Below are 56,666 nucleotides of genomic sequence, written 5' to 3'. Positions count from 1 at the left end.
ATGCCTCTGGCCCGCTCCTTGTAAGGATAATAAAAAGCAGAGTTATACGTACAACCCACCAACATTATGCTCAAGACAAGAAATATAAGTCGCATGAAAGCTTCCTCCCGTATGCTTCAGCACGGAGGAGCCAACTGATTCACATCCGCTTGTGCATCCGGGATACCTCATACGACATCAACTGAGACTGCTGGGCTAATCATTTCCTATCTGGATTCTAGCCCACTACTCCGGGCCTCCACACCAATCAACTGAAATGAAGAGACAATCGTACTGAGCTCTCGCCCGAAGCCTGCCGTTGGGCCTGAAGCGCTTGTGACTGATATAGCGCAGATAGCAGGTTCTAGACGAGGCACGGCAGGCTTGGTAAGCGAACCAGCATCATGCGCCTCTTAACTGGCAAAGATAAGTGCCACACCCATGCGGGGAAAAGTAGCGATATACCGGCAAAAGGTTGATTTTTAGTAATCAAATTGATGATGGTGGGAGAGGAATTACATCGAGCCGCAGGCTCCGAAGCCGCCCGCCCCCACTCGCCCTACCCGGTTCGGTTCGAACCCTTTCGAAGGCTCTCCCCCCCCTTGGAAGCTTTGTGCCGTCTGAAACGACGAAGCCCCGCTCAAACTGAGCAGGGCTTCTGAATTCGTGGCGGTGAGGGAGGGATTCGAACCCTCGATACGTTTCCGTATACACACTTTCCAGGCGTGCTCCTTCGGCCACTCGGACACCTCACCATATTGTCACTTGCGTAGTTCTTTCGAACCTCATAACTGCACGCCTGGCGTGCTCGTTACCGTCGTCGCAAGCTCCGACGTTCTCTACGGCTTCGCCTCCGAGTCAACCACTCGGACACCTCACCGCATTGTCACTTACGTGGTTATTTTCAAACCTTCATAACAGTTTCCTGTTACCGCCATCGCAAGCATTGGCGCTTTTCAACTGCCGCGTCAGCAGCAGAGGTCGCGTACTTTACTGGAATCCCCTACGGATTGCAACGGAGAAATCCAAAAAACTAACCGATTGAAAACAAAGCGGTTATTTTCCGCCGCAGCGGCAACGCCCTGCCGCCGCCGGATGCCGGTTATGAACGGAACCGCCATATAAATCATCAACTTATGGCAACCGGCCAGATGGCAAGGATCTTGCTAATCCAATGGCTACGGAATTGGCCGAAGCGCCACAGGAGGATTGCCGGTGACATTACTTACAAAACTGTTCAGCAACAGCTCCGACCAGCAACCGAACATCGCTGCCTCGCGGGTTGAGGCGCGGATGTCCGACGAACAGAAAGCCGAGGAGCTGGCCCGGCTGAAAGCACTCAGCGAGCAGGGGCCGAGCGAGGAGACGCGGGAATATTTTCAACAGCAGCGCGACAAGCTGCGCGCCCGCGGCATACCGCTGCGGCTGGTCGACAAGACCGATTACGAGCAGCGCCGGGCCCGCATCGCCCAGCGCCATCATGCATTGGCCAGTTGATTCGCCTCTCCCCTCTTTCATGACCGGGCCTTGCCAGCAAGATCCGATCATGAAAGAGGGATATAACGGCAACAATCAGCAACAAGCGAACAACCCGATATCGGTCGCCTTCACTGCCCAAGGGAGAGACCGAGTGGGCGGTTACGGCGGACCGATCCTGTAGGGTTGGCTCTTGTGCCCGTTGGGTATCAGCCGACCAAACGCCGACAGGCGTTTCAACCACCACACCCGGCGAACAAGCCCGACCGGACTCGCGCCTACAGCCATGATGTCAGCATCGAAGAGGCCCCTACTCCCGCCATTCAAACCGTTCGAACAGTCCACTCAGCTCGGTCTGCAAGCCGGCTTTCAGCGCCGTCGGCAGGGCCGGGTTCTGCTTCAGGGCCGGGTCCAGGCAGCTATGCCCGTGGCTGATCTGCACCGCGTACTGACGCACGCCCCACTCTGCCAGCTGCCGCGCCAGCCGCAGCAGGTCGTCTGGCTGCAACAGCTGCCAATGCACGGTGGTGCGGCATTCGAAGGGAGTCGTCGAGTTGAGCAGTAGCTCCAGGCAGCGGTGGTTCTCGCGCGCCTGATGGCGCCGACCGGTGACCCGCTGATAGAGGTCGTCCGGCGCTTTGACATCCAGCCCGACCCAATCGAGCAGACCGAGCAGCTCGGCCAGCCGTGAGCAGCTGACGCCGGCTGTGTGCAGGCCGACTTTAAAACCCAACCGGACCACCGCTCGCATCGCCGCGTGCAGGCCCGGCTGCAGGGTCGGTTCGCCGCCGCTGAACACCACCGCTTCCAGCAGGCCGATACGGCGCTGCAGGAACTGTTCGACCGCCGGCCAGTCCAGCTGTTCCTCATCGGTTTCGAACGGGATCAGGTTTGGATTCTGGCAGTAGCCGCAGCGTAGCGGGCAGCCCTGGCTGTAGAGTACGCAAGTCAGGTGATCGGGAAAGTCGATGGTGGTCAGCGGGGTGATCCCGCTGACCCGCAGCGCCGGGCCGTCGCTGGCGATCGGCTGACGCTGCGACAACGCCATGGCAGCATCCATGCGCGGTTGCGCCTCAGCGCGGCTCGACGAAATGGCGTCGTTCACGGTGTTCCGCCTGCTTGCCGGCGTTGAACTGCGACACCGGCCGATGGTAGCCCATCACCCGGGTCCATACCTCGCAGCGCTGGCGCTCTTCCGGTTTCAGCAGCTGAGCGGCGTTCATATCGTTCATGGTCGATCTCCTTAAATATAGGGTCCTGTTGTTCAGGCGGTTTGTTGCAAAGTTGCTTGTTCTGTCTTGCTCTGCCGCTGCAATTTCTTCTGCAGCAGCTCTTCGTCGCAGCGCGGGCAGAACTCATGCTCGCCGGCCAGGTAGCCGTGCTGCGGGCAGATCGAGAAGGTCGGCGTCACCGTCAGGTACGGCAGCGCGAAACGGCTCAGCGCGGTGCGCACCAGCTGCTTGCAGGCGCGGGTGCTGGAGATCCGCTCGCGCATATAAAGGTGCAATACGGTGCCACCGGTGTAGCGGGTCTGCAGCGGGTCCTGCATCTCCAGCGCCTCGAACGGGTCGTCGGTAAAGCCGACCGGCAGCTGGCTGGAGTTGGTGTAGTACGGCTGCTCGCGGCTGCCGGCCTGCAGGATCTCAGGGTAGCGCTTGCGGTCTTCGCGGGCGAAGCGATAGGTAGTACCCTCGGCCGGGGTCGCCTCCAGGTTGTACAGGTGGCCGGTCTGCTCCTGGAACTCGGTCAACCGGCGGTTGATATGGTCCAGCAGCCGCAACGCCTCGCGCTGCCCTTCCGGGTCGCTGATATTCAGTCGGTCGTCGCTGAAGTTGCGCAGCATCTCGTTGATGCCGTTCACCCCGATGGTCGAGAAGTGGTTGCGCAGGGTGCCCAGATAACGCTGGGTGTAGGGGAACAGCCCCTGGTCCATCAGCTGCTGGATGCGGCCACGCTTCAGTTCCAGCGAGTCGCGCGCCAGCAGCAACAAGTGATCGAGCTGACTGTAGAGCTCATCCCAATCCCCCTTATACAGGTAGCCCAGCCGGGCGCAGTTGACGGTCACCACGCCGATCGAGCCGGTCTGCTCGGCCGAGCCGAACAGGCCGTTACCACGCTTGAGCAGCTCGCGCAGGTCCAGCTGCAGCCGGCAGCACATCGAGCGCACCATGTTCGGCTCCAGGTCAGAGCGGATGAAGTTCTGGAAGTACGGCAGGCCGTACTTGGCGGTCAGCGCAAACAGCCGCTCGGCGTTGTCACTGTCCCAGTCGAAATCGCGGGTGATGTTGTAGGTCGGGATCGGGAAGGTGAACACCCTGCCCTTGGCGTCGCCGGCGTCCATCACCTCCAGGTAGGCGCGGTTGATCATATCCATCTCGGCCTGCAGTTCACCGTAGCTGAACGGCATCTCCTCGCCGCCGATCACAGGAATCTGCTCCTTCAGATCGTCCGGGCAGTGCCAGTCGAAGGTCAGGTTGGTGAACGGCGTCTGGGTACCCCAGCGCGACGGCACGTTGAGGTTGTAGATCAGCTCCTGCATGCACTGCAGTACCTGCTCGTAGCTGAGCCGGTCCTTGCGCACGAACGGCGCCAGGTAGGTGTCGAACGAGCTGAACGCCTGGGCGCCGGCCCACTCGTTCTGCAGGGTACCGAGGAAGTTAACGATCTGGCCGATGGCGCTGGACAGATGACGCGGCGGGCCGCTCTCCAGCCGGCCCGGCACACCGTTCAGCCCTTCGAACAGCAGGGTGCGCAGCGACCAACCGGCGCAGTAGCCGGACAGCATATCCAGATCATGGATATGCAGGTCGCCACAGCGGTGCGCCTCGCCGATCTGCGGCGTATAGACCTCGTTGAGCCAGTAGTTGGCGATTACTTTGCCGGATACATTGAGGATCAAGCCGCCCAGCGAATAGCCCTGATTGGCATTGGCGTTGACCCGCCAGTCGCTCCGTTCCAGATACTCGTCCACCGTGCTGCGCACTGCGACCGTATGATGTGTGGCCATCTGTTATCCACCTGTCCTTAGCACTACATTTTGGGCTCTTGCTGAGCCCAGAACACAATATGTTGTGCATTATCGATATCCCGGCCACAACCTGACCTTGATCATGATCAAGGGCGAAAAAATTCTGCCGGCCTATCATAGGGGCACAGTTTGAAGGAGTCTCACGATGCGTTTTGCCAAGCTGCCTTTCCCCACCTTGCCACTCCCCGCTCTGCCAAAACCCAAGCTGCCCAGGCCCAGCGTTGCCGGCCTGGTACGCCACGCCGAGCCGTTGATCCCGTTCCGGCTGAAAAAGGCTGTGGCCGAGCAGGTGTTGAACCGGGTGTTCAGCCAGCCGCTGGCCGACGAGGAGTTCTACTTTCTGGAGCAGCGCTGCCTGGGGCTGGAGGTGAAGGACCTGGCGATCCGCATCGCCTTCAGCTGCGACGGTGAGAAACTGGTGGTCCAGTCCGGCGAACAGGCCGACGCCTGGATCAAGGGCGAGGCCAGGGATCTGTTGCAACTAGCCAACCGCCAGCAGGACCCGGACACCCTGTTCTTCCAGCGCCGGCTGCTGATCGAGGGCGACACCGAACTGAGCCTGGCGGTCAAGAACCTGCTCGACAGCATCGACTGGAGCGAGCTGCCGCCACTGTTTCAACAGGGCATGCGGGTGGTGCAAAGGGTGGCCGTATAGGGTGACTGCCAGCGCAACTTCTGTGCGCAGGAATCCTGGCTGCACTGCCCCGGCATCGAAAAGCGACCAACGACGGTCGCTTTTTTTTTCAGTTAGTAGTTAACAGCTCTGAGTTGACAGTCACTCTGCTTTGCCGCGGTCAGCTCGAAGTCATCTCCCCCGTCCAATTGGGGGTGGATACTCTGTGATAGCCATCGGTTAGACGCGACGTCAAGCGGTTATGTTGGCAGTCGGAGTATTGGGCGAACCAGTGGTCGCGTGGGCACATAAGGCATACCCACTCTGCCGAGCTGCGCGCCCGCTCCTTGTAGAGGCTATCACAAAGCTACTGCGCTCGGTGATACGGCGTTAAAAAGGGGCAGCGAACGCTGCCCCGATCGGCTTACCTATTCATGTTCATGCTCGGCGGCAACCTTGACCATGATGTGAGCATAGGGGGTGCCCTTCCACATCACATAGACCGGATCTTTCGGATCGGTCGACAGCCCTTCAAGCATCGCCGGGTCGGGCACCGCAATCATCAGGTGCGGCCCCTCCTTGACCCAGTCGTCACTGGAAGCGGGGTCGGTGGCATAAGGGTCGCTATTGCTGACCCCGATGGCCGTGCCTTCGCCAGCCAGCATATAGGAGACGCTGAATCGGCCCGGTTTGAACTCTTGCTTGTTCATCAAAGCGCTGATCAACGCATCCCAGACCGCATCGTTGCACATCGGACCGGCGGTTTCCTGCTGCGGGTAGCAGGTGTAACCGTTCGAGCCTTCGCGCAGAACGGCCCCACCGGGGCCATCCTTGATGGAGGCATGCGCCGTCACGGACGGCGGGCCGGCACTGAGTGCACTTTCAATCATCGCATCCTTGTCGTCTGCCAACAGCATAGAACTGCATCCAAGCAAGCAGATATAAACGCACGATTTAACGAGTCGGGTAACCATGATGGACTCCTGTTGGCGTTTGTACTGCGATTAACAAAGGCGCGCGTGTTTAGGTAAAACACGTAAGAAGTATAGTGTTCTTATGCCACTCCCTGCGGCCAGCGCCGCTGTCGTTCTGTTGAATCCGCCGACCGATCCCCGCAGCCATATGACCGGGGCCGGCTATTTCACCTCGATGGTGATCCGGTCCGACACCAGCGGCGGATGGTGCGGCCGGTGGTGCTGATCGCCGAGAATCAGCTGCAGGGTATGTCTGCCCGGTGCCAGCTCCAGCGTGGTTTCGGTCTGGCCGCCACCGAAGTGCATCACCTCTTTGCCCATCGGCTGTGACATATCGGGCAGCTGCTCGCCATCCACCAGCAGGTGGTGGTGGCCAGTGTTGGCCTTGTCGGTGCCAGCCGGCGCCACCCCCATACCTTGTAACCCGAAACGCACGGTCACCGGGCTGGAGACGGTCGCGCCGTCGCTCGGCGAGATGATATAGACCCACTTGTCGACTGGCGCGGCATCGCCGGCCAGCGCCGATGTCACCACGAAGCCACTTAACAACAGTCCACTGGCCAGTTGCATCAATCGGTTGCGATCTTTCATTGCTGCCCTCTCCCTTTGGATAACCAGTCATCAGCATAGCAGCCGCTTGGCGGCCGCGTTGCTGACCTATCCGTCGTACACTGTTCCTGATTTCGCACCGCTCTGTTGCCCTGCTCCGCTAGGCTATTAAGTGCGCTATGCTGCACGGCTGTTTCGATGGAGTGACTGGTTTTACTATGAAGCTGTTCCGCCACCTTGCCTGGTTCTTTCGCGAACACTGGCTGACCTACCTGATCGCGCTGCTGATGCTGGCCGGCGTGGCGCTGCTCAACCTGTCGGTGCCCTACCTGGTCGGCCTGGCGGTGGACGAGCTGATCGCCGCCCAGCAGCAGGACCGCCCGGCCAACCAACTGGGCAACTACCTGCTGGCATTGCTGGCGCTGGGCTTCGGCGTCTATGCATTACGTTTCAGTTGGCGGCGGATCCTGTTCGGCACCTCCTACCGGCTCGGCAACCTGTTGCGCACCCGCTTCTATCAGCGGCTGACCCGGCAGAGCCAGCCGTTCTACAGTCGCCACAACACCGGCGACCTGATGGCCCGTGCCACCAACGATATCGACGCCATCGAACTGGCCGCCGGTGAGGGGGTGCTGTCCGGCTTCGACGGCCTGCTGACCTTCCTGCTGGTGCTGATATTGATGTTCGCGGTGATCGACTGGCGGCTGGCGCTGGTCGCGCTGCTGCCGTTCCCGCTGATGGGGATCGGTTTCTACCGCATCTCCAACGCGGTGCACCACCACTTCCAGCAGGCGCTGGAGCGGTTCTCGCAACTGAACGACAAAACTCAGGAAGCGTTCGCCGGCATCCGGCTGGTCAAGGCGATGGGCCGCGAGCGGATCGAGAGCCAGGCGTTCAACGCGATCTCCGAGCAGGCCGCCGACAGCAACTACCGGGTGGCCCGCGCCGAGGCGATGTACGAGCCGGTGATCTTCCTGTGCATGGCGGCGGCGCTGCTGCTGACCCTCGGCTACGGCGCCTGGCTGATCTGGCTGCAGCAGCTGACGGTCGGCCAGCTGACCAGCTTCACCATGTACCTGGGCCAGTTGATCTGGCCGATGTTCGCGTTCGGCTGGCTGCTTAATATCGTCGAGCGTGGCAGCGCCGCCTTCAGCCGGGTCGACGCGTTGCTCAACACCCCGGACAGCATCGCCGATACCGGCCGGGCCCGTCCGGCCGGCGCCGAACTGGTGGTCGAGCGGCTGAGCTTCAGTTACGCACACCAAGGCCCGGCGGCACTGCACGAGATCAGCTTCCAGCTGCCGCCCGGCAAGGTATTGGCGCTGGTCGGCCCGACCGGTGCCGGCAAGACCACGCTGATCCAGCTGCTGATGCGCCACTGGCAGAGCGAGCCGGGCCAGATCCGGTTGGCCGGCCAGCCGCTGGAACACTACTCGCTGGCGGCGTTGCGGGCGATGTTCGCCTACGTGCCGCAGGACGCCTTCCTGTTCAGCGCCAGCATCGCCGACAACATCGCCCTGGCGCGGCCCGACGCCAGCCGCGAGCAGATCGAGGCGGTGGCGCAAATCGCCGCGATCCACGACGACATCCTGGCGTTCCCGCAGGGCTACGACACCCAGGTCGGCGAGCGCGGCGTCACCCTGTCCGGCGGCCAGCGCCAGCGGCTGGCGATCGCCCGTGCGCTGCTGACCGAGGCGCCGATCCTGGTGTTGGACGACGCCCTGTCGGCGGTCGACGTGCATACCGAGCAACAGATCCTGCACCACCTGAAACAGCGCCGCAGCGAGCAGTCCTGCATTCTGATCGGCCACCGGCTGTCGGCGGTGGAGCACGCCGACGAGATCCTGGTACTGGCCCACGGCGAGCTGCTGGAGCGAGGCGATCATGACCAGCTGCTGGCCCACGACGGCTGGTACGCCCGGATGTGGACCTATCAACAGATGGAGGCCTCGCTGGATGAGCTCTGATAACCGCCGCGACCCGCAGCAGGCCCGCGACAACACCTTCAAGCTGCTGATGGAGTATGTCTATCGCGACAAGCCGCTGCTGGTGCGGGTGTTGATCCTGCTGGTACTGGCCACCGCCGCCGACGTCACCGGGCCGATCCTGGCCAAGGTGTTCATCGACGACTACCTGCTGCAGAACGATTTCCGGCTTCAGCCGCTGGCGCTGCTGCTGGCCGGCTACCTGGTTACCCAGCTCGCCGCCGCCTGGCTGCGCTACCAGCAGACGCTGAAATTCACCGATATGGCGCTGACCGCGGTGCTGGATATCCGTCAGCGGGTGTTCAGCCATGTGTTGCGGCTGCCGATGCGCTATTTCGACCACGCGATGACCGGCCAACTGGTCAGCCGGGTGACCAACGACACCGAGGCGATCAAGGACCTGTACGTGCAGTTCCTGTCGTCGGTGCTGACCAACGTGATCCTGCTGGCCGGCATCATCGTCGCGATGGGGCTGCTGAACGTGCAGCTGATGCTGGTGGCGCTGCTGCTGATCCCGACCGTGGTCGGGGTGATCTACCTGTACCAGAAACTGAGCGGCCCGGCAGTCAGCGAGGCGCGCCAGCTGCGCTCGGAGATCAATGCCAATATCAGCGAGTCGATCGCCGGCATGCCGGTGATCCAGGCCGGCAACCAGCAGCAACGTTTCCTCGACCGCTTCGAGGGGGTCAACCAGTCCTACTACCGGGCCCGTATCCGCACCATCACCGTCAGCGCGGCGCTGTTGCGGCCGGCAATCGACTTCCTCAGCATCCTGGTGCTGATCGGCGTGGTCTGGCTGTTCGGCCTGCAGATGGTCAGCGGGGTGGCCGAGATCGGCGTGCTGTACGCGTTCCTGAACTTCCTCGGCCGCTTCACCGAGCCGGTGGCCGAGATCACCCAGCGCTTCAACCTCTACCAGCAGGCGATGGTGGCCGGCAGCCGGGTCTACCAGCTGCTCGAAGAGGGCGAACAGCACTACCGGGACAGCAGCGCGACCATTGAGCAGGGCCGGCTGTCGGTGCGCGAGCTCGACTTCCACTACGCCGCCGACAAGCCGGTGTTGAAGCAGCTGAATATCGAGGTGCCGGCCGGCCAGTTCTACGCGGTGGTCGGCCATACCGGCAGCGGCAAGAGCACCCTGCTGAGCCTGCTGCTGAACTTCTACCAGCCGGTCGGCGGCCAGATCGAGATCGACGGCACGCCGTTGCAACGGTTCGGCCACGAGGCGCTGCGCGGCGGCATCGGCCTGATTCCGCAGGAGCCGTTCATCCTGGCGGCCAGCATCTACGACAATATCGACATGGGCCGCGGCCTGCCGCCGGCGGCGGTCGAGCGGGCGGCCCGCCAGGCCCACCTGCACCGGGTGATCCAGGCGATGCCGGACGGCTACCAGACCGAACTGGGCGAACGCGGCACCCGGCTGTCCACCGGCCAGCGCCAGCAACTGATCATCGCCCGGGCACTGGCCGCCTCGCCACGTATCCTGCTGCTGGACGAGGCCACCGCCAACGTCGACAGCGAGACCGAACAGGTGGTGCAGCGGGCGCTGAACGAACTGCACGGCCGGGTGACGATGATCGTGGTGGCGCATCGACTGTCGACCATCAAGCACGCCGACCGGATTCTGGTGCTGTCACACGGCGAGATCGTCGAGCAGGGCCGCCACGCCGAGCTGATGGCCCAGCCGGACGGCCTGTACCGCTCGATGTACCTGCTGCAACGCCAGGCCCGCCAGGTGGCGCTGGCCGAGCAGGTGGAGATACAGGAAGTGCAGAGCAACGAAGGCTGAGGCAGTCGTCGGTAATTTCGATCATTGCAGGAGCGGATTCATCCGCGACCAATCATCGTGCCGGAATACTTGCGACCTGTCGCCCGCTGCACCCAAGGGGCATACCAAGCGGAATGCTATAGAATTTGCAGGGTTGGCTTTAGCCGACCAAACGCCGGCAGGCGTTGTGGCCCCCGGAAATCGCGGTGCCAATTTCGGTCGCGGCTAAAGCCCCTCCTACACGGTTATGAAGCCCTGCGGGCTCCTGGTCGGCTGATACCCAAAGGGCACAAGAGCCAACCCTACAGGGCGAAGGCATTATGCCAATCCGCTGCTACAATCGGTGGTCGGTATCAGCTAGACGATTCCAGCCAATCCATGCCCGGCTTGCCGTACCAGTAGCCGTTACACTGCTGGCTGTTGACCAGCGCAATGCTGTCCGGCGCCTCGCCGCGCAGCCGCTGGTCGAACCGTTTGACCACCTCGGCCATCCCCTCACGTTGCGGGCTGAGCCGCACCAGGTCGACGCCGATCTGCTGCATACGTGGCAGTTCGTGCTCCAGGTTGTAGTGCTCGCCGGACAGGGTCTGGATGCCGTTCAGGGTGAACAGCTCGGCTCCTTCCTGGGAGCGCACCGGGATGCCGTCCGGGTATTCGATACAGCAGAACTCGCAGTTGTCCTTCGGCACGTTGCGGTAGCGGGCGGTGAAGCAGCGCGCGGCATAGGCCAGCGGTAGGCAGCCGTAGGCGAACACCTCGGTCTCCAGCTCGGCCAGGCGCGCCTCGTCGGCCTGTTGCAGCAGCTGCTGCAGGGTCTCGGCGCCCAGTTCCACCGGCATCACCCAACGCCGCATACCGCTGTTGTAGAGCTGCTTTAGAACCCGCAGGTTGTAGATGTTGATTGACGGGCCGGTGACGAACGGCAGGCCCTGCTCGCTGAGCAGCTGCACCGCCGCCATGTCATTGGCCTCCACCAGCAGCTCGCCGTTATTGCAGATGCGGCGCAGCATCTTCAGCTCCGATTCCGCCTCCAGCAACGCCAGCGTCGACAGCACCACCCGCTTGCCACAGGCGCGCAGGTCCTTGGCCAGCTCCAGCCAGTGGTCCAGTTTCAATTCGCGCCGCTTGGAGCAGACCGTCTCGCCCAGGTAGACGGTATCCAGCGGCAGGTCAGCCATCTCGGCGTAGAAGTTGAACACATCCTGCTTCGGCCAGAAGTAGAGGATCGGTCCCAGGGTCAGATTCATCGCGGCGCTCCTACTGCCAGCTGCGGTGGTAGGCACCGATGGTGGTGGTGGTGCCTTCGGAAAGTTCGCTCAGGCTGCTGTTCCAGGCCGGCTGCGGCTGGAAGTTGTCCGGGTCGCGGGCTGCGGCGTCCAACGCCTCGCGCCAGATCCGGGTCACCTGGGCCACGTAGGCCGGGCTGCGCTGGCGCCCCTCGATCTTCACCGCCTGGATACCGATCCGCCGCAACTGCGGAATCAACTCCAGGGTGTTGAGACTGGTCGGCTCCTCAAGCGCGTGGTAGAGGTTGCCTTCCACGTCGAAGCGGCCCTTGCAGAGGGTTGGGTAGCCGGCTTTCTCATCGGCGCCGTAGCGATCGATCAGCACCTCGTTGAGGCGCGATTCCAGCCCCTGTTCGGTCTCCTGCCAGCGCACCGCCTTGGCCGGCGAGCAGGCGCCGCAGGTGTTGGGCGACTCGTCGGTCAGGTAGGAGGAGAGATAGCAGCGCCCCTCCACCATGATGCAGAGGCTGCCGAAGGCGAACACCTCCAGCTCCACCGGGCTGTGCTTGGCGACATGCTCCACCTGGGCCAGCGACAGCACCCGCGGCAGTACCGCCCGCTTGATGCCGAACTGGCGCTGATAGTAGTTCAGCGCCTCGTAGTTGGTCGCCGAGCCCTGTACCGACAGGTGCAGCGCCAGCGACGGATGGCGTTCGGCGGCATAGCCGAGCACCCCCATATCGGCGGCGATCAGCGCATCGACGCCGAGGTCGGCGGCCATATCCACCGCCCGTTGCCATTGCGCCCAGCCCTGCGGCTGGGGGTAGGTATTGATCGCGCAGAGCACCCGCACGCCGCGGTCGCGGGCGTAGCGGATTCCCTTGGCGGCTTTTGCCTCATCGAAATTCAGACCGATAAATTGACGGGCGTTGGTCGCCCCCCGAAAACCGAAATAGACCGCGCCGGCACCGTTATCCACCGCCGCCTTCAACGCCGGAAAACTCCCGGCAGGACAGACCAGTTCCATACAACACTCCGAACCTTCGCGGCGGCCTGCCGCCGCTGCGCTGAGAAAGGTCAGGTGCCCAAAGTAGTGGAACGCCTGGGCGACCACGTTGCCGGAACGGGTGTGCAACGCGTGCTCGCAGTAGCGGGAGGAAGGGGTCCAACGGGTGGCCTCCCAGGGCGGGCACCTGACGTCTGGCAGCCTAACAAACCGGCGCAGGCGGTAACTTGATGACCGTCAAGCGCCGGCCAACCCTATACTCAAAGCACAACCGTCACCGCGCCAGCCGAGGTTGCCATGCACCATTTCACCACCAGCATCGAGTTCCAGATGAGCCTGCTGCTGTTCGTCGCCCTGGCGGGTTACCTGCTGGCCACCCGGATCGGCCAGCCGGCGGTGGTTGGCGAGATCCTGCTCGGCCTGGCGGTGGGGCCAAGTCTGTTCGGCTGGATCACCTACACCGACTTCGTCGCCAGCATCGCCCATCTGGGCGCCATCGTGCTGCTGTTCGTCATCGGCCTGGAGTTCAGCCTGCGCGAACTGCTCGACAAGCGCTATGCACTGATCGCCCTGTTCGGCGTGCTGGTGCCCTGGGCCGGCGGCTACCTGCTGGCCAGCGGCTTCGGCGCCGAGCTCCAGCAGGCCCTGCTGATCAGCGTGGCGTTGACCGCCACCAGCATCGCCATCACCGCCGATACATTGCGCGAACTGGGCCAGTTGCAGACCCCCGCCGCCCGGGCGGTGATCGGCGCGGCAGTGATCGACGACATACTGGCGCTGCTGGCCCTGGCGATGGTGACCCAGGTCTCCGCCGGCGAACTGTCGGCATTCAACCTGATGGTGATGGTGCTCAAGGCGACCTTGTTCCTGGTCGCCGGGGTACTGTTCGGCCGCTATCTGGTGGTGCCGGCGATCGGCCGGATCGACCGCTCGGCGATGGCCAGCCGCTACCCCGAACTGGTGTTCATCTTCACGATGATGGTGGCCTTCCTGTATGCCATGGTCTCGGAGCAGATGGGGCTGTCGGCGATCGTCGGCGCCTTCATCGCCGGCATGACACTGGAAGGGGTGAAGACCGGTATCAGCAAACAGTTCAAGGAGGGCGCCGAATACCTGCGTATCCTGTTCGGCGCAGTGTTCTTCGTATCGCTCGGCATCCTGGCCGACCTGCGCACGTTCACCCTCGAAACGCTCTGGTTCGTACTGGCGCTGACCGCCGTGGCGATCGTCAGCAAGGTGGTCGGCTGCAGCCTGCCGGCACTGTTGACCGGCATGAGCCGCAACGATGCGCTGATCGTCGGTTTCGGCATGGCGCCGCGCGGCGAGGTGGCCATGGTGGTGGCGCTGCTGGCGCTGAATCAGGGGGTGATCGACCAGCCAACCTATGTCGCGCTGGTGATGATGAGCCTGCTGACCACCCTGGCGGTACCGCTGGTACTGCGCAACTGGCTCTGCCGGCCAGCATGAGTGAGTTAGCAAATGACAATGGATACGGAGCGACGTGCAGGGCGGCCAAACGAGCACGGAGGTAAATTTAGAGTATACCGGCCAGCAAGGTGGCGATGCCGAGAAAGCTGAAGAAGCCGGCGATATCGGTGACGGTGGTCAGCAGGATGCTGGAGGACTGGGCCGGGTCCTGGTCCAGCGACTGCAGGATCAGCGGGATGGCAGCCCCGGCAACGCCGGCAATCACCATCGACAGCACCATCGCCACGCAGATCACCAGCGCCAACCCCTGCGAACCGCTCCAGACCCAGACCCCGGTGGCGGTCACCAGCGCCACCGTCACTCCGTTGAACAGGCCGACCGAGGCCTCTTTCAGCAACAGCCGGCGCCAGTGGCGAATACCGATCTCGCGCAACGCCAACGCCCGCATGGTGACCGCCAGCGCCTGGGCACCGGTGTTGCCCGACTGGCCGGCGACCACCGGCAGCAGCACCGCCAGCGCGGTGAACTGGGCGATGGTGCTCTCGAAAAAGCCGACCACCGAGGCGGCCAGAAACGCGGTCAGCAGGTTGATCTGCAGCCAGGGCAGTCGCTTGCGCACCGAGAACGAGACCTTCGACAGCGCCCGCTCCTCCTTGCCGACCCCGACCATGGTCTGCAATTTGGCGCTGGCTTCGTTTTCCACCGCCACCAGCAGCGAGTAGGTGCGCACCACGCCGATCAGCTGGCCGTCGAGGTCAACCACCGGCAGGTCGGTCAGCCGGTAGTTGTCCATCATCGCGACCACCTCCTCGCGGGACGCCAGCGCATTGACCACCGCCGTCACCGGCTGCATCAGCGATTCCAGCTGGGCGGCCGGGCCGGCCAGCGCCAGCGCCTGCACCGCCACCACCCCGGCCAGCCGGGTATCGTCGTCAACCAGGAAGATATGGCGCAGATCCTTGCGCGGCCAGCCCCGCAACCGCTGCAACGCCTCCCGGACACTCATCTGCGGTCGCAGCTGCAGGACGCGCGGGTCCATCAGCGCACCGGCGGAGTCCGGTGGGAACGACAGCAGGTTGCTGAGTTCACGGGCAACAGTGGCATCCAGCTGGCTGAGCAGCTGACGCTGGCGCTCCGGCTCGAAACTGGCCAGCCAGGCGGCGCTACGGTTGGGGTTGGCCCGCTGCAGCAGTTCATCGAGCTGAGCCTGCGGCAACTGGGTCAGCCAATGGGCGGCGATATCCGGTACCAGTCGCTCCCAGACCGGCAGCGCCGTTTTGAGCGGCAGAGCGCCGAGGATCTCCAGCCCCTGGGCAGCCGGCAGCTGCTCCAGCACCCGCGAAGCTTCGGCGGGGTACTGTTCAATATAGGCACGGTGTAGAACACCGAGCGCTTGCTCCGGTTCAGCCAGCACGATCGTCCTCCCTCCTTCTGCCGTCATCGGGCTGCATCAGCAGCAACAGGCTACCGGTGGCGGACCAGAGCAGTTCGGCCAGATCGAGCAGCGAGTCGCCCGCCACCGGAGCCTCCTGTGCCGGGCTATCGTTCAGCGCGTCCACCATCCGCTGCTGGCGCAGCACGCCGAGAAAGACTCCCTTACGGTCCACCACCGGTGCCAGGGTTTCGCTGAACCAGATCGGGTGCTGCTCGATCGCACTTAGCGGCGTCTTGGCGGTAAAAACCTGGGGCGCTGGCTGCATCAACGTGACCAGTTTGTCGCGCCGGTTGGCCAGCAGCAGATCCTGCACCGCCACCTGGCCCACCAGCCGCTGTTGGCCATCGAGCACGAAGACCAGCTGCTGCAGATGCTGGGGCACCGCCCGCAACAGCCGCAGTGCTTCGTCAACCCGGATATCGGCCGGCAGGGTGGTCGGTTGCGGGTCCATGGTGGCGCCCACCGACCCCTCCGGAAAGCCCTGCACCAGCCGCAATGCCAGGAACACCGGCATCGGCAGCTGGCGCATCAGGGCGTCATGCTGCGGCTGTTCGATCAATTGCATCAGCGGCACGCTCTGCGCGGTGGGCAGCAACGCCACCAGTGCCGCCGCCTTGCCGGCCGGCAACCGCTGCAGACACTGAGCTGCCAGCGGCGACGGCAGGTATCGCAGCAAACGGGCGGCGGTACGCTCGGGAGTCTTCACCAGCAGCGCAGTCAACTCGTCGGCTTCCAGCCCGGCCAACACCCGGGCCGCCTGCTCCGGATGGGCTTCCATCATGCCGAGCGCCAACGGATCAGTCATCGACCTGCTCTCCATCCAGCAGCAGCGTCACCTGCTCGTTGAACAACCGGGCCGGCACCAGCGCCCGCCCCTGCGCGGTATCCAGCAGCACTGTACTGCCGGTCAGTTCGAGGATCTCGCCCTCCAACTCGGCCACCCGTACCCGCTGGCCGACCCGATAGCGCTTGCGCAGCTGCTGGCTGGCCAGGATATTGCCAACCTGCTGGCTGGCGCCGAGGCCGAATGCCAGTGCCAGACCGCCCAAAACCGCGGCGAACGCCAGGGTCACCACGTTGACCAGCAGGCTGATATCCAGCCCCAGCTGGCCGATACCGAGCACGAAGGCGAACACCAGAACCAGCAGCTGGCCGGCCCGGCTCAGCACCGCCGCCTGCTTCAGGTTGCGGCTGCGCGCCGCCGCGTCGATCAGGTCATAGACCAGCCCGCCAAGCAGATAGCCGGCAAAGATGATCAAAAGGCCGGTAATCAGTTCGGGCAGATAGGCGATAAAGCGGCCGAGCCAGTCGGACAGCCCCGGCAGCCCCAGCGGTTCGGCCGCCGCGGCGATGAAAAACAGGATCACCAGCCAGTACAGGCCGTTGGCCACCAGCGCCGACGCTGGCTTGCGCAGCGGCAGAGCAGCCCCGGCCTTGCCGGGCTGCAGCCGGGACAGCAGCCGGTCGATGCCGTTGCCGAAGCTGAGCACCAGGCGGCGCAGCAGCCGGGCCAGCAGCCAGCCCAGCAGCAACAGCAGCAGCGCTGTTACCAGGTCAGGAAGATAGGCGGCCAGCGCCTTGACGAATTCCGTCCAACTGGCCTTGAGCAGTTGTGGTAGCGAGTTCAGGGTATCCATCGTGCCTGATCGACCTCCATATGCGGCCACGGGTGCACATGGACTCAGTTAAGACGCTGCCGGCCAATCTCGCCACTTCAAAGTCCGCTGGGACACTGTTAGCTTGCAGCTGATAGCCTGTAGCTTGCAGTGTCCTAAGGGGCATAAAAAGGTCCATCGCGGGTTAGCGAGAAACATCTACCTCAAGCGAACCAACGCCGCATGGGCACAAGAAACGTGCCCACCCTACAATGCTTGCAGCTTGTAGCCTGCGGCTCCCCAGGAATCGTCGAAGAACCATAAGAAAGCCCCGGAAGAGATTCCCGGGGCTTTGCTTTGCCGTGCATGTTCAATGTGCGCAGAACGGAATCAATGCTTGATCTCGATATGCTTGCTTTCGGTCTTGGCCTGCGCCAGTTTCGGCAGGGAGACGGTCAGCAACCCGTTCTTGAAGGTGGCCGCGATCTGGGTTTTGTCTACGCTGTCCGGCAGACTCAGCATCCGCTTGAAGCCGCCCCAGGCGCATTCACGGCGATGGTAATCGCCTTTCTCTTCGCTGGTCTCCCGCGTTTTCTCACCCCTGATAATCAGGGTATCGCCGGACAGGTCGATATGCAGGTCCTTCTCCTCGACCCCCGGCACCTCGACCGCAATCTCGAACCGCTCGGCCAGTTCCTTGATATCCACCCGTGGCTGGATCATGAATCCGCCTTCACCGGTCATCGGGGTCGCTTCCATCCGTGCCGGCGCACCGAGTTCATGCATCATTTCGTCGAAGAACCGGTCAACTTCCTGATGCAGCCGCGCCATCCGTTTGAACGGATCGCCACCGTAGTATTCAGCCGGCATCATGCTGGCACCCTGAGCACCCTCTTTCTTGAACCAGTTCCAGGGAGTTAGTTCGCTTAATTTCATGTCACACCTCCTGAATCAAAAGGAATGACCTGACAAACTGACGGGCCGTTCAGGATCTCCGGTCCGCCCGGGTCACCGGCCAGACGTCGCATGCGCGCCCCCCGGCCGATCTATCTGTAGCCGCCGGGATCCGCTAAAGCGCCCCGGCAGCAGGCCACTTGGCGAACGGCCGTATTCGCCCCCCGGACCTTATGCGGCCAACCCGGCCTGCGGGTTTGCGTAGCTGTGATTCGGCGGTCCGGCGCTTCGGCGTACGGCCTTCGCATCTAATCCGATTGTGGCTATAAGCAAGTTTAGTTCAGCCGGCATCGCTGTCATCGGCAGAAGCCGTTTAATTACGGGGCCTTAAGCGGTCAGCATGGGGCCCCGAGAGGAACTTCAGACGATGCTCGACTGGCTGAAACCAGGTAAGTCAGCCATAAAAAAAGCGAACCGGCCTGCGCAGGTTCGCTTTCTTTTTGAGCTATCAAATGGCTGGCGTAACGCCGGGGAATCAGAGGTTATCGAGGCCCTTTTCAACCATCGCCACGGCACGGAACATCGCCCGCCCCTTGTTCATGGTCTCCTTCCACTCCAACCGCGGCTGGGAATCCGCCACCACGCCGGCGCCGGCCTGGATATGCAGGGTGTTGTCCTTGATCACCGCGGTGCGAATGGCGATCGCGGTATCCATATTGCCGTTCCAGGACAGGTAACCGACCGCGCCGCCATAAACGCCGCGCTTGACCGGCTCCAGTTCGTCGATGATCTCCATCGCCCGCACCTTGGGCGCGCCAGACAGGGTACCGGCCGGCAGCGTGGCGCGCAGCACGTCCATCGCGCTGAGGCCCGGCTTGAGCCGGCCCTTGACGTTGGAAACGATATGCATCACGTGGGAATAACGCTCGACCACCATCTTGTCGGTCAGTTCGACGCTGCCGATCTCCGAGACCCGGCCGGCGTCATTGCGGCCCAGATCGATCAGCATCAGGTGTTCGGCGATCTCCTTCGGATCGGCCAGCAGCTCCGCTTCCAGCGCCTGGTCCTCTTCGTCGGTATGACCACGGCGCCGGGTACCGGCGATCGGCCGCACCGCCACTTCACCATCCTCCACCCGCGCCAGGATCTCCGGCGACGAGCCGACCACGTGGAAATCGCCCAGGTTCAGGATGTACATGTAAGGCGATGGGTTCAGGCAGCGTAGCGCCCGGTACAGGTCCAGCGGCTGGCGGTCGAACGGGATCGACATCCGCTGGCTGATCACCGTCTGCATCACGTCGCCGGCCAGTACGTACTCCTTGATCTTCTCCACCGCGTCCTTGAACGCCTGCTCGCCGAAGCTGGACTTGAACTCGGCCTCGTGCACCTCGCGGCGCGGCTGGGGGTTGTCGTGCGGAGTGGCCAGTCGCAGCCGGGTGACCAGTTCTTCCAGCTTCAGCTGGGCCTGGTCGTAGGCGTCCTCCTCCTGAGGATCGACATGGCAGATCAGCAGCAGCTTACCGGTCAGGTTGTCGAACACCACCAGCTCGTCAGACACCATCAGCAGGATATCCGGGGTGCCGATATGATCGTCCGGCGTGCTGTCGCGCAGCCGTTTCTCGACGTAGCGTACGCAGTCATAACCGAAGTAACCGACCAGTCCGCCATTGAAGCGCGGCAGGTCGGGCAGGTCCGGCGCCTTGAAGCGCTGCTGGAACTGCTCGACAAAGACCAGCGGGTCCTCCATCTCGGTCTGCTCGACCAGCTCGCCGTCGGTATAGAGCTCGATCCGCTGACCGAACACCTTCAGCACACTGCGGCACGGCAGGCCGATGATCGAGTATCGGCCCCACTTCTCGCCGCCCTCGACCGATTCCAGCAGGTAGCTGTACGGCGAGTTGGCGAGTTTCAGGTAGGTGGAAAGCGGCGTATCGAGGTCGGCCAGCACCTCGCGTACCACGGGAATACGGTTGTACTGCTGGCTGGCCAGTTCGGCAAACTGTTCGGGGGTCATGACTGTCTCTCTCGGACCGGAAAACGGAAAACTAACGATGGCTTGGCAAATGAGGCGATGCTGGCTTGACCCACAACGCCCCGGATCAGTTACGCCATCGCCATCGCTCACCCACGTAGGGCGCGCGAGGGTCGGTACCGCTGTTCTGGAGGGAGAGCAATGTATTCACGGCGGATGCGTTCACACAGGTTTACAAACTGTTTGCACTGCACCTTATAGCAGCGGCGGCGGTGAATCAACCGCCGCCGCATTTACAGTGGAATGGCAAACCGGCAGCTCAGCCAAGCGGTCGTTGCTCGACCGCTTCGGTCACCGGCGCCTTGCACAGTCGCAGCATCAGATAGCCGGCCACCGCCGACAGCATGGAGCCGAGCAGGATTGCCAGCCGGTCGGCACCGCCGAACAGATCCCCCATCCCCTCGTAGGCCAGCGAGTCGATGAACAGGCTCATCGTGAAGCCGACCCCGGTCAGCAGGGAGACGCCGTACAGCACCCGCCAGTTGACCTGATCCGGCAGGCTTGCCAGGCGCAGTTTGACCGCCAGATAGCTGAACAGGAATACCCCGATCTGCTTGCCGAAGAACAGCCCGGCCATGATCCCCATCGGTACCGGCAGCAGCAGCTGAGACAGCGACATCCCGGCCAGCGACACGCCGGCATTGGCGAATGCGAACAGCGGCAGGATGAAGAACGCCACCCAGGCATGCAGCTGGTGCTCCAGCCATTTCAGCGGCGAAAAATCGGAACCCTTGATCTTCATCGGGATCGCGAACGCCAGCGCCACGCCGGCCAGGGTGGCGTGCACGCCGGATTTCAACACACTGATCCAGAGCACCACGCCGACCAACACGTAGGCGGCGATCCGCACCACGCCAAGCCGGTTCATCAGGGCCAGTACCACCAGACAGATACCGGCCAGCACCAGGGACGCGACCGACAGATCACTGGTATAGAACACCGCGATGATCACGATCGCGCCCAGGTCGTCCATGATCGCCAACGCCATCAGGAACAGCTTGGCCGCCGCCGGTACCCGGTTGCCGAGCAGCGACAGCACGCCCAGCGCAAAGGCGATATCGGTGGCGGTGGGGATCGCCCAGCCGCGCAACGTGGTGGGATCACCGGCATTGAACAGGTAGAACACCAGCGCCGGGACCAGCATGCCGCCTAACGCGGCGATCGCTGGCAGCGCCATCTTGGAACGGTCGGACAGCTGGCCAACCAGCGCCTCGCGCTTGACCTCCAGACCGACCAGCAGGAAGAAGATCGCCATCAGGCCGTCGTTGATCCACAACAGCAGCGGCTTGGCCAGTTCCAGCGGCCCCACCCGCACCTCGACCGGCAGGCGCAACACCCAATCGTAGATGCCGGTCAGCGGTGTATTGGCCATCAGCATCGCCAAGACCATCGCCGCGATCAACAAGATACCACTAGCCGATTCCAATCGGATGAATGCCTGTAATGCCTTCATAGCGTATCCCTCAAAAAAAACCCCGGACAGGCCGGGGTGGGTAATGCATAGTGATAAGAGCCTGCTGGTATGAGTCTCAGCAGCCAGACCTTTACGGGGAGACCTAAATCTCAAGACCCAGTATACTGCCCGCTTTCATCAGTAAAATTCGAATTTAATTTAGCATATATTCGTATTTATCGAACCATGCTGCATCATCTGAACTTCAAACACCTGCGTTACTTCCTGGTCGTCGCTCAGGAGGGCTCCATTGCCCGCGCCAGCGAAACCCTGAATTTAACACCGCAGACCATCTCCGGCCAGCTTAAGCTGCTGGAGGAGAGCCTCGGCACCGCGCTGTTCGAACGCAGCGGACGTCGCCTGGCGCTGACCGAAGCGGGCCAGCGGGCGCGCGACTATGCCGAGCAGATCTTCGCGATGGGCGAGGCATTACAGGAACAGCTTAGCAATCCGCTGCCAACCCGGCGACTTTTCAACGTCGGTATCGCCGACGTGCTGCCCAAGCTGATCGCCTACCGCTTACTGGAACCGGCGCTGGAGCTGGAGGACCCGGTCCGTCTGGAGTGCCGCGAAGGTAGCATGGAAACCCTGCTGGCCGACCTGGCCGCCCATCGGGTGGACATGGTGCTGACCGACCGGCCGGTGGATGCCGGTTTCCATGTCCGGGCTTACAACCACCTGTTGGGCGAATGCGGCCTGTCATTGTTCGCCTGCGATGCGCTGGCCCGCAAGTTCGGCGGTGATGTTCCCCGCTCGCTGAACGGCGCGCCGCTGTTGATGCCGACCAGCGATACCATGATCGGTGCCAGCCTGATGAAGTGGTTCGACGTTCAGGGGCTGCAACCGCAGGTGGTGGTGGAGTGTGTCGATCACGCCCTGCTGGGGACCTTCGGTCAGGCCGGCAAGGGGATATTCTGCGGCCCGGCGGTGCTGGAAGCGGAGATCGAGCGGCAGTTCAACGTCAGCAGGATCGGCCGGATCGATTCGATTCGCGAGCGCTTCTACGCGATCTCGCTGGAGCGGCGGATCAGCCACCCGGCGGTACTGGCGGTCACCAATACCGCCCGCCGGGTGCTGGACCAGATCGAGCAGGAACCCTGAGCAGGCCGCTCAGAGCAGCTGGTCGAGCCGCTCGACCAGCAGGTCCGGCTTGCTGACGGCGATCGGCTCGCCGTGGTTGTAGCCGTAGGGCACGCAGGCCACCGGGCAGCCGGCGGCACGGGCGGCACGCAGGTCGTTGACCGAGTCGCCAACCATCAGGGTATCGGCCGGGCCGCTGCCGAGCTGCCGCATCGCCTGCAGCAGCGGTGCCGGGTCCGGTTTCTTGACGCTCAGCGAATCGCCACCCAGCACGCACTGGAAATAGTCGCTCAGGCCAAAGCCGGCCAGCATCGGCTCGGTGAAGCGCATCGGCTTGTTGGTCACCACCGCCAGTGCGATGCCACGCTGACGCAGGCCGTCGAGGCAGTCCAATACACCGGGGTAAAGCGTGCTGAAGCCGCTGGTGTGCTCGCCGTAGAACTGCAGGAACAGTCGGTAAGCGCGATCGAACTGCGCATCCTCAGCCACCCCATCCAGTGACAGCTGACCACAGAGCGCCCGCTTGACCAGCAGCTGGGCGCCGTTGCCGACCCACTGGCGCACCCGCGCCTCGCCAGCTTCCGCCCGGCCCAACTCAACCAGCATCCGGTCCACCGCCTGAGCAAGATCGGGCACGCTGTCCACCAGGGTGCCGTCCAGGTCGAACAGCACCGCTTTCGGATCGCGGCCGTCGAACAGCGTCCGCATCGGGCTTACACCTTGGCCTGGGCCAGTTCGGCGCGCATCGCGTCGATGGTGGCCTGGTAATCGTCGGTGTTGAAGATCGCGGAGCCGGCCACGAAGGTATCGGCACCCGCCTCGGCGATCTCGCGGATATTCTGGATGCCGACGCCGCCGTCGATCTCCAGCCGGATGTCGTAGCCGCTGGCGTCGATCAGTTCGCGCGCCTGACGCAGTTTATTCAAGGTGCCCGGGATGAACTTCTGGCCGCCGAAGCCCGGGTTGACCGACATCAGCAGCACCATGTCGACCTTGTCCAGCACGTACTCCAGGTGGCTCAGCGGGGTGGCCGGGTTGAACACCAGGCCGGATTTGCAACCGCCGTCGCGGATCATCTGCAGCGAACGGTCGATATGTTCGGAGGCCTCCGGGTGGAAGGTGATGAAGCTGGCACCGGCCTCGATGAAGTCGCCGATCATCCGGTCGACCGGCTTGACCATCAGGTGCACGTCGATCGGCGCACTGACACCGTGCTTGCGCAGCGCCTTGCAGACCATCGGGCCGATGGTCAGGTTCGGCACGTAATGGTTGTCCATCACATCGAAGTGGACGTAGTCGGCGCCCGCCGCCAGTACGTTATCCACCTCCTCCCCCAGACGCGCGAAGTCGGCGGAGAGGATCGAGGGAGCAATTTTGAAGTCGGCCATGGAGGTCTCTTTTCTGTCAGTGGAAGCGAACAGAGCGTCGCCAGGAGTGCCAAGCGGACTGCGCTCTTTGAAGGTGGCTATTGTACCCAAGCGACCGGCGACTGCCAGCGGTGCTTGCCTGACCCAGCCCGCTTGCCGATAATCAGCCGCATGATCAAGCCGCTGCCCTTTATACCCCTGCTGCTGTCGTTGCTGGTCGCCCTGCCGGCGGCGGCGGCCGATGGCGACGCCGAACCGGCGCCCACCGAACAGACCGCCCCCGCTGCCGCCCCGGCCGAACCGCCGCGACCGCCGCGACCGCGCAGCGAGCCCGACCCCGACGCGGCCAAGGTCGCCGAGCTGGCCAAGGCACTGGAGCCGCGCACCCAGGTGCTCTGGCTGCCGATCGGCGAAATACCGGCGCTGGCCCTCTACCAGCCGCAGGGCAGCGGCCAGCTGCACGGCTCGGTGATCCTGTTCCATGACGACCAGACCCACGCCGACTGGCCGAACCTGGTCCGCCCGCTGCGGCTGGGGCTAGCCGATAAAGGCTGGGATACGCTGTCGCTGCAACTGCCCAAACCACCGCATACACCGCTGCCGAAGCGCACCCTGCCCAGCCAGTCCAGCCTGAAACCGACAGCCGGCGAAAACGATGGCGATGGCGCCGATCCAGCAGAAGCCGGCGACAACGACAGCGCGGTAGCGATGCCATCCAGCACAGCGGCCGCAACCGAACCGCCGGTCAGCGAACCGCCACCCCCGCCGGGCCCCAGCTACGACCAGCGGGTGATGGATGCCGGCAATGCGGCGGTCGCCCAATTGCAGCAGAACCCGGGCCGGCTGGTGATTCTGGGCATCGGCAGCGGTGCGGTCTGGGCCGCCGCCTTCGCAATGCAGTTGGACGAGGCGCTGGAGGCCGATCTGGTGATGGTCGATGCCCGCCAGCCGCAACACCCCGACGTGCCCGACCTGATGATGTTGCTACCACAGCTTCGCGGCACCGTGCTGGATCTCTACCATGGCGAGCCACTCGCCGATGACCGCCAGCCGACCAGCCCGGCCGAACGTCAGCGACTGGCGAGGCGGGAAAAACTGACCAACTACCACCAGAGCCGGATGCCGCTGCAGCCCGACAACTGGAAGCAGCGCAACAAGTGGATTCTGTCGCGGGTACGCGGTTATATGACCCGCTATCTGCTGGAGGCGGAGAAGAACGGCGCGCGTCCGAAACCGCGGATGGATGAACAGCCGAAGATGGAACTGGGGCCGGGACAGGCGCGTAAGCCGGCGATATGAGGGTGAGTTAACAGTGACAAGTTGACAGATTACAGAGCGCAAACACCAACTCGCCGGTGCAATCTGCCTAGTCTCTGTAAACTGTTAACTGATTGGGAAATTACCAAGTACGTAGAACCCACCCCAGTCTTCAGCGCCTGGAGGCCGCTTCGATCAGCCGTAAACTGTTAACTCACAACTGTTAACTCTTACCCGCCTTTCTCGCCTGGCGAATGCGGTCGTAGGCGGCCTGGATCTCCTGGGCCTTCTCCTTGGCCAGCGCCATCATCTCCTCCGGCAACCCCTTGGCCACCAGCTTGTCGGGGTGATGCTGGCTCATCAGCCGGCGATACGCCTTTTTCAGCTCGGCATCGCTGACATCGGGGCTGACACCCAGCACGCCGTAGGCGTCTTTCAGCAACTGATCCGGCGACACGCCGCCGTGCCCACCGCCGGCATGGCGGTGGAAGGACTGCTGGGCCTGCATCCGGGCGATCAGCGCCTCCATCTCCAGCCGGCTCAGTTTCAGCTGCTGACAGACTTCGCCGATCAGCGCCTGCTCGGCGGCGGAGATCTGGCCGTCGGCCAAGGCCGCCTGCAGCTGGATCTCGATAAAGGCCAGCTTCACCGCCGGCTGCAACTGCAGCAGCGTCGCCAACGGTGTCAGCACCGAGGCGATATCGAAGTCGGCCTGTTTACCCTCGTTGAACAGCTCGATCGCCATCCGCCGACGGTTGTCGTCCAGCCGCATCTGGGCCATCACCTGGCGGGCGAACTCGATCTCGTTCTCGGTCACCCGACCGTCGGCCTTGGCCAACTTGCCCATCACCGTGAAGGTGGCACGGAAAAACGCCTCCTGCGGATGGTACTTGCGCATCGCGCCGCGCAGGCTGCGCGACAGCCAGTAGCCCAACCCGGCACCGAACAGCAGGCCGAAGGCGCCGCCACTCCACAGGCCGATCAGGCCACCTAACAGGATGCCGGTGGTGTGCTGCCTGAACGCCACTGCCAGCTTACCGCCAAGCGCGGCGGGGTTATCAAAGGTCTTCAATCCGTCCCTCCCGCACCGCCCGGTCGACCTCGTCCAATCGCGCCGGGGTGCCTATATCGCGCCAGTAGCCGTCGAAATGCTCGCCACTGACCCGGCCCTGAGTCATCGCCTCACGCAGCAAGGGCGCAAGCGGTGCCGGTCCCGCCGGCAGGCCATCGAACAACCGCGCCGACAACAGACTGATGCCGCTGAAGGTCAACCGATCGGCGCCATCCAGCTGAACCTTGTCCAATTGCAGGGAGAAATCGCCAGCCGGGTTGTGTTCCGGGTTATCCACCAGCACCAGGTGGGCCAGCCCGTCGAGCCGGCTCGGCAGCCGCCCGAACGGGTAGTTGCTGAACAGGTCGCCATTGACCACCAGGAACTGGTCGTCGCCGTCGGCGGTCAGCAGCGGCAGCGCCCGCTGGATGCCGCCGGCGGTCTCCAACGGCTCGCCCTCCGGCGAATAGTGCAACCGAACGCCGTAACGGCGGCCATCGCCCAGTGCCTGCTCGATCTGCTCGCCGAGCCAGGCATGGTTGATCACGATATCGTGGATTCCGACCGCCGCCAGTCGCTCGATGTGGTATTCGATCAGCGCCTTGCCGGCTACCGGTAGCAACGGTTTGGGGGTGGTCAGGGTCAGCGGCCGCATCCGGGTGCCCAGGCCGGCGGCTAGGATCATCGCCCTCACAGCCGGCGCTCCAGCATCTCGCGGTAGGGCGCGAACTCTTCATAGCGCGCCAGTACGTCACGGACGAAACCGATAAAGCGTGGCAATAACTCCAGGTAGGCCGGCTTGTCATCGCGGTAGCAGAGCCGCGCGAAACGGCCGACGATCTTCAGATTGCGCTGCAGGCCGGTCCAGTCGCACCAGCGCTGCCACTGCTGCGGCGACACCTCGACGCCAATTGCCTGGCGGGCCTGTTCCATCCACTGCTCCAGCTGCGGCCGTGGCCAGCTCAGATAGCGGTCCCAGACCAGCGAGGCGAAATCGTAGGCCAGCGGGCCGACCACTGCGTCCTGGAAGTCGATCACCCCGACCTCGCCGCCGGGGGTGCGCATCAGGTTGCTGGACATGAAGTCGCGGTGGACGAACACCTGCGGCTGTTCGGCGGCGGCATCCAGCAGCAATCGACAGAACGCCTGCCACTGCTGACGTTCCCGCTCATCGAACTGCACGCCGGTGTGGTGGCCCAGGTACCAGTCGGGGAACTCGTCCATCTCCCGTTGCAGCAGAGCCTCGCTGTACAGCGGCAGCCCGTCGGTGCTGACGGCGGTGGCCAACCGCTGCAGCACCGGCATGAATTCACCCATATACTGCTCGCCATTGTGCGCCGTGATCAGCTGGCGGTAGAGGGTGTCGCCCAGGTCATCCAGCAGCATGAAGCCCTGCTGCAAATCATAGGCATGTACCTTCGGCACCCGCAGGCCGGCATCGGCCAGCCGACCGGCAATCTCGACGAAGGGTGCCGAATTCTCCTTGTCCGGCGGTGCATCGACCGCGATCCAGCTGGCCCCGCCTGCATTCAGCCGGAAATAGCGCCTGAAGCTGGCGTCGCCCGATACCGGCGACAGCGGCGCTTCGGCAGCGGCCGGTTGACCCAACGTTATAAATTGATCGGTCAGCCAGCTGCACAGCTGGTCCTGGCGATGATCCATGCAATCCTGTCCTCATCGTTCAAAGCGAATCCCCCACTGCAACCGCAGGCAACGGCCCGGTCGCAGCGAGATCTGGCGTGTGCGCGATTGTAACACCGGCCATCACTGAACGCCGAACGGCATCCGTTGTCCCACCGCAACCCGTACCGCCGTCGGACTGGCAAATTACGCCAGATCCTTTATCATTCCTCGCTTTATCGGACATATCACGGCCCCGGTGGAGCCGGGTCACCCAGGGATTCAACCGTTAATGCCTTTCACACCGCGCACCTCACTGACGCTGAGCCTGGCGATCGCCGGCATCACCGCGTCAACCGGCGGCCTTGCCGCCTCTCCGAACGAACACGAGATGGCCTGGACCTGTACCATGCAGGGCGACGGCGAGTGGCAGTGTGACGTTAACGACGCCCCTGAACCGGCCGCACAGCCGGAAGCCGACGTAGCCAGCCGCCAGCCGCAGCCGGACGCTAACGCACCGGCAGCTGCGGAAACGACTGCTGCCGAACAGCGCCAAACAGCAACCGAACAACAACCGACCGAGCAGCTGACGAGCAAAAAAAGCGAGCCGGCCAAGATCGAAGCCGCGCCGGCAGCGATCGCCGTGCAGCGCCCGCAACTGCTAAGGCAGCCCGAACCTCGGCAGCTCAGCCGCCCACAGCTCGGCCGCCCACAGCTCGGCCGCCCACAACCAAATCGCCCGGCCACCGCACCGCAAGCCACGGCCGCAGCCACCAGCGACAGCTGGGACTGCCATGCCGAGAACGGCGACTGGGTCTGCCAGGCCGGTACCCCCAGCGCGCTGGCGACCGGCGGCAGCCAACCCGGCGCGGTGCAGCCGGGTACGCCCCAGCTGGCCGGCAACCCGACCGAGTGGCAGTGCGAAGCGGGCAGCGACGGCAACTGGGACTGCAACCAGCAGCAGGTCGCCCTGCCCGGCCAGCCACTCGGTGTCGAAGGCAGCGCCGTCGCCCAGGCCGAGGCAGTACCGACCGGTCAATACAGCCACCTGGACTGGATCACCGATCCCAACGCCGGCCTGTGCCGCGGCTACTACCTGGTGCCGCAGTTCAACGAGCTGGACGCGGTCGACAATCCGCCGCTCTACCTGGAAGCGTTGCAATCCTCCACCCAGCTGGGCGGGCTGACCCGGCTCGAGGGCGGCGTCAAGGTGCAGCAGGAACAGCGCCTGCTGAGTGCCGACTACGCCGAATATGACCAGGTCACCAGCAAGGCCAGCCTGCAGGGCGATGTCAGCTTCCGCGAACCGGGGGTGCTGCTGCGCGGCGACACCGCCCAGGCCGACATCGAGACTGGCGAGACGATCTTCACCAATGCCCAGTACGTGATGCACGAGCGCCACCTGCGCGGCGAGGCGGGCCGGATCATCCGCCTGCAGGACGCCCGCATCCGTATCGAGGACGGCAGCTATACCTACTGTCCGCCGGGCGTAGAGAGCTGGCAGCTGCATGCCGACAACATCATGCTGGATAAAGAGGAAGGCTTCGGCACCGCCCGCGACATGGTGCTGGAGGTCGGCAGCGTGCCGATCCTCTACCTGCCGTACGTGACCTTCCCGATCGACGATCGCCGCAAATCCGGCTTCCTCTACCCGTCGATCAGCGTTACCGGCGACAACGGGCTGGACCTGGCGGTGCCCTACTATTTCAACCTGGCGGCCAACTACGACGACACCCTGACGCCGCGGATCGTCAGCGAACGCGGCATGATGCTGGAGAACGAGTTCCGCTACCTGAACCGCCGCTCTTACAACGTACTGAACACCTCCTGGCTGTCGAATGACGATAAGCGCGGCAATAACCGCTGGCTGCTCGGCATCGAACACGAAAACCGTGACACCGGCCGCTGGGACACCGAGATCGACTTTACCCGGGTCAGCGACGACGACTATTTCGACGACCTCGACACCACCCTGTCGGTGGCCCGTCACGACCACCTGAACCAGCGTGGCGAGATCGGCTACTGGGGCGACGGCTGGAACGCCCGCCTGCGGGTGCACGGCTTCCAGACCATCTCCGACGACGACTCGCCGTACGAGGTGATGCCGCAGTTCTACGTGCAGGGTTCCGAAGGCTGGAACGGCATGCAACTGGACTACTTCGCCGAGGCGGTCAGCTTCGACCGCGACCTCAGCGGCCTGACCGGCGCCGACCGGATTACCGGCGAGCGTTTCCACCTGATGCCGACGCTGAGCTACAACTGGCGCCGCCCCTGGGGTTACCTGAAACCGGCGGCACGACTGTGGCACAGTAGCTACCAGCTCGACGACCAGTTGAGCGGCCTGGATGACCAGCCCAGCATCAGCGTGCCGGTGCTCAGCCTGGACAGCGGCCTGATCTTCGAACGGATGCTGGACAACGGCGGCCAGCAGACCCTGGAACCGCGCCTGTTCATGCTGTACGCCAGCGAGGAGAACCAGGACGAGATCCCCGATTTCGACACCGCCGAACTGGATTTCGACTACCGCTCACTGTTCCGCTTCAACCGCTTCTCCGGCCGCGACCGGATTGGCGATGCACAACAGGTTTCGCTGGGGGTCACCAGCCGCTGGATCGAGCCGAACGGCTACGAGCGGGCCCGCTTCAGCATCGGTCAGGCCTACTACCTGGCTGACCGCGAAGTACAGCTGAGCAGCAGCACCCCGGCCGAAACCAGCGGCCAGTCCGATATCGCCTCGGAAGCGGTCTGGCATTTCAACCATTACTGGCGCGGTACCGCCGACCTGATCTTCGACGAGCAGTTCGACAGCCAGAAAACCAACCTGAAACTGAGCTACCAGAGCGATCTGGATCACCGTTTCAACTTCAGTTACCGTTTCGAAGAAGACGCCCGCGAGCAGATCGACAGCTCGCTGATCTGGCCGCTCGGCCGTCAGTGGAGCCTGCTGGGCCGCTGGCAGCACGACATTCAGGACAGTGAAAACCTGGAAACCCTGCTCGGCCTGGAATACGAGAGCTGCTGCTGGAGCGTGCGCTTCGCCGCCCGCCGCTGGCTGGACGACACCGACAACACCGATAGTGGCTTCTACCTGCAGTTCTACCTGAAAGGCCTCGGCGGTCTCGGCAGCGGCAGCGGCAGCTACCTCGACGACATCATTGGTTTTAGAGAACGTGAAGAACAGAAAAATGACTAACTTGCGTCATCGCATCGCCATGGCGCTGGCCGGCGCCGGCCTCGCCCTCTCCGTCCAGGCCGCTCCGGTACCGATCGACGCCGTGGTGGCGATCGCCAATGACGACATCATCCTGCAGAGCGAGCTGGCCCAAAAGACCGCCCTGATCACCGAACAGCTGCAGGCCCGCGGCACCCGCCTGCCGCCGGACGACGTACTGCGCAGCCAGATCCTCGAGCGGATGATCATCGAAAGCCTGCAGATGCAGGTCGGCCAAAGCCAGGGGATCCGGCTGTCCGACGAGCGGCTGAACATGGCGGTCGAGCGGGTCGCGTACGGCAACAACATGACCCTGGAACAGTTCCGCCAGGCGCTGATCGCCGAAGGCGAAGACTACGCCCAGGTGCGCGAGCAGATCGGCCGCGAAGTGTTGCTGCAGCAGATCCAGCAAGCCAACGTCGGCCGCCGCATCCGGGTCTCCGACCAGGAACTGCGGAACTACCTGGAGTCGGAACAGGGCCAACAGGGCAGCCAGGCCGATTACCTGCTCAGCCATATCCTGATCGACATTCCGCCGCGCGCCAATCCGGAACTGATCCAGCAGGCGGAAAAGGAAGCGCAGGCACTGTACCGCCAGCTGGTTGACGGCGCCGACTTCGCCGAACTGGCGACCGCCCACTCCGACGCCCCCAACGCCCTGAAGGGCGGCGACCTGGGCTGGCGCAAGGCCAACGAGATTCCGGAAGCGCTGGCCAAGGCGGTGCGGCCGCTGCAGGCGGGCCAGTTCAGCAGCCCGATCCGCACCAGTAGCGGCTTCTACATCGTTCAGGTACGTGACAAGAAAGGCGGCGCGGTGCAGCTGGTCGACCAGACACTGGTCTCCCATATCCTGCTGAAACCAAGCGAGATCCGTACCTCGGCGCAGGCCAGGCAGCTGATCAGCCGGTTGTACAAGCGAATCAACGAGAACGGCGAGGACTTTGCTAAGCTGGCTAAAGAGTACAGCGACGATCCGGCCAGCGGTTCGGAGGGCGGTGACCTGGGCTGGGCCCAGAACGGCCAGATGGTGCCGGCGTTCGAGAACATGATGAACAGCACCCCGACCGGCCAGGTATCCAAGCCGTTCGAGTCGCGCTTCGGCTGGCATATTCTCTGGGTACGTGACCGCCGACAACAGGACCTGGGCGAAGAGATGCTGGAAAGCCAGGCCCGGGAGGCGATCCGCAAGCGTAAATTCAACGAAGAGCTGGCCAACTGGCTGCGCGAACTGCGCGCCGAGGCTTTTATCGAGATTAAAAGGTAACCGCTGAGTGAGCGCTAAACGACTGGCAATTACCGCTGGCGAACCGGCCGGCATCGGCCCGGATCTCTGCATCCAGGTGGCCCAGCAGTCCCACCCCCACGAGCTGGTGGTGGTCGCCGACCCCGATCTGCTGCGCGAACGGGCCGCCGCACTGAACCTGCCGCTGCATATCGAGCTGTTCGATGCCGACGAGGCGCCGCGGCCGAGCCAGGCCCGCAGCCTGACCGTACTGCCGGTCAAGCTGCGCGCCCAGGTCAGCGCCGGCCAGCTGGATCCGCGCAACGCCGAGTATGTGCTGGATACGCTGCGGGTCGCTACCGAGGGCTGCCTGGACGGCCGCTTCGACGCATTGGTCACCGCCCCGGTTCACAAGGGGGTGATCAACGACGCCGGCATTCCGTTCAGCGGTCACACCGAATTCCTCGAAGCGCTGACCGGCAGCGACAAGGTGGTGATGATGCTGGCCACCGAGGGACTGCGGGTGGCGCTGGTCACCACCCACCTGCCACTGCGAGCGGTCGCCGACGCCCTCACCCCGGCGCTGCTGGGCCAGGTGATCGACGTACTGCAGCAGTCGCTGAAGCAGGATTTCGGCCTACCCGATCCGCACATCCTGGTCGCCGGCCTGAATCCGCATGCCGGCGAAGGCGGCCACCTGGGCCGCGAAGAGATCGAGGTGATCGAACCGGTGCTGGCCGACTGGCGCGGCAAGGGGCTGGCGCTGGAAGGGCCGCTGCCGGCCGACACCCTGTTCAACGAAAAATACCTGCAGCGTGCCGATGCGGTACTGGCGATGTACCACGACCAGGGGCTACCGGTGCTGAAATACAAGGGCTTCGGCCGGGCGGTCAATATCACCCTGGGGATGCCGATCATCCGCACCTCGGTCGACCATGGCACCGCACTGGAGCTGGCCGGCACCGGCCAGGCTGATAACGGTAGCCTGTTGACCGCGATCGATTACGCCGCCACCATGGCGAGCCACCGTCACGCCGACCACTGAGCGAATATGAGCAAACGTTCCCCGATGCACCAGGCCCGCAAACGTTTCGGGCAGAATTTCCTGCATGATGCCGGCATCATCCGCCGTATCATCTCCGCCATCGCACCGCGCAAATCCGACCACCTGGTCGAGATCGGCCCGGGCCTCGGCGCGCTGACCGAAGAACTGCTGGATGCCGCCGGCGCACTCGACGCGATCGAGCTGGACCGCGACCTGCCGCCGATCCTGCGCTCCAAGTTCTTCAACTACGGCGACAAGTTCCGCATCTTCGAAGAGGATGCGATGAAATTCGACTTCCGCATGCTGCAGGACGATGATCGGCCGCTGCGGGTGGTCGGCAATCTGCCCTACAACATCTCCACCCAGCTGATCTTCCACCTGCTCAGGCACAGCGACTGCATCCTGGATATGCACTTCATGCTGCAGAAAGAGGTGGTCGACCGGATGGCCGCCGGGCCCGGCGAGAACAACTATGGTCGCCTGGGCATCATGGCGCAGTACTTCTGCAAGGTGGAGAAGCTGTTCGTGGTGCCGCCGGGCGCCTTCAACCCGGCCCCCAAAGTCGATTCGGCGATCATCCGGCTGACCCCGTACCAGCAGCTACCGGTCGAGGCGCAGGATGTGGCGATGCTGGAACGGGTGGTCCGCACCGCCTTCACCATGCGTCGTAAGACCCTGCGCAACAACCTCAAGCCACTGCTCAGCGGCGATGAACTGGAACAGCTCGGCATCGATCCGGGGCTGCGGCCGGAACGGTTGGCCTTGGCCGAGTTTGTTAGAATTAGCGATTACCTGAGCAATAAAAACGACAACCCGAACGAAGAATCTGAATGAGCGATATCAATCTGGGTGACAACGTGCAGATCCAGGTCGAGAGCCGTTACCAGCCCGACCAGTCGGATCCGGAGAGCAAGCGGTTCGTGTTCTCCTACCATATCACCATCACCAACCATAACGACCAGCCGGTCAAGCTGCTGAGCCGGCGCTGGCTGATCGTCGACGGCGATCAAAAGGTGCAGGAGGTCGAAGGCGAAGGGGTGGTCGGTGAACAACCGGTGATCGAACCGGAAGACAGCTACAGCTACACCAGCGGTGCAGTGCTGGCCACCAGCGTCGGCAGCATGCAGGGTCACTACAATATGCAGGCCGATGACGGCGAGGATTTTGTCGCCCCGATCGCGCCATTCACCCTGGCACAACCGAACGCACTGCATTAGTCCACAGCAGGCAGCGGTAAGCGACAAGCTTAAAGCAGCCTGCCCCTCCCACTCCCTCGCTGTGGCGCCGCCCGGATCAACCGGGCTGCCAGCCATCGCTGACCACGATATCCAGCAACGCTTCGACCGCATCCTCCAACCGGCCATTATTGTCGATACGACGGGTTTGCGGCGGCAGCTGGGTGGCCAGCCGAGCATGATGCGCCAATCGCTGCTCGATCTCCGCATCCGATTCACGACCGCGCTGGCGCAGCCGCTGGCGCAATCGTGAGGCATCCACCTCGACCAGCACCGGCACCAATTTCGGATAGCGACGGATCGCCTCGGCCAGGTGGGCGCGCGATCCGTTAACCAATACGTTGATCCCCTTGGCGAGCCATTGCTCGATCTCGCTACCGATGGCGTAGCGGTAACCGTGCGACTGCCACTGCATGGCGAACATTCCCAGTTCCGCCCGCATGTCGAACTCCGCCTCGCTGAGCTGGATATGGTTCTCGCCACCGATATCGGCCGCCCGGGTGATATAACGATGGGCCACGGTACAACGGTGATGCGGCAGCAAGCGTTTGCGACAGCCCGCCAGCAAGCTGTCCTTACCGGAGCCGGATGCGCCGATCAGGTAGAACAGGGTACCGCTCATAGCGACATCTCCGCCGCCACAATCACAATTGCCATCTCATACCCATGCCCGATAAAACGTTGCAGAATAAGCCCGTGTGCCGCTAATCGTTCGTCTATACTGCAGCAGCAGGACAGTATCCCCCCTCTGCAAGTCGATGATTTTTTGAGGAAACTCAATTGCATCTGGCGCTGAGAGGTCTAAATTTCTACAGGGTGGAACCGAGAGACACTGCCAAACCACCTCGGCACCCTTTACGCAACCGCACAAATATCTAATATACAGTACCGAAAGCTGTTCTATCATCAGTAGACTCAGCATTATCGTTTTAGTGCAAACGCCTAACAGTAATGGATTGGTGCTTCATGATGAAGCGCCCAGCAGGGACCAAGGTAATGGCCGAACGGAAGAAATTCTCAATACTGCTTGTGACCGCCAAACGGCAGGATTTCGAGACGCTGGGTAACCTGGTCAAACGCCATTTCAGCAATTTTTTCTGGGCGAAAAGCGAACAGGCCGCACTGGACACCATCCGCAAGCAGCAGATAGACGTCTTGCTGCTGGCACTCGATACCGTGCAGGAGAGCGAAGTTTATTACCTGCACCTGATTCGCGCCGACCGCAATATCGAAAATATGATTGGCCATACCATGGTACTGTGCAACAAGGAGGAGGTGCAGCAGGCCTTCCATATCTGTCACAAGGAGATCTTCGACGACTATTTCATCGCCCGACCGCTGTACGACCCGTACCACCTGCTACTGCGTCTGCGGGCGATCCGCCGCCAGCGGACCGACAACCGCCAGCCGATGCAAGCCCCCGGCAGCCCAGAGGAGCTGTGCGATTACCTGGACAATGTCCTGCTGTCCAGCAAGCAGTTGGACAACCTCAATGAGCGAAGCCTGGAAAAGCTGTATCAAGCCGTCAGTCACTCGATGGAGCGGCTGAAGGATCACCTGTTGCAGCACGAACACCTGATGCCCAGTGCCGATCCAGGCGTCGTCAGCCAGGCGATCGACCAGTTCGCCCACAATGACCTGCTGCCACCGGTGAAAGCCCAGGGTGAAGACAACCGCCGCGAGGCCAAGGCTATCCTGCAGCACCTGGTGCAAGCCACCGAGCAGAAGCTTGCTACGGTGAACAATGGCGCCGGCCGGCGCACCAAGGTCACCAGCCGCGAACTGATCAACCAGTTGTGCGAAGAAAACAACCTGTCACCATCTGACGCCCGCTCGCTACTGGGCGACCTGCTTAAATCCAGCAAGAAGGGGCAGGCCACGCTGGACCAGATCAGCAGCGACAACCTGGACCAGATCAGCAGCGACAACCTGGACCAGATCAGCAGCGACAACCTGGAGCCCCAGCACGGCATCCTGATCATCGAGGACGAGCAGGAACATCTGTCCACCATCAATGAGATCCTGGCCCGTGCCGGCTTCGTCACCTATCCGGCGATCAGCGGTACGGACGCACTGAACAAGATCGACGACTGGCTGCCGTCGATCGCCATGGTCGACCTGACGCTGCCTGACATGAGCGCACTGCATGTGCTGTCACGCATCAAGAACAACCCCAAGTTGAAGAACACCAAGATCATCGTGATGGCCAAGCCAAAGCATCGCGAGCAGATTCAGGAAGCGATCAAGGTGGGTGTCAACGAGGTGATGCTCAAGCCGGTCGACAAGGAGTTGCTGCTGTACAAGGTCAACTACAATCTCAACCAGCCCGCCAGCGCAATGGCCGACTAGCGCTCAAGCCGACCAACGACAGCGCTGCGTAAAAAGTAAAATCGCCTATCAGCCGGCCCTCCCCCATCGGCCGGCCTCGCCGGGAGCGCGGATAGCCTGCGTTTCCGGCCGCCTTATAGAAAGTTGACTATATGCTCAATAAATCAGAGCCGTATGATGGAGTCCCTGCCTATCCAATTGCCAACTTAACTGCCATTTCGCCAGCCACCAGGAGCCTGCTGACTCAAGATGTCGGACCAAACGCCACTGCCGGACAACTGCGAACAGGCCGCGCTTTTACTGGAGCGCGACGCCCTGCCCGGCGACCTGCTAAGCCAGCTGAAACAATCGCAGCAGGCCGAGCAGGATACAGCGATCCGTCTGCAACTGGCGACGCAGGGCGCCGGTATCGGTATCTGGGACTACGATATCACCGCCGACCGACTGATCTGGGACAACCAGATGCTCGCGCTCTATGGCCTGTCCGCCGACCAGTTCAACGGTCACTACAACGACTGGCGCTGTCGCGTCCACCCTGACGATCTGGCCAAGGCGGAACACCAGGTGCATAAGTCACTGCATGGCAGCGGCGTATTCGACAGCGAATTCCGGGTAATCTGGCCCGACGGACAGATACGCCATATCAAGGCCTTTGCCACCATTCTCAAGCAACCGGATGGCTCCGCCTACCGGATGATCGGCACCAACTGGGATATCACCAGCGAACGGCGGACACAGCAGGCATTCGAGCATCAGGCTTACCACGACACGCTGACCAACCTGCCCAACCGCCAGCTGTTCCAGAACCGGCTGCAGCAGGCGCTGGCGACCGGCTGCCAGCAACAGACCAACGGTGCCGTGCTCTGCCTGGATCTGGACCACTTCAAATACATCAACGACGTGTTCGGACACGCCACCGGCGATCGAATTCTGATTGAGGTGGCCCGGCGGATCCAGGGCGTGCTGCAGCCGGATGACACCCTGGCCCGACTGGGCGGCGACGAGTTCGGAGTGCTGCTGAAAGGCAACAGCATCCAGGGCTTTGCCAATGTCGGAGATCGGATACAGCAGCTGCTGCAAGCACCAATCAGGATCGACGGCGAACGCTTTTTTGCCCGCGCCAGTATCGGCATTGCGACCTTTCCCCATGACGGCCAGGATAGCGAAACCCTGATCAAGCACGCCGATACCGCCATGTATCAGGCCAAGGAATCCGGCCGTGCGACCTGCGCCTTCTATGACCGGGAGCAATCGGTCGCCGCCGCCGAGCGCATCCAGCTGGCGCATGAGTTGCAGGAAGCACTGCAGCATCGCCAGCTCGAGGTCCATTACCAGCCGCAGTTCGAACTTGGCGACGAGCGGACGCCGGGCCGGATTATCGGCCTGGAAGCGCTGGTACGCTGGCCGCACCCCCGATTGGGTATGGTACCGCCAGGCAAGTTCATACCGATTGCCGAGGAGATCGGCCTGATCACGGAGCTGGATCGCTATGTGCTGCAACAGGCGATCGAGCAAGCTCGCCACTGGGACCTGAAGGGACTACTGCCCGGCCGGATATCGGTCAATATATCGCTGAGTACCCCCAGCGCACTGGAGCTGCCCACCGATTGCCTGGCGCTACTGGCCGAGCATGGCCGATTAATCTCGCTGGAGATCACCGAAAGTCACCTGATGCAGAATCCGGAGGCCACCGCAGCGGCCCTCAACGCCCTGAAACAGTTCGACACACTGATCTCCATCGACGATTTCGGTACCGGCTACTCCTCACTAAGCTACCTCTCCCGATTGCCGATCGACATCCTGAAGATCGACCAGTCATTCATCCGAGACCTGGACCAGGATGGCAGCGACCGCGCCATCATCCGCGCCGTACTGGCAATGGCCCAGGAGCTGCGCCTGAAAGTGATTGCCGAAGGGATCGAGAACAGCACTCAGCACCGGTTCCTGCAGCACAACCATTGCCGTTACGGCCAAGGCTACCTGGTGGCACGGCCGATGCCCGCCCAGCAGGCCGAGCAGTTTTTGCTGAAACACTCAGCATATAACTAATTATTACCCATACAGCAACATTCCCTCTCGCACAGAGCCGGGCATCAAGCCTTGATACAGCTCAAAACCCGCCTGAACTGCCTATTCATTCCCCAAACGAACGCTCGCTTTAACAAAAATATTACTAAAAACTAGTAATACAGCTCTGGAAATCCATATGGAATCCATGCATATTAAAACCACCGTTTGAAAGCATCGTTTAAAAGCAACGTTTGCTTTAAGGAGTCGAACTCAAACGGATCGCCAGAACGGATGCTGAGGAACCCGGCAGGCGAGCTGATAGAACGGCTCGTGACAAATCAAGGCTGAAAACATAAAGGAATCTCCGATGCCAGCAGAACGTTCCAAGCTGAAGAATGACAAGGCGTACGCCGCCGTAAGTAAAACCCCGGCACAACCTAAATGGGTGGCGGACTATGAGGCTGCACAGGCCGATGCCGTCGATGACACCCTGGAAGACGAAACCGGTGAAGAAAGCGGAGAAGAAAGCAGCTCTGTGGAACTGACCGTAGAGCACGGCCAGAAGCGCAAACTGGTACTGAGCGATGAACAGGAAACTGTCACCATCGCTGACGAGAAGATCAAGGTACAGCTGCACAACGTCGGAGGCGACGATGTGATTGTGCTGCCGGCCTCCCTGGCACCCAGCGGCGACGAACTGGTTGAAGAGGGTGATATCACCGAGCTGACCCTTGACGGCGTCAGCATCCTGGAACTGTTGAGCCAGGGTGCGGCGGTGGCCGGCGCTGGCGATGGAACCACCGACGGCACTACTGACGGTACAACCGACGGCGCAACCGACGGCGCAACTGACGGCACAACCGACGGCGCTACTGACGGTACAACCGACGGCGCTACTGACGGCACAACCGACGGCGCTACTGACGGCACAACCGACGGCGCTACTGACGGCACAACCGACGGCGCTACCGACGGCACAACCGACGGCGCAACTGACGGCGCAACTGACGGCACAACCGACGGCGCAACTGACGGCACAACCGACGGCACAACCGACGGCGCAACTGACGGCGCAACTGACGGCACAACCGACGGCACAACCGACGGCGCTACTGACGGTACAACCGACGGCACAACCGACGGCGCTACTGACGGTACAACCGACGGCGCAACTGACGGCGCAACTGACGGCACAACCGACGGCGCTACTGACGGTACAACCGACGGCGCTACTGACGGTACAACCGACGGAACTACTGACGGCACTACTGACGGTACAACCGACGGCGCTACTGACGGTACAACCGACGGAACTACTGACGGCACTACTGACGGTACAACCGACGGCGAAACAACCACTGAAGAAGACAGCGGTTCTGACAACCTGCAGGACTGGGTCAACTTCTTCAGCAGCGACAGCCACAACAAGGTTGGCGTCGAGGTCGAAGCAGCGGAAGACGGCAGCTACGAGATCGACCTGATGATCAAGAACAAAGATGGCTTCGTCAAAATCCATGACCTGGCATTGGACAGCGAAACCCTGTCTGCGTTGGGCCTGGATATGACCGAACAGGATGGTGAACTGGAGATCACCCTGCATAGCTCGATGATGGATACCGTCGAGCTGAGCGATGAGGAACCGACCGACGACGGCATCCTCGAAGGCACCGACGGTGTTGACGAGAGCGGCACTGAGACCGGTCTGGAAGATACAACAGAAACGTTCGCAGGCGGTGACGAAGCAGTCGCCATCCGCCTGATCGGTTACTACGCGGAGGAGGGGCTGCTCGAGTTCAACGACGTGATCTGATAACTAGCGGACCGCTGCGGGCGCGCGCCCGCAGCGGTCCGCTATCGTCCTCCGGCGCAATAAGCAACCAGCCCAGCCGACGCGCCGGAGGGCGTCACTGCCACCTCTTACGAGCTATTGAGGCAAGCACTGCTGATTCTCGCCCGCCAGTTCCGCCTTCAACGCCGCCGGCGCCGCAAAAGACGACCCTATCAACGCCTGCCAGTAATTCTTCGGATATTGCTGCCCCGCCACGCCGTAACCGGATAGCCGTTGCAACGGGATATCGGTACAACCGTCACCGTTGAGATCATAGCCCAGCGGATTACCTGCACCATCGTCCAGCCGCCGAAACTGATAGGCCGCCGGTGCCCGCCGATTTACAAAAGCATTGCTGGCGATGAAGTGACTGAGCTCCGGTTCGCTGGCTCCTACCGTAGTCACCCCGTCGGCAAAGGAGAAGGTATTCACCATCCCCCGACCGCCATTGCCGGCGATGGTAAACACCCGTACCCCGTCACGCGCCAGCGCCTGCAGCTGCAGGATAATCTGGTAGGTGGTGTGCCAGACCGGATCACTCAAGCCCCAGTCCCGAACCAGAGCCCGGTAATGGCTGGCATGTTCCAGCCGTAGCGGCCTTTCGAATGCGCTGATCAAACTGGAGGACTCCCAACACAACAGCAATGCATCAATCGGCCGTCGCGCCTGGTTGATCCTTATCTGCCTCAGATTACTGAGAATCTCGGCCATCGGTGGTTGTCCGTCACGAATCGGAAAGCGCAGAAACAACAGTTTCGGATGGGCCGCGATCATCTGCACCAGGTCGCCGTGATAGAAGGGTTCACGCTGCTGGTCAGCATCGAGATCGACCATGCCATACAGCCAACCATGATTGATCTTATCCTCATCGGAGGCAAAGCCCTGCGGCGGCGGATAGAAGCGGTCGATCAACGCAATTCGATAGCCCACATCGGACGTGCCTGCCTTGACGGACTGCACCCCGCACACCAAGCCGGGCAATAGCAGCAGACAGAGCAGAAACGGCATCTTCACCTCCCGGTCAGACGGTCGCGCGACGAGTTGCCACCGAGCGCGGCATTCCCGACAGGACACATCGACCGACTCCGGATCCCGCTCGGGCACGAAACAGCCTGTATTGAAGGGTAGACCAAAGCGTGGGAGAACTGTCTGCCATAGGCCCCACCTAGCGGTCGAGCGGCGATGATCTGGTACACTGGCGGTCCTAAAAACGCGCAACCAACAAGGAGTTCAGATGGCGACCTACGCGATCGGCGATATCCAGGGCTGTTACGACGAACTGCTGCAGCTGCTGGAGCAGTTCGGTTTCGGCGACGACGACCGGCTCTGGGTGGCCGGCGACCTGGTCAACCGTGGCCCCAAGTCGCTGGAGACGCTGCGCTTTCTGAAATCGCTTGGCAAACGCGCCAAGGTGGTACTGGGCAACCACGACCTGCACCTGCTGGCGGTCCATTACGGCACCACCACCGCCAAGCGCCATGACACCCTGAACGCGATCCTGCAGGCCCCGGACCGCGATGAACTGATGGATTGGCTGCGCAGCCGCAAACTGCTGGTCTATGACAAGGCGCTGAACTACTGCATGGTGCACGCCGGCATTCCGCCACATTGGACCCTTAAGCAGGCCCGCAAGCGCGCCAAGGAGGTGGAGTGGGTACTGCGCAGCAAATTGGCCTGCGAATACTTCAAGAACATGTACGGCAACCAGCCGGACTGCTGGCAGCCCGGCCTGGAGGGCTGGGACCGATTGCGAGTAATCACCAACTACCTGACCCGGATGCGCTTCTGCGACGCCGACGGCAGGCTCGATTTCAGCGCCAAGGAGGGACTGGAATCCCAGCCGGAAGGTTTCCTGCCCTGGTTCCGCCAGCCCCGCGAGGCCCGTGATCTGCAGATCATCTTCGGCCACTGGGCGGCGCTGGAGGGACGTGCCGATGCCGAACATGTCTACGCGCTGGATACCGGCTGCGTCTGGGGCAACGCCCTGACCGCCATGCGACTGGAGGACAAGGCGATGTTCAGCCTGCCGTGCCAGGGCAGCCGCCAGCCGGACGGCCCGCACGGTCCTCAGCAGCCGGCGGTTTTGATACCGAATTGAGGCCCGATTGCGACTTGCGCCCCGCTAATCCACAGCCGGCGGCGGTGTTTGCCTCGCGGTACAACGCTTACAATGGAAGCCACTAAAGACATCCCTTGAGGTAGACAGATGGACCAATACAGCTGTATCTCGGTCAACCAGGCGCTGGAACTGATCGAACAGGGCGTCGCCGTGGCCGATATCCGCGACCCGCAGAATTTCCAGCAGGGCCATATGCCCGGCGCGGTCAACCTGAGTAACGACAACCTGCACCAGTTCCTGACCGATGCCGATATGGACCGGCCGCTGATCGTCTGCTGCTACCACGGCATCAGCAGTCAGCCGGCCGCCGCCTATCTGGTGGAGCAGGGCTTCGAAACCGTCTACAGCATGGACGGCGGTTTTGAGCTCTGGCAGGCGACCTACCCTGACAAGTGCGCCCGGGACTGAGCCCAGGCGCCAAGGAACAAGGATTAAACAGGCTCATGCAGATCTATCTGGTCGGCGGCGCGGTGCGCGATCAACTGCTCGACTATCCGGTCTACGACCGCGACTGGGTGGTAGTCGGCGCCACCCCACAGCAGATGCTGGCTCAGGGCTTCAAGCCGGTCGGCAGCGAATTCCCGGTGTTCATCCACCCGGACAGCGGCGAGGAGTACGCGCTGGCCCGTACCGAGCGCAAGTCCGGTAAGGGCTACACCGGCTTCCAGTACCACGCCAGCCCGGAGGTGACGCTGGAGGAGGACTTGCTGCGCCGCGACCTGACCATCAACGCCATGGCCCAGGCCGAAGATGGTCAGCTGATCGACCCCTACCAGGGCCGCCAGGACCTGGAAAACCGGCTGCTGCGCCATGTCTCGCCCGCCTTCAGCGAAGATCCGCTACGGGTGCTGCGGGTGGCCCGCTTCGCCGCCCGCTACGCCCACCTCGGCTTCAAGGTGGCCGACGAAACCCTGGCACTGATGTGCGAGCTGGCCGCCACCGACGAGCTGCACCACCTGACCGCCGAACGGGTCTGGAAAGAGCTGGAACGGGCGCTGGCCGAACCCTCGCCACTGGTGTTCTTTGACCTGTTGCAACGCTGCGACGCCCTGGCGGTGCTGCTGCCGGAGCTACTGCCGCTCTATACGCTGCCACGCGAACAGCTGGAACAGAGCGTCGCCAAAAGCTGCCAACTCAGCAAGCAGGCGGATGTGCGCTTCGCGGTATTGCTCAGCCTGGCCACCGAAGCCCTCGAAACCGAGCAAGCCAGCGCGCTGATCGAACCGCTCTGCGAACGGCTGCGCAGCCCCAAGGCGTTTCGCGAACTGGCGCTGCTGTGCCGCCGCTGGCACCCGTCGCTGGCCGGCTTCAAACAGCTTGACGACAGCGAGCGACTGGCACTGATCCAGGGCTTGGACCTGCTGCGCCGGCCGCAACGGCTACCGCCGCTGTTACTGGCCTGCCAGGCACTGCATCCGGACCACCCGCTGCCGGCCTGCCAGAGCCTGCCGGCACTGCTCGAGCGGCTCAGCCAGCTCAACCCCAAGCAGCTGATGGCGGAGGGCTTCAAAGGCAAGGCATTGGGCCAGGAACTGCAGGCCCGTCAATTGCAGCTGTGCAGTGCGCTGGACGACTGAGCACGGGTGACCAAGCGATGAGCCAGACAAACAGCCTCCAAACCGCGCCGGTGGCGCTGATCACCGGCGGCGCCCGCCGGATCGGCGCCGAGATCGCCCGCCAGTTGCATCGGCAGGGCTACCGGGTCCTGATCCATTACCGCCACTCCGAACAGGACGCCCAGGCGCTAGCGACCGAACTCAACCAGGCGCAGCCGGACAGTGCCCGGTTACTGCAGGCCAACCTGACCGAGATGGCGGCGATCGAACCGCTGGCCCGGCAGGCACTGACCGCCTTCGGCCGGCTCGACCTGCTGGTCAACAACGCCTCCAGCTTCTTCCCCACCCCGCTGGCAGACAGCAGCCAGGCGCAGTGGGACGAGCTGATCAACGCCAATCTGCGCGCACCCTACTTCCTGACGGCCGCCTTGAGCGACGCGCTGAGCGAGGCCGGCGGCTGCGTGATCAACCTGATCGATATCCACGCCCAGCGCGCCCTGCCCGGCTACCCGATCTACTCGATCGCCAAGGCCGGCCTGCAGATGATGACGCTGAGCCTGGCCAAGGAGCTGGCGCCGGCGGTGCGGGTCAACGGCGTGGCGCCCGGCCCGATCCTCTGGCCGGAAGCCGAGGCGGCGCTGGACCTGTCACAAAAAGAGAAGGTTGTGGATAAAACGTTGCTGGGCCGGACCGGCACCGCCGGTGAGATCGCCGAGGCGGTGGGCTACCTGGCCGGCGCCCGCTTCGTCACCGGCCAGATCCTGGCGGTGGACGGCGGCAAGTCGCTGTACAGCTGAATCTTTACATCTTTATTTTTTAGATCGCTATAGAGCTTCAGGCCCTACGCCGAGCACATTACTCGGCGCAATAGGCCAGGTAGAACTAAGACGAATAAGAAAACTGGCACCCCTGCCAGCTGAAATCCACCGGCCACAGCTTCTGACTGGCCTGATCGTAGGCCTGCCATAGCTCACTGTAGGACTGGCCGTTCAGCGGGTGGGCGGCCTGCGGTGCCAGTTCGGCCAACGGCCGCAACACGAAGGCGTTCTTGAGGATCTCGCCGCGCGGCAGCTTGACGCCATCGCAGTCGCCGGTCAGCTGGTCGTAGGTGAGAATATCGATATCGAGGGTACGGCCGCTGAACTTGGGCCCTTGCCGGCAGCGGTCGTTGGCGTCTTCGATCGCTTTCAGCGCCGCCGACAACTGCCCCACCGGCAGCTCGGTTTCGAAGCCCGCCACCAGGTTGTAGAAGTTGTCGCCGGTAAATCCAACCGCCTCGCTCTCGTAGACCGAGGACAGCTGCAGCGCGCCGAACCGCTCGGCCAGCGCATCGAGGCAGCTGAGGATATAGCGCTCGCGATCGGTGTTGCTGCCGATGCTGACGTACACCCACGCCATCAGAAGCGCTCTCCCCGCTCGATGATCACCCCGACATCCTTGGCCTGGCGTACCGCGCCCGGCTTGCCGAGCCGCAGCCGCAACCAGCGCACATTGAACTCGTTAAGGACGATCTCGGCGATCTCCTCGGCCATGGTTTCGACCAGCAGAAACTCGCTCTGACTGATGAAGCTGATCAGCCGTTTGGAAACCGATTTGTAGTTGAGAGTGTTTTCGATATCCTCGGTGGCCGCCGCCGCACTGATATCGGTCCCCATCTCCAGGTCCAGGCTGACGGTCTGGCGAACCTCGCGCTCCCAGTCATAGATACCGATGACCGTTTCCACCTCAAGTTCGCGTATGTAGACTATATCCATTGACCTGACCTGTCGGGGTTGCTGATGCTGCAAATGGAGCTGCTCGGAGCATTACTGTTACTGCTGGCTTATCTGGCCGGCTCGCTGCCGAGCGCCATTTTGGTGTGCAACTCTATGGGCATCGCCGACCCCCGTCAACAGGGCTCCGGCAACCCCGGCACCAGCAACGTGTTACGGATCGGCAACCGCCGCGCCGCCGGCTTCACCCTGCTGGGCGACATGACCAAGGGGGCATTGGCGGTGTTGCTGGCGCGCTGGCTGGAACAACCGCTGGCGGTACAAGGCCTCTGCGCGCTGGCCGCGCTGCTCGGCCATCTCTATCCGCTGTTCGCCGACTTCCGCGGTGGCAAGGGGGTCGCCACCCTGCTGGGTACCAGCCTGGCACTCTGCTGGCCGCTGGGACTGCTGCAACTGGGTTTCTGGCTGCTGCTGTTTCTACTGGGCAGAATCGCCTCGCTGGCCTCAATCGGTACCGCACTGATCACTCCACTGCTGAGTTGGCTGCTAGTACCTGAGCTGTTCGACCTGCTATCGCTGACCAGCCTGCTGCTGCTCGCCCGCCACCAGCAAAACATCCGCAAACTGATCGACGGCCGGGAGTTCAGGCTGTAAGAGTTAACAGTGGTGAGTTGACAGCTTACAGTTGTACATCCACCCAAAGTTCATGCCGACTGTCCACTGTCCACTGTCCACTGTCAACTTAGATACTTTCCAACGTATCCATCGGCCAGCGCGGCTTGGTGATGATCGAAAGGTCGTCACGCTGACCGGCCAACAACCGCTGGCAGCCGGCAAAGGCGATCATCGCGCCGTTGTCGGTGCAGAACTCCGGCCGGGCGTAGAACAGTTCGGCGCGCTGCTTGCGCACCTCCTGGCCCAGCTTTTCACGCAGTCGGCTGTTGGCGCTGACGCCGCCGGCGATCACCAACTGCTTCAGGCCGGTCTGCTGCAGCGCGCGGCGGCACTTGATCGCCAGGGTATCGACCACCGCCTCTTCGAAGGCGGCGGCGATATCGGCCTTGGTCTGCTCGTCGAGCTGGCCATCGACCCGGTGATCATTGGCGGTGTTCAGGGTGAAGGTCTTCAGGCCGGAGAAGCTGAAGTCCAGCCCCGGCCGGTCGGTCATCGGTCGCGGAAAGCGGAACCGGCTGCGATCCCCCTGCTGCGCCAATTTGGCGATCAGCGGCCCGCCCGGATAATCCAGCCCCAGCATCTTGGCCGCCTTGTCGAAGGCTTCGCCGGCGGCATCGTCCAGCGACTCGCCGAGCAGCTCGTATTGACCGATGCCATCCACCCGCACCAGCTGGGTGTGACCGCCGGACACCAGCAGTGCCACGAACGGGAACTGCGGCGGCGTTTCCTCCAGCATCGGCGCCAGCAGGTGACCCTCCATATGGTGCACACCGACCGCCGGCACATCCCAGGCAAAGGCCATCGCCCGGCCGCAGGAAGCACCGACCATCAGCGCGCCGATCAGACCCGGGCCGGCGGTGTAGGCCACGGCGTCGATATCACCGCGCGACAGGCCGGCCTTATCCAGTGTCTCCTGCACCAGTGGCAGCAGCTTGCGAACATGGTCGCGCGAGGCCAATTCCGGCACCACGCCACCGTACTCGGCATGCATCTTTACCTGGCTGTAGAGCGCATCGGCCAGCAGCCCCTGTTCGCTGTCGTAGATCGCTACGCCGGTTTCATCGCAGGAGGTTTCAATTCCAAGTACACGCATCGTTAAGGCTCTACCGCAGGCTTACCATATAAGGAGTGTTCAACAAGACCGCCGTGCATCGACCCTGAGACAGCACTGTGCGCCGGGCCTTCAGGCGGGCTGCTATTATCATCTAAGTGCCGGCAAATTTCACCGCTGTTCGACTTTACACTGTCGAAACAGCTGACTAGAATACGGCCCCTCATTCTTGGGCGTACTCCGTCCAATGGATGGGCAAACAAAACTAATTCTTTTGCTTAAGGATTCTTTACCAATGCCTAGCGTTAAAGTTAAAGACAACGAGCCGTTTGACGTAGCCCTGCGTCGTTTCAAGCGTTCCTGCGAAAAAGCCGGTGTACTGGCTGAAGTTCGTCGCCGCGAGTTCTACGAGAAGCCGACTTCCGTACGTAAGCGCAAAGCTGCCGCTGCAGTTAAGCGTCACATGAAGAAGATCAACCGCGAAAACGCTCGTCGCGTTCGTCTGTACTAATTCGACACAGACTGTTCTGTTAAAGAATTAGTACCGGTAAAGCACTTAAGCACATCTGGGACGGGATCATACGATGTCAGCACTCAAGCAGCAGATTACTGATGAGATGAAGGCAGCCATGCGCGCCAAAGACAAGGAGCGCCTGGGCACTATTCGTATGATCCTGGCCGAGCTGAAACGCATCGAAGTAGACGAGCGTATCGAGCTGGATGATGGCCGCGTGCTGGCTGTGCTGGACAAGATGTCCAAGCAGCGCCGAGACTCCATTGCACAATTTGATGAAGCGGGTCGGGTCGATTTGGCCGACGCTGAGCGACGGGAGCTGGAGGTGATTAAAACTTTCCTGCCGCAACCGCTAACCGAAGAGGAGCTGTCCGCCCTGGTCAGCGCCGCTATCGCCGAAACCGGCGCCCAGTCCATGCAGGACATGGGTAAAGTCATGGGGATCGTTAAGCCCCAGGTGCAGGGTCGTGCCGACATGGGCCTGGTCTCCAAGCTCGTAAAAGCTCAACTGACCCAGTAAAATTCCGCTGTTCCAACCTCTCTCGGGACAGCTATGGCCGGACGAATCCCGCAACACTTCATTGATGACCTGTTAGCCCGCGTCAATATCATCGACGTACTGGACGGTCGTGTCAGCAAGCTCAAGCGGACCGGCAAGAATTACTCCGGGCTCTGCCCGTTCCACAAAGAGAAGACCCCTTCATTCACCGCCAATCCGGAAAAACAGTTCTATTACTGTTTCGGTTGTGGTGCCGGCGGCAACGCGCTCGGCTTCCTGATGGAATATGACCGGCTCGACTTTCCGGACGCCATCGAAGAACTGGCCAAGATGGTCGGCATGGAAGTGCCGCGCGAAACCTCATCTCCCCAACAACAGCAACGCGATCAGCAGCTGAAAGATATCTACGCCCTGCTGGAGGACGCCAGCCAGTACTATTGCGACCAGCTGCGCCAGCATCCGGCCCGCAGTGCGGCGGTCAACTACCTGAAACAGCGCGGTATGAGCGGCCAGATTGCCAAGCAGTTCCGCATCGGCCTGGCACCGCCCGGCTGGGACAACCTGCTCAACCAGCTTGGTCCGGACGACAAACAGCGCGCGCTGCTGGAAAAGGCCGGCCTGCTGATCCGCAACGAGGAGCGCGGCAGCCTGTATGACCGCTTCCGTGAGCGGATCATGTTCCCGATCCGCGACCAGCGCGGCCGGGTGATCGCCTTTGGCGGCCGGGTACTGGGTGACGCCAAACCGAAGTACCTCAACTCGCCGGAAACCGACACCTTCCACAAGAGCCGCGAGCTGTACGGCCTGTACGAAGCGCGCCAGCACAACTCCAAGCTGGAGCGGCTGATCATCGTCGAAGGCTACATGGACGTGATCGGCCTGGCCCAGTACGGCATCACCTATGCAGTAGCAACCCTCGGCACCGCCACCACCGCCCAGCATCTGGAGCGGCTGTTCAAGATGGTGCGCGAAGTGGTGTTCTGCTTCGACGGCGACGAGGCCGGCCGCAATGCCGCCCGCCGGGCGCTGGAAACCACCCTGCCGGTGATCAGTGACGGCAAGGAGGCCCGCTTCCTGTTCCTGCCGGAGGGCGAGGACCCGGACAGCCTGGTGCGAAAGGAGGGCCCAGATGCCTTCCAACAACGGATGAACGGAGCCCTGCCGCTGTCGAGTTTCTTCTTCCAGACCCTGCAGCGGGATATCGACCTGGACCACCTGGACGGCCGCGCCCGTTTCAGCCGTGAAGCGCTGCCACTGATCGGCGCCATGCAACCGAGCATCCTGCGCCAGATGATGCTGAACCAGGTCCAGCAGCTGACCGGCCTTAGCGAACAACAGCTGGAGGAGCTGCAGCAGCACAGTCAGCCAACAACGCCGGCGCCAGCACCCGCCGCCAGCCCGCCGACCATCGACGAGCTAACGCCGGCGGCGGACTACGACTATCCGGCGCATGACCCGGGTTTCCCGGTTGACGAGATGTCGCACGACGGGCCGCCGGAGTACTACTCCGACAGCCAGCACGCGCCGGAGCAGAATCGCTGGAAGAAACGCAATGACTGGCAACGCCGCGGCAACTGGCAGCCACGCGAGCGGCAACAGCCGAAGCAGCCGCCACGCCGTGCGCCGCAACTGTGCCACAGCATGAACGCCATGCTACTGCACTACCCGGCACTGGCAACCGCAATCGACAATCCCGGCCAGTACCGCACACTGGACGAGCCGGGCATCGAGCTGTTCTGCAGCCTGTGCGAGTACCTGCAACAACACCCGCAGGCCAACCTCGGTATGCTGCTGGTCGACTGGTCGAGCGATCCGGACCGCTTCCACTGGATCCAGACCGTCAACGCCATAACCGAAAGCGGCCCGATGGAAGATCATCACACCGCCGAGCAGACCCTGCGCGACGGCCTGCGTAAGCTGGACGAATTGCGCCTGCGCCAGCGGATCAACGAGCTGCGCAACAAAAAGCCGCTGACCAGCGACGAAAAGACGGAACTGACCGCCCTACTGATGCGCAAGGCCCGGCCACACCAGCCCTAGCGGGCATCGCGGTCGGGCGCAATCTGGTCTACCTTGAAGGTATGAAACCGGTTTCCATCTCATCCCGATATAGCCTAACGGGCGCTACGCCTGTATAATGTCGTGCTCGATTCGTCAACCGTTTATCCTTTTCACATCAAGCTAGGGTCCCATGTCCGATACTTCTCAGCAGCAATCACGCCTTAAGGAACTGATCGCCCGCGGTAAGGAGCAGGGTTACCTGACCTACGCCGAAGTTAACGATCACCTGCCGGAAGACATAGCCGATCCCGATCAGGTCGAAGATATCATTCGCATGATCAACGATATGGGCATCTCCGTCAGCGAAGAAGCACCCGACGCCGAAACGCTGCTGATGACCGAAGGTGACTCCTCCGACAACGCCGACGATGAGGCTGTTGCCGCGCTGGCTGCCGTGGAATCCGACGCCGGTCGTACCACCGACCCGGTGCGCATGTACATGCGCGAAATGGGTACCGTCGAGCTGCTGACCCGCGAAGGCGAAATCAGCATCGCCAAGCGGATCGAAGAGGGTATCCGCGATGTCATGACAGCGGTCAGCTACTTCCCGGGCAGCGTTGAATGCATCCTCGACGCCTACAACCTGACGCTGCAGGAAGAGGGCCGGCTGAGCGATATCTTCAGCGGCTACATCGACCCGGACGAAGTCGAAGCGCTGCTGGCCAGCAAAGCGGCCGCCGACGAGGCCGAGGTTGACGAGGCCGATGTCGACGACGATGACAGCGACGACGATGAGAAGGAACGCGGTCCGGACCCGGAGGAAGCGGCACGCCGTTTCGGCCTGGTACAGGAACGCCACGATGTCGTCAAAGCCCTGCTGGCCAAGCACGGTCGCGAGCACCGCGATGTGGACGCCGCCCTGGCGGCCCGCGCCGAAGCGTTCTGCCCGATCAAACTGGCTCCCCGCTTCTACGACGAACTGGTTGCAAACATCCGCGACTACATCGCCCGCATCCGTGGTCAGGAACGCAGCATCATGCGCATCTGTACCCAACGTTCCGGCATGCCGCGCAAGGAATTCATCAAGTCCTTCCCGGGCAACGAAGTCAACACCGACTGGTTCCAGCAGCAGATCGACAAAGGCGCCGGCTACTCGCAGGCCATCGAGACCAACCTGGCCGACCTGCAGCGCGCCCAACGGCGCCTGATCCAGATCGAAGAGGAAACCGGCATCAGCCTGGCGGAGATCAAAGAGATCAACCGCCGGATGTCGATCGGTGAAGCACGCGCCCGCCGTGCCAAGAAAGAGATGGTCGAGGCCAACCTGCGTCTGGTTATCTCCATCGCCAAGAAATACACCAACCGCGGCCTGCAGTTCCTGGACCTGATCCAGGAGGGCAACATCGGCCTGATGAAAGCGGTCGACAAGTTCGAATACCGTCGCGGCTACAAGTTCTCCACCTACGCAACCTGGTGGATCCGTCAGGCGATCACCCGCTCGATCGCCGACCAGGCACGCACCATCCGTATCCCGGTGCACATGATCGAGACGATCAACAAGCTGAACCGTATCTCCCGCCAGATGCTGCAGGAGATGGGCCGCGAAGCGACCCCGGAAGAGCTGGCCGAACGGATGGACATGCCGGAAGACAAGATCCGCAAGGTGCTGAAGATCGCCAAAGAGCCGATCTCCATGGAAACCCCGATCGGCGACGACGAGGACTCCAGCCTGGGCGATTTCATCGAGGATACCACCCTGTCCTCACCGGTCGACTCCGCCACCGGCGAAGGCCTGTGCGAAGCCACCCGTGAAGTCCTGGCCGGCCTGACCGCCCGTGAAGCCAAGGTACTGCGCATGCGTTTCGGTATCGACATGAACACCGACCACACCCTGGAAGAGGTGGGTAAACAGTTCGACGTCACCCGTGAACGTATCCGCCAGATCGAAGCCAAGGCGTTGCGCAAACTGCGCCACCCCAGCCGCTCCGAGCACCTGCGCAGCTTCCTGGACGAATAACCCCTTTGATTTCAGTCAGTTGAAGCCATGATACCAAGCCGGTATCATGGCTCTTCCCTCCGGGCCTATAGCTCAGTTGGTTAGAGCAGAGGACTCATAATCCTTTGGTCGCAGGTTCGAGTCCTGCTGGGCCCACCACTTACAGATATTCTGCGATAACGGCACCTGCTATTCCTACAAGCGGTGCGCTTCCTCGGTCTTCCTTTGCCTTATTTAGTACTGCTCTCTGCGCTTGGACGTTTTAATACCGCCCAGGCAATGTCGTTGCTGAATCCGACAGGAAAGGGAACGCTTACCACTGAGTGCGCATGACAAAAAGCCCTGCTGGTCTGGCAGGGCCTATTCGTTTATGGCCTTTGCGGGACAGAAGAAAAACTTAGCGCTCGCCCTGCTCCACTTCCAAGTAGCGCGGCAGCAGCAGCACGCTGGCTTCCAGCTTGCTGGACACGTAATCGATGGCGGCGGCGCGGGAGAATTCAAATTTCTTCATCGCCTGCTCGATATGGGTGTTGTAGACATCCGGGCAGCTTTCTTCGGTCAGGCAGGCAACGCGGGGCATCGTGGTGACCGACGGCGCCGCCGGGCCCATCCGGCTCTGCTCGCCCGAAAAATAGGCCTGGTTGCTGTACCAATGGGCGCTGGTCACGCCAGCCAGCATAGCGGAGAAACCCAGCATCAGGTACAGCAGGTATCTCAGCGGTGAAGTAGTAGTGTTGGCAGTGGTCATGGCCTAACTCCTATTCCGGTCATCTGCGTTGCTAACGCTCCGGAAGGCATCGATCATTACCGGCAACATCCCATGAAACGGCCCGATAGCGAATTCCGCTTCGCTGGCCAGGCGATCGGTACTGCCTGCATCTTTCATTATGCTAGCAATCATAAGCCTCTCATCCCTGTAAGCTGAAAGCCGTTTGGCTAGCCTAACAAATTAATCGTTGGCGGTGGAATCACCAACGCATTTCAGCTTAGGTATGCGGCTGTCGGCCAGTCAATCATGGCGCCATGGGAGGCGACGTCGTTTTATGCCTTCGGTAGCCCTGCGAGCATGGAGAGCCGCGCTCTCTTTAGCCCAGTAGCTTTGCGTCGCCGTCTTTCGACGGGTTTGCCCTTTCGTGATCCAAAACAAGTCGTATCAGAAGGAAGACGCTTCCAATATAACCGATGCCGTTTGGCATTTACACCAGACAACGATGACTTTTTGGTGTCATGTCCGTTTGAGCATTGACGTCCGACAATAGATGGCCGGGCCGGCGAATACCGGCCCGGTGTTTGAGATTTCAGTGGTGAACCCACTGTATGGCCACCTTATTTGGCTGGTGACCAGCACCTGATTTACAGCTGTTTGCTCATCAATACCCAGCGACCACCGTGCAGGGTTCCGTCGAAACCCACCGCGCGTTGCCAGGCCTCCTCCTGGTAACCGCGGCGGCAGGCGAACTCAAATGCTTCCGGATTGCCGTCCGCCACGATCAGCGTTGAGCGGGCCACCCGCATCTGGCGGGCTACCTCTTCGGCACAGTTCAGCAACGCCGTGCCCACCCCTTGCCCGCGGAACTCCTCATCGGTCGCCAGCGCGCTTATATACCAGCTGTCGGCTGTCTCCCGCTCCAACTCGGCCAACGGCCGAACGGCAGTAGCAAACTCGTCCAGCCAGGTTTGAGGACGGCTAGCGGGCTGATGGAAGCTGGCGACCAAGCCGATAATCCGGTGGCCGTTTTCCGCCAATCGGATGCGGCGGTAACTGAAAAAGCTGTCGTCCTCTTCGATGCGTTTGGCCCCGACCTCCAGTGCCGTTTCATCCGGCTCGGTCAGGCGCCGCCAGAGATAGCTCGGTATCCCTTCTCGTGCGATATCTATCAGGTGCGCCAGGGCTTCAGCATCCGTTCTGTAAGCGGTTCGGATATGCATCTTGTATCCCTCGGTTAACACCGTGTAAATCAAGCTTAGACGGCAGTCTTTTCTTTGAACAGAACACACCGTGATTCGAGCGGATGTAAAGAATTGCGCGGTTGGTTGGCTATCCCTTGCAGGTTGTTACAGCCTGTTAACAGGCCAGCCCGGTTTAACTGGCTGTTTTATATGAATTCGAACGATAAGAAAGGCCTGACTGATAAGATTTGGTACAAACCAAGATCGTCGGTGTCTGCGTTTTAAAAATGCCAGACCAGAACCGGACACAGCCGAAAGAGCCTGCCTTCCCGGGCATATCTTACTGTTTTTATTGATAAAAAATACAAACCTGGCCGACCGCTATGAATCGGATAAAGCATGCCCGCTGCTGAAGCCCGCTTAAAGCACCTTAACACTCCACGCCCAATAATCGGTCAGTCTCCGGCACCCCTTTATACAAGCCTTTCTATTTCAACCGGTTATATAAACAGGAGTATTGGCATGCCTGATGCAGGATGCCTTTTTAACAGGTAAATGCCGGTGTAACTCCGCTGCCACCAGGCTGGCGACCCGTCCCTGCTTCCAAAGGAGATATCCATGGCTAGTCCCCATCGCTCCCAAGCCGCCAAAAGGTTCCTCCTGCTGCTCACTATTTTCATTCTGCCAATGGTCGTCTTACTACTGGTTCCCCAGCTTGCGCTGCCGCCGGCCAAGTCGGCGATCGGTAGCGTGGGCACGGTCAACAGCCTGTACAACCGCTGGCTGGCGCAGTACTCGCGCAGCGGCGGCGACAGGCGATTGGTCATCCCGCTGCGTTATACCAAGGGGCTGTCCAGCCAGATCAGCCAGGCCAGTGGGCAAGCGACGCTCGATCTTATTGGCGGCCGGCTGTCGGTCAATGTCGAAGGGTTGCCGGAAGATCAGCCATTCGCCGTCTGGCTGGTCGACAACCGGCCGGGGCCGGGACGTAGCGTCAAACCGGAGGATGGCGACCGGATACTGTCACTTGGCACTCTCACCCGACAACCTGATACATGGCGGCTTGAAGTTACCCTTGATTACCCGCAGGTGAAGGATTTGGAGATCGACCTGATCGCAGTGGCACCCGCCAATCAACCACTGCAACAGGGGGCCCTGCTTTTCGGCTCGCCGACGCTGTTCCAACGGCTTTATCACGGCGCACAGGCGGGCCCGGTGACACTGCTGGCCGATAATCCCACCGACATCGGTCGGGATGACCGTGCCTGGAAAGGCGACTTCCATCTCTTGGTACCACGTCCCGCCTACGCGAAGAAGGGCCCGCCACCGTTTGACCAACTGGTCGCCGACGGCGAGCGGCTGTTTTTCGAGGAGACCTTCGACGGTAACGGCCGCACCTGCGGTACCTGCCACCCGGCCGACAACAACTTCACCATCGATCCCCACTTCATCGCCACCCTGCCGGACGATGATCCACTGTTCGTTTCCGAGTTCATGCCCGGCATGGAATCGCTCGAGCACGACCGCCTGCTGAGGGAGCTGGGGCTGGTGTTGGAGAATGTCGACGGTTTCGGCAACCCTGGCGTGATGCGTGGCGTGCCCGGCGTTTCGGCGCTGGCGCTATCGATGACACCCGAGCCGCCGGGTGACCAAGCGCCGCTCGCCCGGCTGGGCTGGAGCGGCGACGGCGGCGCCGGCAGCGGCACCCTGCGCGAGTTCGCCATCGGTGCCATCGTTCAGCACGCCCCACTGTCGATGGGCCGCTTCGCAGGTACTGATTTCAGGCTGCCCACCGAGTACGAACTGGATGCACTGGAGGCATTTCAGCTATCGCTCGGCCCCGACGCGGAACTGAACCTGGCCGAGATGCGCATGCGGTCCGCCATTGCCGAGCGGGGCCGTCAGCTGTTTCTGCAGGAAACCAGCGACAACGGCACCTTCGCCGCCGGCAAGTGCCA

General features: G+C 62.3%; 51 protein-coding genes, 2 tRNA genes and 1 riboswitch (2 of these 54 cut by a window edge). Of the genes, 26 read left to right on the top strand and 27 right to left on the bottom strand.

Annotation, left to right across the window (positions count from 1 at the left end; all coding sequences use genetic code 11):
• Positions 1–95: the 5' portion of an alpha/beta hydrolase gene (locus K6T12_RS05825; RefSeq protein WP_222220388.1), read on the bottom strand. 829 nt of this gene lie to the left of the window's left edge; only the first 95 of its 924 coding nucleotides appear in the window; it begins with the start codon at positions 93–95; its stop codon lies beyond the left edge, outside the window.
• A gap of 551 nt (positions 96–646) precedes the next feature.
• Positions 647–734 (bottom strand) — tRNA-Ser (locus K6T12_RS05820).
• 460 nt (positions 735–1,194) lie between these two features.
• Here K6T12_RS05820 and K6T12_RS05815 point away from each other — a divergent pair.
• A complete protein-coding gene (locus K6T12_RS05815) occupies positions 1,195–1,476 on the top strand; it encodes a hypothetical protein (RefSeq protein WP_222220387.1) in 282 nt (93 codons plus the stop codon).
• 289 nt (positions 1,477–1,765) lie between these two features.
• Here K6T12_RS05815 and K6T12_RS05810 read toward each other — a convergent pair whose 3' ends face one another.
• From K6T12_RS05810 to K6T12_RS05800, 3 genes are read right to left on the bottom strand one after another with little or no spacing between them, the layout of a single operon-like run.
• Entirely contained in the window at positions 1,766–2,515 is a 750-nt protein-coding gene (locus K6T12_RS05810; protein ID WP_255611579.1) for an anaerobic ribonucleoside-triphosphate reductase activating protein, read from the bottom strand.
• A 13-nt stretch (positions 2,516–2,528) separates the two neighbouring features.
• A complete protein-coding gene (gene nrdD, locus K6T12_RS05805) occupies positions 2,529–2,687 on the bottom strand; it encodes an anaerobic ribonucleoside-triphosphate reductase (protein WP_255611578.1) in 159 nt (52 codons plus the stop codon).
• Positions 2,688–2,719: 32 nt separating this feature from the next.
• The gene (locus tag K6T12_RS05800; RefSeq protein ID WP_222220385.1) at positions 2,720–4,462 is read right to left on the bottom strand and encodes a ribonucleoside triphosphate reductase; all 1,743 of its coding nucleotides are present in this window, start codon (positions 4,460–4,462) and stop codon (positions 2,720–2,722) included.
• A 166-nt stretch (positions 4,463–4,628) separates the two neighbouring features.
• On the opposite strand from K6T12_RS05800, the gene ubiT reads away from it, so the two are divergent.
• Complete coding sequence (gene ubiT, locus K6T12_RS05795; RefSeq protein ID WP_222220383.1) at positions 4,629–5,138, top strand: ubiquinone anaerobic biosynthesis accessory factor UbiT; 510 nt, start codon at positions 4,629–4,631, stop codon at positions 5,136–5,138.
• Positions 5,139–5,524: 386 nt separating this feature from the next.
• Here ubiT and K6T12_RS05790 read toward each other — a convergent pair whose 3' ends face one another.
• Together K6T12_RS05790 and K6T12_RS05785 are read right to left on the bottom strand one after the other, a co-directional pair.
• The gene (locus K6T12_RS05790) at positions 5,525–6,013 is read right to left on the bottom strand and encodes a hypothetical protein (protein WP_222220381.1); all 489 of its coding nucleotides are present in this window, start codon (positions 6,011–6,013) and stop codon (positions 5,525–5,527) included.
• 219 nt (positions 6,014–6,232) lie between these two features.
• Positions 6,233–6,661, bottom strand: coding sequence for a DUF4399 domain-containing protein (locus K6T12_RS05785; RefSeq protein ID WP_255611577.1), 429 nt, complete (start codon positions 6,659–6,661; stop codon positions 6,233–6,235).
• 176 nt (positions 6,662–6,837) lie between these two features.
• Here K6T12_RS05785 and K6T12_RS05780 point away from each other — a divergent pair, with 176 nt between their 5' ends.
• Together K6T12_RS05780 and K6T12_RS05775 are read left to right on the top strand one after the other, a co-directional pair.
• Complete coding sequence (locus tag K6T12_RS05780) at positions 6,838–8,586, top strand: ABC transporter transmembrane domain-containing protein (protein ID WP_222220379.1); 1,749 nt, start codon at positions 6,838–6,840, stop codon at positions 8,584–8,586.
• On the top strand, positions 8,576–10,393 hold the full coding sequence (locus tag K6T12_RS05775) for an ABC transporter ATP-binding protein (RefSeq protein ID WP_222220376.1): 1,818 nt from the start codon (positions 8,576–8,578) through the stop codon (positions 10,391–10,393). The genes K6T12_RS05780 and K6T12_RS05775 overlap by 11 nt, the downstream gene beginning before the upstream one ends.
• 332 nt (positions 10,394–10,725) lie before the next feature.
• On the opposite strand, the gene K6T12_RS05770 is transcribed toward K6T12_RS05775, so the two are convergent.
• Positions 10,726–11,619, bottom strand: coding sequence for a U32 family peptidase (locus K6T12_RS05770; RefSeq protein WP_222220374.1), 894 nt, complete (start codon positions 11,617–11,619; stop codon positions 10,726–10,728).
• 10 nt (positions 11,620–11,629) lie between these two features.
• Positions 11,630–12,625 carry a ubiquinone anaerobic biosynthesis protein UbiU gene (gene ubiU / locus K6T12_RS05765; RefSeq protein ID WP_222220443.1) on the bottom strand — a complete coding sequence of 332 codons (996 nt, stop codon included), beginning with the start codon at positions 12,623–12,625 and terminating at the stop codon, positions 11,630–11,632.
• A 276-nt stretch (positions 12,626–12,901) separates the two neighbouring features.
• Here ubiU and K6T12_RS05760 point away from each other — a divergent pair, with 276 nt between their 5' ends.
• A complete protein-coding gene (locus K6T12_RS05760) occupies positions 12,902–14,071 on the top strand; it encodes a cation:proton antiporter (protein ID WP_222220372.1) in 1,170 nt (389 codons plus the stop codon).
• Positions 14,072–14,138: 67 nt separating this feature from the next.
• Here the strand turns inward: K6T12_RS05760 and mgtE are convergent, their stop codons facing one another.
• From mgtE to nhaA, 6 genes are all read right to left on the bottom strand, one after another.
• The gene (mgtE, locus tag K6T12_RS05755; RefSeq protein ID WP_222220371.1) at positions 14,139–15,446 is read right to left on the bottom strand and encodes a magnesium transporter; all 1,308 of its coding nucleotides are present in this window, start codon (positions 15,444–15,446) and stop codon (positions 14,139–14,141) included.
• Positions 15,436–16,272, bottom strand: coding sequence for a magnesium transporter MgtE N-terminal domain-containing protein (locus K6T12_RS05750; protein ID WP_222220368.1), 837 nt, complete (start codon positions 16,270–16,272; stop codon positions 15,436–15,438). The genes mgtE and K6T12_RS05750 overlap by 11 nt, the downstream gene beginning before the upstream one ends.
• On the bottom strand, positions 16,265–17,104 hold the full coding sequence (locus tag K6T12_RS05745; protein ID WP_222220366.1) for a mechanosensitive ion channel family protein: 840 nt from the start codon (positions 17,102–17,104) through the stop codon (positions 16,265–16,267). Before K6T12_RS05745 ends, K6T12_RS05750 begins: the two co-directional genes overlap by 8 nt.
• Positions 17,105–17,452: 348 nt before the next feature.
• Positions 17,453–17,998 carry an Hsp20/alpha crystallin family protein gene (locus tag K6T12_RS05740; protein ID WP_222220364.1) on the bottom strand — a complete coding sequence of 182 codons (546 nt, stop codon included), beginning with the start codon at positions 17,996–17,998 and terminating at the stop codon, positions 17,453–17,455.
• 493 nt (positions 17,999–18,491) lie between these two features.
• Complete coding sequence (gene trpE / locus K6T12_RS05735; protein WP_222220362.1) at positions 18,492–19,970, bottom strand: anthranilate synthase component I; 1,479 nt, start codon at positions 19,968–19,970, stop codon at positions 18,492–18,494.
• A gap of 277 nt (positions 19,971–20,247) precedes the next feature.
• On the bottom strand, positions 20,248–21,441 hold the full coding sequence (nhaA, locus tag K6T12_RS05730; RefSeq protein WP_222220360.1) for a Na+/H+ antiporter NhaA: 1,194 nt from the start codon (positions 21,439–21,441) through the stop codon (positions 20,248–20,250).
• A gap of 186 nt (positions 21,442–21,627) precedes the next feature.
• Here nhaA and nhaR point away from each other — a divergent pair, with 186 nt between their 5' ends.
• A complete protein-coding gene (gene nhaR / locus K6T12_RS05725) occupies positions 21,628–22,542 on the top strand; it encodes a transcriptional activator NhaR (protein WP_255611576.1) in 915 nt (304 codons plus the stop codon).
• Between the two features lie 9 nt (positions 22,543–22,551).
• On the opposite strand, the gene K6T12_RS05720 is transcribed toward nhaR, so the two are convergent.
• Both K6T12_RS05720 and rpe read right to left on the bottom strand, forming a co-directional pair.
• Positions 22,552–23,229, bottom strand: a complete 678-nt coding sequence (locus K6T12_RS05720; protein WP_222220358.1) for a phosphoglycolate phosphatase — start codon at positions 23,227–23,229, stop codon at positions 22,552–22,554.
• A gap of 5 nt (positions 23,230–23,234) precedes the next feature.
• The gene (gene rpe, locus K6T12_RS05715; RefSeq protein ID WP_222220356.1) at positions 23,235–23,909 is read right to left on the bottom strand and encodes a ribulose-phosphate 3-epimerase; all 675 of its coding nucleotides are present in this window, start codon (positions 23,907–23,909) and stop codon (positions 23,235–23,237) included.
• 150 nt (positions 23,910–24,059) lie between these two features.
• On the opposite strand from rpe, the gene K6T12_RS05710 reads away from it, so the two are divergent.
• Positions 24,060–25,187 carry a DUF3530 family protein gene (locus tag K6T12_RS05710; protein ID WP_222220354.1) on the top strand — a complete coding sequence of 376 codons (1,128 nt, stop codon included), beginning with the start codon at positions 24,060–24,062 and terminating at the stop codon, positions 25,185–25,187.
• A 181-nt stretch (positions 25,188–25,368) separates the two neighbouring features.
• On the opposite strand, the gene djlA is transcribed toward K6T12_RS05710, so the two are convergent.
• Genes djlA through K6T12_RS05695 form a run of 3 tightly spaced genes read right to left on the bottom strand, consistent with a single transcriptional unit; the run spans position 25,369 to position 27,858 of the window.
• Positions 25,369–26,217: a co-chaperone DjlA gene (gene djlA / locus K6T12_RS05705; protein ID WP_255611575.1), complete on the bottom strand. Its 849-nt coding sequence runs from the start codon at positions 26,215–26,217 to the stop codon at positions 25,369–25,371.
• Entirely contained in the window at positions 26,204–26,890 is a 687-nt protein-coding gene (gene murU / locus K6T12_RS05700; RefSeq protein ID WP_222220352.1) for an N-acetylmuramate alpha-1-phosphate uridylyltransferase MurU, read from the bottom strand. Before murU ends, djlA begins: the two co-directional genes overlap by 14 nt.
• Positions 26,887–27,858 carry an aminoglycoside phosphotransferase family protein gene (locus K6T12_RS05695; RefSeq protein ID WP_222220351.1) on the bottom strand — a complete coding sequence of 324 codons (972 nt, stop codon included), beginning with the start codon at positions 27,856–27,858 and terminating at the stop codon, positions 26,887–26,889. Before K6T12_RS05695 ends, murU begins: the two co-directional genes overlap by 4 nt.
• Before the next feature lie 250 nt (positions 27,859–28,108).
• Between K6T12_RS05695 and K6T12_RS05690 the strand changes: the two genes are divergently transcribed.
• The 5 genes from K6T12_RS05690 to apaG are packed head-to-tail and all read left to right on the top strand — an operon-like array spanning position 28,109 to position 34,511.
• Positions 28,109–31,009 carry an LPS-assembly protein LptD gene (locus tag K6T12_RS05690; protein ID WP_222220349.1) on the top strand — a complete coding sequence of 967 codons (2,901 nt, stop codon included), beginning with the start codon at positions 28,109–28,111 and terminating at the stop codon, positions 31,007–31,009.
• Positions 31,002–32,291 carry a peptidylprolyl isomerase gene (locus tag K6T12_RS05685; RefSeq protein WP_222220347.1) on the top strand — a complete coding sequence of 430 codons (1,290 nt, stop codon included), beginning with the start codon at positions 31,002–31,004 and terminating at the stop codon, positions 32,289–32,291. Before K6T12_RS05690 ends, K6T12_RS05685 begins: the two co-directional genes overlap by 8 nt.
• A gap of 7 nt (positions 32,292–32,298) precedes the next feature.
• A complete protein-coding gene (gene pdxA / locus K6T12_RS05680; protein WP_222220345.1) occupies positions 32,299–33,294 on the top strand; it encodes a 4-hydroxythreonine-4-phosphate dehydrogenase PdxA in 996 nt (331 codons plus the stop codon).
• A gap of 6 nt (positions 33,295–33,300) precedes the next feature.
• Positions 33,301–34,128 carry a 16S rRNA (adenine(1518)-N(6)/adenine(1519)-N(6))-dimethyltransferase RsmA gene (rsmA, locus tag K6T12_RS05675; RefSeq protein ID WP_222220343.1) on the top strand — a complete coding sequence of 276 codons (828 nt, stop codon included), beginning with the start codon at positions 33,301–33,303 and terminating at the stop codon, positions 34,126–34,128.
• A complete protein-coding gene (gene apaG, locus K6T12_RS05670) occupies positions 34,125–34,511 on the top strand; it encodes a Co2+/Mg2+ efflux protein ApaG (RefSeq protein WP_222220341.1) in 387 nt (128 codons plus the stop codon). Before rsmA ends, apaG begins: the two co-directional genes overlap by 4 nt.
• Positions 34,512–34,587: 76 nt before the next feature.
• On the opposite strand, the gene phnN is transcribed toward apaG, so the two are convergent.
• Positions 34,588–35,151: a phosphonate metabolism protein/1,5-bisphosphokinase (PRPP-forming) PhnN gene (gene phnN / locus K6T12_RS05665; RefSeq protein ID WP_222220339.1), complete on the bottom strand. Its 564-nt coding sequence runs from the start codon at positions 35,149–35,151 to the stop codon at positions 34,588–34,590.
• 374 nt (positions 35,152–35,525) lie between these two features.
• Between phnN and K6T12_RS05660 the strand changes: the two genes are divergently transcribed.
• From K6T12_RS05660 to K6T12_RS21915, 3 genes are all read left to right on the top strand, one after another.
• Entirely contained in the window at positions 35,526–36,878 is a 1,353-nt protein-coding gene (locus K6T12_RS05660) for a response regulator (protein ID WP_222220337.1), read from the top strand.
• Between the two features lie 228 nt (positions 36,879–37,106).
• Complete coding sequence (locus tag K6T12_RS05655) at positions 37,107–38,906, top strand: putative bifunctional diguanylate cyclase/phosphodiesterase (protein WP_222220335.1); 1,800 nt, start codon at positions 37,107–37,109, stop codon at positions 38,904–38,906.
• A 328-nt stretch (positions 38,907–39,234) separates the two neighbouring features.
• The gene (locus K6T12_RS21915) at positions 39,235–40,677 is read left to right on the top strand and encodes a hypothetical protein (RefSeq protein ID WP_261358542.1); all 1,443 of its coding nucleotides are present in this window, start codon (positions 39,235–39,237) and stop codon (positions 40,675–40,677) included.
• Between the two features lie 114 nt (positions 40,678–40,791).
• On the opposite strand, the gene K6T12_RS05645 is transcribed toward K6T12_RS21915, so the two are convergent.
• The gene (locus tag K6T12_RS05645) at positions 40,792–41,703 is read right to left on the bottom strand and encodes a hypothetical protein (RefSeq protein WP_255611572.1); all 912 of its coding nucleotides are present in this window, start codon (positions 41,701–41,703) and stop codon (positions 40,792–40,794) included.
• 226 nt (positions 41,704–41,929) lie between these two features.
• Between K6T12_RS05645 and K6T12_RS05640 the strand changes: the two genes are divergently transcribed.
• The 4 genes from K6T12_RS05640 to K6T12_RS05625 all read left to right on the top strand — a co-directional run bounded on the left by K6T12_RS05640 (position 41,930) and on the right by K6T12_RS05625 (position 45,167).
• Complete coding sequence (locus K6T12_RS05640) at positions 41,930–42,793, top strand: symmetrical bis(5'-nucleosyl)-tetraphosphatase (protein ID WP_222220333.1); 864 nt, start codon at positions 41,930–41,932, stop codon at positions 42,791–42,793.
• 108 nt (positions 42,794–42,901) lie between these two features.
• Positions 42,902–43,222: a thiosulfate sulfurtransferase GlpE gene (glpE, locus tag K6T12_RS05635; RefSeq protein ID WP_222220331.1), complete on the top strand. Its 321-nt coding sequence runs from the start codon at positions 42,902–42,904 to the stop codon at positions 43,220–43,222.
• A 35-nt stretch (positions 43,223–43,257) separates the two neighbouring features.
• The gene (locus tag K6T12_RS05630) at positions 43,258–44,391 is read left to right on the top strand and encodes a multifunctional CCA addition/repair protein (protein ID WP_222220329.1); all 1,134 of its coding nucleotides are present in this window, start codon (positions 43,258–43,260) and stop codon (positions 44,389–44,391) included.
• A 17-nt stretch (positions 44,392–44,408) separates the two neighbouring features.
• Positions 44,409–45,167 (top strand): pteridine reductase, encoded by a 759-nt coding sequence (locus K6T12_RS05625; RefSeq protein ID WP_222220327.1) that lies wholly within the window; start codon positions 44,409–44,411, stop codon positions 45,165–45,167.
• Positions 45,168–45,252: 85 nt separating this feature from the next.
• Here K6T12_RS05625 and folK read toward each other — a convergent pair whose 3' ends face one another.
• Both folK and folB read right to left on the bottom strand, forming a co-directional pair.
• Positions 45,253–45,768 carry a 2-amino-4-hydroxy-6-hydroxymethyldihydropteridine diphosphokinase gene (gene folK / locus K6T12_RS05620; RefSeq protein WP_222220325.1) on the bottom strand — a complete coding sequence of 172 codons (516 nt, stop codon included), beginning with the start codon at positions 45,766–45,768 and terminating at the stop codon, positions 45,253–45,255.
• A complete protein-coding gene (gene folB, locus K6T12_RS05615; RefSeq protein WP_222220323.1) occupies positions 45,768–46,124 on the bottom strand; it encodes a dihydroneopterin aldolase in 357 nt (118 codons plus the stop codon). Before folB ends, folK begins: the two co-directional genes overlap by 1 nt.
• A gap of 24 nt (positions 46,125–46,148) precedes the next feature.
• On the opposite strand from folB, the gene plsY reads away from it, so the two are divergent.
• Positions 46,149–46,736 carry a glycerol-3-phosphate 1-O-acyltransferase PlsY gene (plsY, locus tag K6T12_RS05610; RefSeq protein ID WP_255611570.1) on the top strand — a complete coding sequence of 196 codons (588 nt, stop codon included), beginning with the start codon at positions 46,149–46,151 and terminating at the stop codon, positions 46,734–46,736.
• Positions 46,737–46,824: 88 nt separating this feature from the next.
• Here plsY and tsaD read toward each other — a convergent pair whose 3' ends face one another.
• The gene (gene tsaD / locus K6T12_RS05605; RefSeq protein WP_222220321.1) at positions 46,825–47,850 is read right to left on the bottom strand and encodes a tRNA (adenosine(37)-N6)-threonylcarbamoyltransferase complex transferase subunit TsaD; all 1,026 of its coding nucleotides are present in this window, start codon (positions 47,848–47,850) and stop codon (positions 46,825–46,827) included.
• 253 nt (positions 47,851–48,103) lie between these two features.
• Between tsaD and rpsU the strand changes: the two genes are divergently transcribed.
• The 5 genes from rpsU to K6T12_RS05580 all read left to right on the top strand — a co-directional run bounded on the left by rpsU (position 48,104) and on the right by K6T12_RS05580 (position 52,977).
• On the top strand, positions 48,104–48,319 hold the full coding sequence (rpsU, locus tag K6T12_RS05600; protein WP_222220319.1) for a 30S ribosomal protein S21: 216 nt from the start codon (positions 48,104–48,106) through the stop codon (positions 48,317–48,319).
• Positions 48,320–48,392: 73 nt separating this feature from the next.
• Complete coding sequence (locus tag K6T12_RS05595; RefSeq protein WP_222220317.1) at positions 48,393–48,842, top strand: GatB/YqeY domain-containing protein; 450 nt, start codon at positions 48,393–48,395, stop codon at positions 48,840–48,842.
• Positions 48,843–48,875: 33 nt separating this feature from the next.
• Positions 48,876–50,861 carry a DNA primase gene (dnaG, locus tag K6T12_RS05590; protein WP_222220315.1) on the top strand — a complete coding sequence of 662 codons (1,986 nt, stop codon included), beginning with the start codon at positions 48,876–48,878 and terminating at the stop codon, positions 50,859–50,861.
• Positions 50,862–51,012: 151 nt separating this feature from the next.
• Positions 51,013–52,839, top strand: coding sequence for an RNA polymerase sigma factor RpoD (rpoD, locus tag K6T12_RS05585; RefSeq protein ID WP_222220313.1), 1,827 nt, complete (start codon positions 51,013–51,015; stop codon positions 52,837–52,839).
• Positions 52,840–52,900: 61 nt separating this feature from the next.
• Positions 52,901–52,977 (top strand) — tRNA-Ile (locus tag K6T12_RS05580).
• Between the two features lie 238 nt (positions 52,978–53,215).
• Here the strand turns inward: K6T12_RS05580 and K6T12_RS05575 are convergent.
• Together K6T12_RS05575 and K6T12_RS05570 are read right to left on the bottom strand one after the other, a co-directional pair.
• Positions 53,216–53,566 (bottom strand): hypothetical protein, encoded by a 351-nt coding sequence (locus tag K6T12_RS05575; RefSeq protein ID WP_222220311.1) that lies wholly within the window; start codon positions 53,564–53,566, stop codon positions 53,216–53,218.
• 300 nt (positions 53,567–53,866) lie between these two features.
• Positions 53,867–53,956: riboswitch (cyclic di-GMP riboswitch) on the bottom strand.
• A 215-nt stretch (positions 53,957–54,171) separates the two neighbouring features.
• Positions 54,172–54,747 (bottom strand): GNAT family N-acetyltransferase, encoded by a 576-nt coding sequence (locus K6T12_RS05570; RefSeq protein ID WP_222220309.1) that lies wholly within the window; start codon positions 54,745–54,747, stop codon positions 54,172–54,174.
• Positions 54,748–55,326: 579 nt separating this feature from the next.
• Between K6T12_RS05570 and K6T12_RS05565 the strand changes: the two genes are divergently transcribed.
• Positions 55,327–56,666 carry the 5' portion of a hypothetical protein gene (locus K6T12_RS05565; protein ID WP_222220307.1) on the top strand. It continues 700 nt past the right edge of the window, so 1,340 of the gene's 2,040 nt are visible here — the first part of the coding sequence; the start codon lies at positions 55,327–55,329; its stop codon lies off the right edge, out of view.

The organism is Marinobacterium arenosum (assembly GCF_019795155.1).
Taxonomy (GTDB): Bacteria; Pseudomonadota; Gammaproteobacteria; order Pseudomonadales; family Balneatricaceae; genus Marinobacterium_C; species Marinobacterium_C arenosum.
The sequence above is the reverse complement of the archived record's forward strand: the minus strand, read 5'-3'. Positions and strand labels throughout refer to the sequence as shown.

What these genes read in the sequence shown, in the direction of transcription:
- nhaR (WP_255611576.1), top strand. Translation starts at nt 21,628, where the DNA reads ATGCTGCATCATCTGAACTTCAAACACCTGCGTTACTTCCTGGTCGTC.
- apaG (WP_222220341.1), top strand. Translation starts at nt 34,125, where the DNA reads ATGAGCGATATCAATCTGGGTGACAACGTGCAGATCCAGGTCGAGAGC.
- K6T12_RS05645 (WP_255611572.1), bottom strand. Translation starts at nt 41,703, where the DNA reads ATGCCGTTTCTGCTCTGTCTGCTGCTATTGCCCGGCTTGGTGTGCGGG.
- K6T12_RS05790 (WP_222220381.1), bottom strand. Translation starts at nt 6,013, where the DNA reads ATGCTGTTGGCAGACGACAAGGATGCGATGATTGAAAGTGCACTCAGT.
- K6T12_RS05575 (WP_222220311.1), bottom strand. Translation starts at nt 53,566, where the DNA reads ATGACCACTGCCAACACTACTACTTCACCGCTGAGATACCTGCTGTAC.
- ubiT (WP_222220383.1), top strand. Translation starts at nt 4,629, where the DNA reads ATGCGTTTTGCCAAGCTGCCTTTCCCCACCTTGCCACTCCCCGCTCTG.
- K6T12_RS05750 (WP_222220368.1), bottom strand. Translation starts at nt 16,272, where the DNA reads ATGACTGATCCGTTGGCGCTCGGCATGATGGAAGCCCATCCGGAGCAG.
- K6T12_RS05640 (WP_222220333.1), top strand. Translation starts at nt 41,930, where the DNA reads ATGGCGACCTACGCGATCGGCGATATCCAGGGCTGTTACGACGAACTG.
- folK (WP_222220325.1), bottom strand. Translation starts at nt 45,768, where the DNA reads ATGGCGTGGGTGTACGTCAGCATCGGCAGCAACACCGATCGCGAGCGC.
- K6T12_RS05690 (WP_222220349.1), top strand. Translation starts at nt 28,109, where the DNA reads ATGCCTTTCACACCGCGCACCTCACTGACGCTGAGCCTGGCGATCGCC.
- K6T12_RS05570 (WP_222220309.1), bottom strand. Translation starts at nt 54,747, where the DNA reads ATGCATATCCGAACCGCTTACAGAACGGATGCTGAAGCCCTGGCGCAC.
- glpE (WP_222220331.1), top strand. Translation starts at nt 42,902, where the DNA reads ATGGACCAATACAGCTGTATCTCGGTCAACCAGGCGCTGGAACTGATC.
- ubiU (WP_222220443.1), bottom strand. Translation starts at nt 12,625, where the DNA reads ATGGAACTGGTCTGTCCTGCCGGGAGTTTTCCGGCGTTGAAGGCGGCG.
- trpE (WP_222220362.1), bottom strand. Translation starts at nt 19,970, where the DNA reads ATGACCCCCGAACAGTTTGCCGAACTGGCCAGCCAGCAGTACAACCGT.
- K6T12_RS05655 (WP_222220335.1), top strand. Translation starts at nt 37,107, where the DNA reads ATGTCGGACCAAACGCCACTGCCGGACAACTGCGAACAGGCCGCGCTT.
- nhaA (WP_222220360.1), bottom strand. Translation starts at nt 21,441, where the DNA reads ATGAAGGCATTACAGGCATTCATCCGATTGGAATCGGCTAGTGGTATC.
- K6T12_RS05685 (WP_222220347.1), top strand. Translation starts at nt 31,002, where the DNA reads ATGACTAACTTGCGTCATCGCATCGCCATGGCGCTGGCCGGCGCCGGC.
- K6T12_RS05785 (WP_255611577.1), bottom strand. Translation starts at nt 6,661, where the DNA reads ATGAAAGATCGCAACCGATTGATGCAACTGGCCAGTGGACTGTTGTTA.
- folB (WP_222220323.1), bottom strand. Translation starts at nt 46,124, where the DNA reads ATGGATATAGTCTACATACGCGAACTTGAGGTGGAAACGGTCATCGGT.
- nrdD (WP_255611578.1), bottom strand. Translation starts at nt 2,687, where the DNA reads ATGAACGATATGAACGCCGCTCAGCTGCTGAAACCGGAAGAGCGCCAG.
- plsY (WP_255611570.1), top strand. Translation starts at nt 46,149, where the DNA reads ATGCTGCAAATGGAGCTGCTCGGAGCATTACTGTTACTGCTGGCTTAT.
- phnN (WP_222220339.1), bottom strand. Translation starts at nt 35,151, where the DNA reads ATGAGCGGTACCCTGTTCTACCTGATCGGCGCATCCGGCTCCGGTAAG.
- K6T12_RS05595 (WP_222220317.1), top strand. Translation starts at nt 48,393, where the DNA reads ATGTCAGCACTCAAGCAGCAGATTACTGATGAGATGAAGGCAGCCATG.
- rpe (WP_222220356.1), bottom strand. Translation starts at nt 23,909, where the DNA reads ATGGCCGACTTCAAAATTGCTCCCTCGATCCTCTCCGCCGACTTCGCG.
- K6T12_RS05660 (WP_222220337.1), top strand. Translation starts at nt 35,526, where the DNA reads ATGGCCGAACGGAAGAAATTCTCAATACTGCTTGTGACCGCCAAACGG.
- K6T12_RS05760 (WP_222220372.1), top strand. Translation starts at nt 12,902, where the DNA reads ATGCACCATTTCACCACCAGCATCGAGTTCCAGATGAGCCTGCTGCTG.
- rsmA (WP_222220343.1), top strand. Translation starts at nt 33,301, where the DNA reads ATGAGCAAACGTTCCCCGATGCACCAGGCCCGCAAACGTTTCGGGCAG.
- K6T12_RS21915 (WP_261358542.1), top strand. Translation starts at nt 39,235, where the DNA reads ATGCCAGCAGAACGTTCCAAGCTGAAGAATGACAAGGCGTACGCCGCC.
- K6T12_RS05775 (WP_222220376.1), top strand. Translation starts at nt 8,576, where the DNA reads ATGAGCTCTGATAACCGCCGCGACCCGCAGCAGGCCCGCGACAACACC.
- K6T12_RS05740 (WP_222220364.1), bottom strand. Translation starts at nt 17,998, where the DNA reads ATGAAATTAAGCGAACTAACTCCCTGGAACTGGTTCAAGAAAGAGGGT.
- tsaD (WP_222220321.1), bottom strand. Translation starts at nt 47,850, where the DNA reads ATGCGTGTACTTGGAATTGAAACCTCCTGCGATGAAACCGGCGTAGCG.
- K6T12_RS05720 (WP_222220358.1), bottom strand. Translation starts at nt 23,229, where the DNA reads ATGCGGACGCTGTTCGACGGCCGCGATCCGAAAGCGGTGCTGTTCGAC.
- K6T12_RS05800 (WP_222220385.1), bottom strand. Translation starts at nt 4,462, where the DNA reads ATGGCCACACATCATACGGTCGCAGTGCGCAGCACGGTGGACGAGTAT.
- rpoD (WP_222220313.1), top strand. Translation starts at nt 51,013, where the DNA reads ATGTCCGATACTTCTCAGCAGCAATCACGCCTTAAGGAACTGATCGCC.
- K6T12_RS05695 (WP_222220351.1), bottom strand. Translation starts at nt 27,858, where the DNA reads ATGGATCATCGCCAGGACCAGCTGTGCAGCTGGCTGACCGATCAATTT.
- K6T12_RS05630 (WP_222220329.1), top strand. Translation starts at nt 43,258, where the DNA reads ATGCAGATCTATCTGGTCGGCGGCGCGGTGCGCGATCAACTGCTCGAC.
- K6T12_RS05745 (WP_222220366.1), bottom strand. Translation starts at nt 17,104, where the DNA reads ATGGATACCCTGAACTCGCTACCACAACTGCTCAAGGCCAGTTGGACG.
- rpsU (WP_222220319.1), top strand. Translation starts at nt 48,104, where the DNA reads ATGCCTAGCGTTAAAGTTAAAGACAACGAGCCGTTTGACGTAGCCCTG.
- K6T12_RS05710 (WP_222220354.1), top strand. Translation starts at nt 24,060, where the DNA reads ATGATCAAGCCGCTGCCCTTTATACCCCTGCTGCTGTCGTTGCTGGTC.
- K6T12_RS05780 (WP_222220379.1), top strand. Translation starts at nt 6,838, where the DNA reads ATGAAGCTGTTCCGCCACCTTGCCTGGTTCTTTCGCGAACACTGGCTG.
- dnaG (WP_222220315.1), top strand. Translation starts at nt 48,876, where the DNA reads ATGGCCGGACGAATCCCGCAACACTTCATTGATGACCTGTTAGCCCGC.
- K6T12_RS05810 (WP_255611579.1), bottom strand. Translation starts at nt 2,515, where the DNA reads ATGGATGCTGCCATGGCGTTGTCGCAGCGTCAGCCGATCGCCAGCGAC.
- K6T12_RS05625 (WP_222220327.1), top strand. Translation starts at nt 44,409, where the DNA reads ATGAGCCAGACAAACAGCCTCCAAACCGCGCCGGTGGCGCTGATCACC.
- K6T12_RS05770 (WP_222220374.1), bottom strand. Translation starts at nt 11,619, where the DNA reads ATGAATCTGACCCTGGGACCGATCCTCTACTTCTGGCCGAAGCAGGAT.